This is a genomic window from Paenibacillus albicereus, from assembly GCF_012676905.1.
Lineage (GTDB): Bacteria > Bacillota > Bacilli > Paenibacillales > Paenibacillaceae > Paenibacillus_O > Paenibacillus_O albicereus.
Window position 1 is genome coordinate 2,415,814 of the sequence record NZ_CP051428.1, and the last position, 56,598, is coordinate 2,472,411.

Here is a 56,598-nt window from a genome sequence, read left to right on the forward strand (position 1 = left end):
ATCGCTTTGCTCGCCCTCGTCGTATCGATGATCCATCTGGCGGGGCGCGGCGGCAAGTCGTAGCGGCTGAGGTCCCGGACACCGGCAGGCGGATTCCGCCTGCCGGTCGTCGTCGCGAGCGCATCGGCTCGGCGGGATGGAGCTACCTTGGGCTTGTCCGATTATGGTACAATGAAGCCATCGACTGGAACGTACAGGGAAGGAGGGCGCGATCATGGCGCATACCCATGCGGGCGGCACGGCCAAGGAAATCGTCGACGCGATGGCCCGCGGCGGCTGGCGCATCACCGAGCAGCGGCGCCGGCTGGCAGAAATCTTCGCCGGCTGCGAAGGCTATCTGTCCCCGAAGGATGTCTACGAGGCGATGACGGTCCACTATCCGGGCGTCAGCTTCGATACCGTATACCGCAATCTGCGCCTCATGAGCGAGATGGGCGTGCTGGAGCAGTTCTACTCCATGGACGCGGGGCTCAAGTTCAAGGCGGCCTGCAATCATCACCACCATCACCATCTGATCTGCACGAATTGCGAGAAGACGTTGACGTTCGACTATTGTCCGATGGAGCAGGAGATGAGGCTGCCGGGCAACTTCAAAATCATGAACCATCGCTTCGAAGTCTATGGCCTTTGCGAAGGCTGCCAGAGCGAATCGGGCCGTTAGGCGTTGACAGCCCGCATCGCGGCTGGTACTATACTTAAAGTGTAATGATTACAACTTTCTTCGCTGACCTCGTTCGTGCGGACAGGCAGCGATTTCTTTTGTCCCGAGATGTAAATATTACGATGATAGACGGATCAACCGAAAGACGGAAAGGAAGAAACAGGCCATGATTCTAGCTTCGCTGAACGAAGTGGAGTTCGGCTACAACGATGCGCCGAGCCTTCATAATGCGACGATCGAGGTGAGAAGCCGCGAGTTCGCTGCCGTTACGGGCCCGAACGGCGCTTCCAAGACGACGCTGCTCAAGCTGATGCTCGGACTGCTCAAGCCGTGGAAGGGCAAGACGTTCCTGGCCGCCAAGCGCGAGGACGGCCGGCCGCTCAAGGTCAGCTACGTCCCGCAGCAGATCGCGGCGTTCAACGGCGGCTTTCCGAGCAACGTGCAGGAGTTCGTGCTCTCGGGCTGCCTGAGCAGCGGCTCCTGGCTGAGGTGGGTGACGAAAGAGGACCGCGAGCTGGCCGAGAAGTCGCTGCGGCAGGTCGGCATGTGGCAGCTGCGGGAGAGGCGCATCGGAGAGCTCTCCGGCGGACAGAAGCAGCGCATCTGCATCGCCCGCGCGCTGGCCCAGCGGCCGGACCTGCTCGTCATGGACGAGCCGACGACCGGCATGGACGAGGCGAGCCGCAAAGGCTTCTACGAGCTGATGCGCCATATGGTCGACGCGCACGGCATGTCGATCGTCATGGTCACCCATGGCCTGGAGGAATGCCGGCCGTACCTGGACCGCATCATCGAGCTGGAACGAAAGGGGGAGGGAGGATGGAAATGCTGCACTACGACTTTATGCAGCGGGCATTTTTCGCCGGCGCGCTGATCGCCGTCGTCGCCTCCGTGCTCGGCGTCTATCTGATGCTGCGCCGGCAAGCGCTCATGGCCGACATGCTCTCCCACGTCTCGCTCGCGGGCGTCGCGGCTGGCGCGTTCATCGGCCTCAGTCCGACGCTGTCCGGCTTTCTGACGGCGACGATCGGCGCGGTCGCGGTGGAATATGTGCGCCGCTTCTACAAGACGTACAGTGAGATGTCGATCGCGATCATCATGGTCGGCGGCCTCTCGACGGCGGTCGTGCTCATGAGCCTGAACAAAACGATGAGCAAAAGCTTCACCTCGTACCTGTTCGGGTCGGTCGTCGCCGTGGACCGCTCCCAGCTGGTGCTCATGCTGATCGTCACCGCCGCGGCCGCGCTGTTCTTCTTCTTCCTGCGCCGTCCGCTCTACCAGATGACGTTCGACGAAGAGACGGCCAAGGTCAGCGGCTTGCCGACGGGACTCATCTCGATGCTGTTCAGCGTCATCACGGGCATGATCGTCGCGGCCGCGATGCCGATCGTCGGCGTGCTGCTCGTCTCGTCGCTCATCATCCTGCCGGCGGCGCTCGCCATCCGGCTGACGTCGCGCTTCAGCGCCGCGCTGCTGCTCGCCATGGCGATCGGCCTGGCGGGCGTCCTGAGCGGCCTCACCGCCTCGTACGAGATGGGCACGCCGCCCGGCGGCACGATCGCGTTGGTGCTCCTCGCTTTTCTGGCTCTCGGCGTCGCATCGCAGAAGCTCGTCCGGCTCGTCCGGGCGAAGTCCAAGCATGCTGCCGCGGACACGGAGATGCATTCCTACGGTCCGATACCGAGGCTGGGCGAGGATTCCCATACATCTTGAAGCACAATATGAAGGAGTGAGAGCATCATGGCAAGGCAAAGGAAATGGATGTCCGGCCTGCTGCTGTCCGGCGGCCTGGCGCTTGCGCTGAGCGGCTGCGGCAGCAGCTCCGGCGGAGCGTCGAACGAGCCCGCCGGAAATGGCGGGACCGACGCAGGAGAAGGGGCGAAGCTGAACGTCGCCGCCACGATCTACCCGATGGCGGAATTCGCCCGGCAGGTCGGCGGCAGCCGGGTCAACGTCGTGCCGCTCGTGCCGACCGGCGTCGAGCCGCATGATTGGGAGCCGAGCGCCAAGGACATGGCGGCCATCAGCGACGCCGACGTTTTCGTCTACAACGGGATCGTCGAAAGCTGGGCCGAGCAGGCGATCGGCAGCGCGGCCAATCCGGACCGCGTCGACGTCGAGGCAAGCCGCGGACTGGCCGATCTCGAAGGCAGCGTCGACGATCCTCATCCCGGCGAGGAAAGCGAGGGAGATCCGAACCATGCGGACGAGCAAGGCGACGAGCACGCCGAAGCGCAAGCCAAGGATCCCCATGTCTGGCTCGACCCGGTGCTTGCCCAGCAGGAGGTGCGCGCGATCCAGAAAGCCCTGGAGCAGGCCGATCCGGACTACAAGGACCACTACGCGAAAAATGCCGATGCCTACATCGCCAAGCTCGAGGAGCTGCATCAGCAGTTCGTCTCGCAGCTGGAAACGTCCAAGCGCAAGGACTTCGTCACGTCGCATGCCGCCTTCACGTACCTGGCGGAGCGCTACGGATTGAAGCAGGTGCCGATCAGCGGCCTGTCGCCGGAGCAGGAGCCGTCGCCGGAGCAGATGGCGCAGGTCATCGAGTTCGTGCGGGAGCATCAGGTGAAGACGATCTTCTTCGAAACGCTCATCGACTCCAAGCTGGCCGACACGATCGCCGCCGAGACGCAAGCCGGCACGGACGTGCTCAATCCGCTCGAGGGACTGACGAAGGAGCAGGCGGATCAAGGCGAAGATTACATCAGCGTCATGACGAGCAACCTGAACGCGCTGGTCAAGGCTCTGAACGGCTGAGTCCGGGTAGATGCCCGGCTTGGCCCGAAGGAGCTGTTTTTCCGAGGATTAATCGTAATAATAACGAAAAATTGAGCTGTAACCGAGCTGGCTGAGGCCAGCTTGTTCCTTGCTTTAAAATCGTAAAATTTACAATAAAGGAGAATATCCATGTCCCATTCCTTGCTTCCCGTCACCGTCCTGAGCGGCTATCTCGGTTCCGGCAAGACGACGCTGCTGAACCATGTCTTGAACAACCGCGAGGGCTTGAAGGTCGCGGTCATCGTGAACGATCTGAGCGAGGTGAATATCGACGCCGGGCTCGTCCAGGAGGGCGGCGGCCTGTCGCGCCTCGATGAAAAGCTCGTGGAAATGTCGAACGGCTGCATCTGCTGCACGCTGCGCGAGGACCTGCTCGTCGAGGTGGAGCGGCTGGCCCAGGAAGGACGCTTCGACTACATCCTGATCGAGTCGACCGGCGTCGGCGAGCCAGAGCCGGTCGCCCAGACGTTCTCCTACGTCGACGAGGAGCTCGGCATCGACCTGACGCGCTATTGCCGGCTGGATACGATGGTGACGGTCGTCGATGCCAATCGGTTCTGGATCGACTACAGCTCCGGCGAATCGCTGCTTCAGCGCAGCCAGGCGGTAGGCGAGGATGACGCCCGCGACGTTTCCGACCTGCTGCTCGACCAAGTGGAGTTCTGCGACGTGCTCGTGCTGAACAAATGCGATCTCGTGCCGGAGGAGGAGCTGCTCCGCCTCGAGGGCGTGCTGCGCCGGCTGCAGCCGCGGGCGCGTCTCATCCGCGCCGAGCACGGCCGGGTGGAGCCGTCCGCCATCCTGAACACGGGCTTGTTCGACTTTGACGAGGCCTCCGGCTCTGCCGGCTGGATGAAAGAGCTGGCCAAGCCGGCCCATGCGCCGGAGACGGACGAATACGGCATCTCGAGCTTCGTCTACGAACGCCGAGTCCCATTTCATCCGGAGCGGCTGCGGCGGTGGCTGGGCGATTGGCCCGAGCAGGTCGTCCGCGCCAAAGGCTATGTCTGGCTGGCATCGCGGATGGAGACGGCTCAAAGCTTGAGCCAGGCGGGGCCGTCGATCACCTTTGGACCGGCGGGCTACTGGGCGGCTGCGCTTCCGCGAGAGGAGCAGGAGAGGCTGAAGCGGGACGACGCGGAGCTTGCGGCGAGCTGGCACCCCGTCTACGGCGACCGGCTCAGCCGAATCGTCTTCATCGGCATCGGACTGGACCCGGAGGCGATCACCGGCTCGCTCGACCGCTGCCTGCTGACGGAAGCGGAGCTGGCTTCGGACGCGTCGGTCTTTGTCGATCGGCTCCCCGGAGCGGACGGCGCGGCATGAGGCGGCTCGGCTGAACGGCCTTCGCAGCGGCTGGCAAGCTTCCCGGCCGGCCTTCGCAGCTGCCGCTCCGCTTGCCCGGCGGCTCGCGAACAACGCCCGCTTCTCGTCGGCGGGAGCGCCTCAGGGACGGCTGCCGGACAGCGAGGCCCAGCGCTCGCGCAAGGATCCCTCGTCGAGTCCCTCGCCGATGAGGACGAGATACGGCTGGCCGGGATAGGAGGCCTGCTCCCACTCCGTGCGCCCGCCGGCATGCTGGAGCAGCAGCGTTTCTGCGCCGTCGCGCCAATAGCCTTTGGCGCGCACGAGGCCGCCGCCGAGCTCTTGCAAAAACCGCTCGACCTCGGCTCGTTCCGGCTGCCGCCCGGCCGGCGCGGACAGCGTCAGCGAGCGCAAGGTCCCGCCGCTGAAGCTGTCCGCGGATGCGGGCGCCGCTGTCCGCAGCGCCTTCAGCGTGCCGGAGGGAGCGCTCCCCGAGCCGCCGCCGGCTGGCGGCGCGCCTGCGCTCCGGATGAGGCGAGAAGCGGATGTCGCGCCGAGCTCTGCGGCGGAGACAGCGCCGCCGGCAACGCTCGACGGCGCTGCCGCCGGAGCCGGCGCGAGGCCGGGAGCCCCAGACCGGGGATGCACCCCGTGCAGCAAGGAAGCGGCATCGATGCGGCAGCGCTCCGTCTCCAGGACGGCGGCTGTCGCATTTTGCTTGCGGACGGCTCGCCGGACGCTGAGCCGTCCGGCCTCCGCGATCGTATCCGCTTTGTTGAGCAGCACGAGATCGGCGCTCGCGATCTGGCTGCGCAGCGTGCGCACGAGCTCGCGGTCGGCGCTGAAGCGGCTGTTGTACTCGGCAAAGGTACCGGCGTCGACGACCGTGACGACCGCCGCCAGCTCAAGCCCGGCTGCGGCCAGCGGGCCGCCGGCCTGCAGCAGCTCGCGCAGCTCCGCCGGATCGGCTACGCCCGTCAGCTCGACGAACAGGACGTCCGGCTCCGTCCGCGCAAGCGAGGCGAGGCTCGACTCCAGCTCGCTCCGCTTCGTGCAGCATACGCAGCCGTCGAGCAGCTTGCGGACGGGAAGGCGCAGCTTTTCGGACACGAGGCTGCCGTCTACGTCGATCCTCCCCAGCTCGTTCATGAGCAGCGCGGCGCTCAATCCCCGGCGCGCGCATTCCTCCAGCAGACGCAGCAGCAGCGTCGTCTTGCCGCTTCCAAGGAAGCCGGACAGCAAATAGACGGGTACGCTCACGGACGGCACTCTCCTTTCCCTGGCTAGACTAAGGATATGGACAGCCGGTGCGATGTAGTACCGGATAGGAAGGGAAACGGAGTGCCAGCGAGCGGTCGAAGCGATGCAGGGACTTGCTGGAAGAACCGCCCGCGGCCTTGTGCCGCGGGCTTTTTTGCGTAAGATGAGAGATGTTCCGGAAAATATCAAAATATCAGTTGGGGTATATCGCCAAAAAACGGGTATAGTGGATGTGACGAATCGACGCAATCCGCTATCGTCGTGAAGAACAGGAGGGGCCGGACATGCTCGACGAGGCAGGACGCGCCAGACATCCGGCTCGAATCGCCGCTGCCGCCGCGCTTGCGGCCGCGCTCGTCATCTTGACGGCGCTGTTCGTCAAGCCGTATGTGGGCATGGCGGACAACGGAGACTTTTTCCGCGAGATCCACAATCCGGGTCTATACGACCTGAACGAGACGTACGAGGACCGGCACTTCGACTATTACAACCGCATCTACGGCATCCGGGAATATCCGTACGAAGCCAACACCGCGTTCATCTCCTCGCTGTCGCTGTTCATTCGCGCGGCCATCGGAGCGGACCTGCTGCTGACCGGCGACAACCGCTTCGATGTAAGGGCGATAGCCGCGCTGTACGCGATTCTGTTCGTGGCGGCGATCTATCTGATCGTGCGTCAGGCGGCGGAGCGTTTGACGGCGGCCGGGGCGGCCGTCGCGGCGCTGCTCGCCGTGTTCATCCTGGCCGACACGGGCTACACGGCTTATTTCAGCTCCTTTTACGGGGAGCCGGCCTCGTATGTGCTGCTGCTGCTGACGATGGCGCTGCTCATGCGGCTGCCGGAGCTCGACCGCCGATCGGCGGGCTGGCTCGCCGCCTGGGTCGCCGCCGCCGGCCTGTTCGCCGCGGCCAAGCAGCAGAACGCGCCGGCCGGCATCCTGCTGGCGCTGCTCGGGCTGAGAGCCGCCTTCCTGTACGACAGCAGGCGGCTGCGGCGGCTGGCGATGGGCGGCGCGGCGGCGGTCGCGGCGGCAAGCGTGCTCACGTACGGGCTCATGTCCGACGACATCAAGCACATCAATCAGTATCACGCCGTGACGCGCGGCATCCTCCAGAATACGGACTATCCGGAACGAGACCTGGAGGAGATCGGGCTCGATCCGAAGTTCGCCGTGCTGGCGGGCACGACGTACTACGACAAGTATCAGCTGGAGTCGGTGGAGTCCGAGCTCATGCAGGAGGAGTTCTATTCCAAGTTCGGCTATCTGTCGCTGCTCCGCTACTACGCGCTGCATGCGGACCGGGCGGTCGACAAGCTCAACGAGGCGGCGAGCCATGCCTACCAGATCCGGCCAGCGGCGATGGGCAATTACGAGAAGAGCGCGGGCAAGGAGCCGGGCGCGAAGTCGCCGTTCTTCTCCGGCTGGAGCAGCCTCAAGCTGGAGCTGTTCCCGCGCACGTTCCGCTTCATCGTCCTGTTCTACGCCGTCTTTTACGGCGGGCTGGCCTATTTCTACGTCTCGGCATGGAGGGGACGCCGGAGGGCTGACCAGTTCCGCCTCGAGGCGCTCGCGCTGCCGGGATTGATCGGCCTGTCGCAGCTCGGGGTATCGTTCCTCGGAGCGGGCGACGCCGATCTGGCCAAGCATCTGTTCCTCTTCAACGTCTGCTTCGACCTCATGTTCGGCCTGATGGCCGGCTGGGTCGCGCATAAGATCATGCAAAGGCTGCGCCTGCGCGGGAAGGCTGGGAAAACGAAATGGAAGTCAGAAAGCTCGATATCTGGGTCATCATCCTTGCCGTCCTGAGCTACGGGATGGTCAACTGGTTCGTGCTGCTCCCCAAAGACAATTATTTGCAAAATACGCTGCTGCTGAGCGCGCTGTTCGCGGTCGCGGTGCTTTCCTACCTGAGCGGCCTCATGATCGCGCTCACCGCTTCGGCCGTGTGCATCTTCTTCTACGGCAGCTACGTCATGTACGGAAGCGTCATGCAGGGCAAAGGCATCGAGTCGCAGGTGTATTACTGGCTCGTGCTGCTGCCGCTTGTCGCCGTGCTCACGGCAGTCATCGGCAGCCTGATCCGCTCCATCCAGCAGGAGAACGTGCGCATGCGGGAGCGGTACTCGGACTTCGTCACGATCGACGAGACGACCGGACTCGAGAACGCCCGCGTCTTCTACGCCGTGCTTAGCCAGTTCATGAGCCTGTCCCGCCGCTACGAGCTGCCGCTCAGCGTCATGCTCGTGCGTCTCGACTACTACGACGACATCCGCAGCATCGTCGGAGGGGAGGCGATGAAGGACGTCGTCGCCTGGATCGGCAAGCGGCTCGGCGAGAGCACGCGCAGCGAGGACTCCAGCTACATCCTCGAGGATGGGCGGACGTTCGCGCTGCTGCTGCTCGGCGACCGGGAGGGGGCGCAGGTCGTCAAGTCCCGCATCAAGGAAAGCATTTACGCGTACGATCTGCAAAAGGCCGCGAAGGCGGTCACCGTGCGGCTCGAGCTGCGCGTCGGCGTGGCCGCCTACGATCCATCCGAACCGTCCGATCCGCTCGCGCTGCGCCGCGCGGCCGAGAAGGACATGGAGTACGATGTCTAGCGCGGTGCAGGCAGGGGGAGCCGGACGGCGATCGGCCGGCTTCAAGCGCTGCGGGCTTGTCGCTCGCTTCACCCTGACCCTTCTCCTGCTGATGGCCGCTGCGGCGGCCCCGGCATCCGCGGCGACGCCGGTATTCCGTTCGGAACGTCCGCTGGCGCAGACGGGGCAGCCGACAGGCGGAGAGGCGCTGATCGTCTATGGACGCGAGTGGAACAGCGAGGACGGGCGGGAGCGGCTGATGGAGCTGTACCGGATGCTGCGCGGCTCCTACTCCGCTGCCTCCTTCATCCGCGGCGGCGACGCGCAGCTGGAGCAGCTGAAGGAGGCGGACCTCGTCGTCGTCGCCGGCGGCGCGGAGGAGCCGTTCCGGAGGGAGCTGCTGCCGCAAGCCGGGCTGGCGGAGGGGAGGACGCTCCTGCTGGATACGGCGGACGGCTTGGGGGCAGCGGCGCGTCAGCTCGGCGGCTGGCTCGACGAGGGCGGGCGGACGGCACCCGCGTATGCGCTGCTGAGCGGCGTCAGCCCGCTGCTCGATCTGGAGGAGCTGGAGCGAAAATCCGCTTGGCTGCACGAGCGCGGCATCCCGTTCTGGATGGAGCTGCGGCCGCTGTTCACCGGCGGCGACTCGCCTTCGCTGGACGGCTACTACGAGCTGCTGCGCCGGATGCAGGAGCGCGGCGGAGTCCCGCTGCTCGGCCCGCTCGGCGGATGGACGCCGCCGGATGAGTGGAGCTCCTACCTGTCGGGCAACGAAGTGACGGGAGCGACCGATACGGACGACGTCTCGGTGCTTAGCGCGCGCTCGATGTACGCTTACGTGAGCCATGGCATCTACCCGGCCGGGCTAGCCGGACCGCCGGATCTGCTGTTCGATCCGGAGTGGAGCGCGCTCGCTTCGACCGCCGACCTGTTCGTCGAGGGGACCGGCTGGAAAGGCTATTCCCGCGATCTTGAACTCGCCGAGGCGTGGAGGGGACGCTACGCCGCCCTCGCGCCGGCCGCCGGAGCCGAAGGCGCGGCGTCGCTGCCGCAAAGCTCTTCCCGCGTCTTCGCGGTCGAGGCCGGTTGGACGATGGAAGAATTCCAGGCCGCCTTGGAGACGGAAATGGAGCGGGGAGTCGCCTTCGCCGATCCCGCTGCCGTGGACAGCCGCATCGAGTGGGAGGAGCAATCGCTCGTCCGGCGGGACGGACAGGCGCTGCTGAACGGCAGCGTCGCATTCTGGACCGCACCCGAGCCGCCGGGGCAGTCGGTTGCCCCGCCGGCCGACGGAAAGCTGACGACCGTGAACCGCGGCGTCCAGAGCGTCCTGTCCGTGCTGCTCGTCGTCTCCGTCATCGTCGTAGGAGCGTTCACGGCCGCCTTCGTCGCCGGACGCCAGATCAATCGCAGAAAGCATTTGAGGTGATTCATGGAGCAGCTCGGCTGGGTCGACTATCTGTTTCTGTACTGCATGGTCTGCATCTGGATCATGCTGCTCATCAATATCGTGCTGACCGCAGGCGGCTACCGCTACTATCTGAAGACGCTGCGCATGCGGGTCGACGAGCCGCTGGACGAGTATCCGACCGTCTCGGTGCTCGTCCCGGCCCATAACGAGGAGAAGGTCATCGGCCAGACGGTCGAGGCGCTCATGGAGCTCGACTACCCCAAGGACAAGCTGGAGATCATCGTCATCAACGACAACTCCAGCGACGATACGGGAGCGATCCTCGACCAGCTGCGGCGGAGCCGCCCGGACGTGAACCTGCGCATCCTGACCACGGACAAGGAGACGGGCGGCAAAGGCAAGTCCGGCGCGCTCAACAACGGCTACGCCGTCAGCACCGGGGAGGTGCTGGCCGTCTACGACGCGGACAACACGCCGGAGCGCTCGGCGCTCCGCATCCTGATCCACACGCTCTGGCGAGATCAGCGTCTCGGAGCGGTCATCGGCAAGTTCCGCACGCGCAACGGCTCGAAAAACTGGCTGACCCGCTTCATCAACATCGAGACGCTCGGATTCCAGTGGATGGTCCAGGCCGGCCGCTGGGAGCTGTTCGGGCTATGCACCATCCCCGGCACGAACTTCGTCGTCCGCCGCAGCATCATCGAGGAGATGGGCGGCTGGGACACCAAGGCGATCGCCGAGGATACGGAGATCAGCTTCCGCATCTACCGCCTCGGCTACCGGATCCGGTACATGCCGCTGTCCGTCACCTGGGAGCAGGAGCCGGAGACGGTGCCGGTATGGATGAAGCAGCGCAGCCGCTGGGTGAAAGGCAACATCTACGTGCTGCTCAAGAACATCCCGCTCCTGTTCTCCCCCGAGGCGAAGCAAATCCGTTTCGATCTGATCTATTTCTGCTCCGTCTATTTCCTGTTCCTCAGCTCGGCGCTGCTGTCCGACGCGATTTTCGTCCTGGGCATCCTCGGCCTCATCGAGTACAACATCGTCGGCAACACGCTGCTGCTCTGGCTGATGGCGTATCTCGTGTTCGTGCTGGAGATGGCGCTTGCCCTGAGCATGGAAAAGGGGCAAAGCCGCCCGCGCAACATCGCGCTCGTCGCCGTCATGTACTTCACCTATTGCCAGCTGTGGCTCGTCGTCGCCTTGCAAGGAGCCTACCAATTCATCCGCGATTCCATCCTGCGGCGAGAAGCCCGATGGTACAAGACGGAACGATTCTAAGGAGAATGTCCATGAAAAAATCGATCGTGGCCGCTGCGGCCCTGCTCTCGCTGTTGACCGCGCCGCTTGCCGCCTCCGTCGAAGCCGCGGCGCCGCCGTCCGCGCCATCCGCGCCGCTCACGGCTGCCGAGCCGCCCGCTCCGGCTTCGTCGGCGGCGCCGATCGGCACGTCGGCCCCGGCCGTATCGGCAGCGCCGGACCGTTCCCCCATGCCCGAAGAGCGCCTCCAGCCGGCGGTCGGCCGAACCGCGGACGGCGCCAGCCGCATCCGCCTGCCGTATGGCAAGGACGTGAAGCTGCAGGGCTATTACTCCGCCCAATCGGCGTATTTCACGCTCGGCCGGCATTGGCAGCTGCGCGCCGGCGTCCTCCATCTGGAGCTGCGGTCGAGCCGCCTGTCCGCGAACTCCGCGCTGACGATCGAGGTGAACGGCAAGCCGGTCCGATCGATGCGGCTGTCGGACATCGGCGAGAGCGGCCGGAGCCTTGATGTCGCCGTCCCCGCCGGCGATCTGGCTGCCGGCGTCAACGAGATCCGGCTCTCGCTCGGGCACGCGGACGATCGGTTCGAGATTTGCGCCGATGACCGCTCCGACGAGAATTGGCTGCTCGTCGGCGAAGGCTCGTACCTGCAAGCGGAGTACAAGGAGCTGCCGGCGACGGGCGAGCTGCGCCAGTTCCCGTATCCGTTCGTGCCGGACGCGGGCGAGCGCAGCGGCGAGGGGACGACGATCGTCCTGCCGGACGGCGCGTCGCCGGCCGTGGCGGCCGCCGGCTTGCAGACGGCCGCCGCGCTCGGGCTGACCGCAGAGGAAGGGCTGCCCGGCCTTTATATGGCCGGTTATTCCGAGGTCGCCGCTGGCAAGCATCGGAGCGACCATCTGCTGTACGTCGGTCCGGCCTCTGCGATGCCGCAGGCGCTGAAGGCGGCGGCTCCGTCCGACGCGCTGAGCCGGCTCGACCAAGGCGCGCTGCTGTTCCGGGCGGCCTCTCCGCTGCAGGACGGCAGGCTGCTCATGGGCATCGTATCCGGGGAGGATGAGAGCGTCCTCGACGCCGCCGCCCGGCTGCTGCAGAATCCGGAGCTCGTCGCCCAGCTGGACGGCAGCGCCGTCCTGCTGCCGTCCGGAACGAACGTGAACCGCCCGGCAGCCGACTCCTCCCGCGACCGCTGGTCGCTCGAGGAGCTCGGCTACTCGCAAGGGCTCCAGGTGAAGGGGCCGTTCCGCCAGCAGGCCGACTTCGACGTGAAGCTTCCGGCCAACAAGCTCGTGCTGCCGGGAGCGAAAGCCCGCTTCGAGCTCAAATACGCGAAGAACCTGAATGTGGACCAGTCGCTTGCCACCCTGTATGTCAACGGCATCCCGGCCGGCAGCAAAAAGCTGGATGCCGAGTCGGCCGACGGCGACGTCTGGGAAGTGCAGATACCGAGCGGCGCCGCCCGGTCCGGCTACCTGGCGATGAGCGTGGCGTTCGACCTGCAGATGACCGGCTACGACTGCATCCGTCCCGGAGAGCAGACGCCGTGGGCCTACATCGCGCCGGAGTCGACGGTCAGCCTGCCGGCCGAGGACGAGCGGGCGATGCTGCTGGAGCATTATCCGTGGCCATTCATCAAAAACGGCCGCTGGAACGCCGCCGCCTTCGTCCTTCCCCCGGCCGGCGACAGCACCGATCTGAGCCGCGAGGCGCGGATCGCCGCCCGGCTGGGGTCGTACTTGACCGACAACAGCGGCTCGCTGCAAGCGCGCTCCGACGCGCCGTGGGAAGCGGACAGCTTCAAGGGGCTGCAGCTGATCGCCGTCGGCACGCCTCAGGACAGCGAGCTCATCCGCTCCGTCGCCCCGCAGCTCTGGTTCCCGTACGACAGCGGCCTCTCCCGCTTCGTCGGCAACGAGAAGCGCCGGCTGCTGCCGGATTTCGCGGCGCGGCTCGCCTCGATCCAGCTGCTCCCCGCTCCGGAGGGCGGCGGCTCGCTGCTAGCCGTAACGGCTCCGCAGGAGGAAAGCCTGCAGCAGGCGGAGAACTATTTGTCGACACGTTCCTACGGCAGCGGGCTCGTCGGCAACGCGACGCTGGTCGACCGTTGGGAAAAGGCGATGAACCACTATTTTGCCGATGAAGGCAGTACGGGCATGGCGGAGCGGGTCAGCCTGAGCTCGGGAGAAGCGCGGCTGTTCGCGATCCTGTTCGGCACGGTGCTCCTGCTCCTGCTGCTCGGCATCATCCTCATCTGGCGCAAATATCGGAAAAATCGATAGAGAGGAGGGCTCCGGATGGCGCGAAGAAGCCTCGGCCGGAGCGCGCTCGCGCTCGGCGCGGCGGGGACGGTGCTGGTGGCGGCATGGTGGCTCGCGGCGGGCACGGATGACGGCAGACGGCCGCTGCTGGAGGGCGGAATCCGCTCCGGCAACCTGTCGACGGACTACGGCATCGAGCAGGCGCTGGACGACGCGCGCCGGCTCGAGCTGAACGCCGTCAACGTGCCGGTCGTCGTCAATGTCGCCGATCCGCGGGCCAGCCGCTTCGAGCTGGACGAAGCCAGCCTGGACAAAGCGCGCCGGATCATCCCGCTGCTGCATGGGCAGGGCATCCGCGTGCTGCTGGAGCCGTATCCGTGGATCGCGGACGGGAGCGTCGCCGAGACGGCTTGGGACCCGTCGGATCCGAGCGCTTTTTTCCGCCGCTGGCAAAAAGACGTGCTGGAGCCGCTCGTGCGGGAGGTTGCCGATCCGCTGGACGTGGAGGCGGTCGTCGCCGCGTCCAATCTTGTCCACTTGGAGCCGTGGAGCGGGGAGTGGGTGCGGCTGCTGAAGGATCTGAAGACGAAGTATGGCGGCCTCGTGACCTACAAGACCAACGCGTGGCATACCGCCGAATGGGACGAGGCAAGCCGCGCCGCGTTCCGGGCCAAGCTCGACAATCCGCTGTGGGCGGAGGTCGACTTCATCTCGGTGGCGGCCTACTTCGAGCTGACCGACAAGCCGTCGCCGTCGGCGGCCGAGCTCGCGGACGCGATCCGGCAGACGGAGCGGCACGGGCGCGGCCAGAACGTGCCGGCCGAGCTGGAGCAGCTGTCGCGGAGATGGAACAAGCCGTACTTCTTCGGCGAGCTCGGCTTTCCCGCCTGGGAGGGCGCGGCCGCAGAGCCGTGGAATCCGGCGCCGTCCGACAAGCAGGACGGCCAGCTGCAGGCGCGGCTGTTCGCCGCCTACCGGGATGCGTTCCGCGGCCAGGCATCGTTCCTCGGCTATTCCGTCTTCGCCATCGGAGAGACCGGTCCGGACAAGCGCTACTATCCATCCGAAGAAAGCGTCGCCGTCATCCGCTCCTGGTGAGCGGATCGACGGCTTTTTTGGAGCGATGGCCGCTTCAAAGGCTAGCCAGGCGGCCTCATCTCGGGTTAAGATGGGGCTTAAACCCTTAGGGAACGAGGAGGCGGAACGATGGACCCGATGCTGCTCGACATCGACGAGCCGTTCACAAGCAGCCGGCTGCTCATCCGCGCGGCCGGAAGCGGCGACGGAGCGGCCATCAACGAAGCGGTGAAGGAGAGCCTGGAGCGGCTCCGGCTCTGGATGCCGTGGGCGCAGCAAGCTCCTACGCTCGAACAATCGGAGCTGGACGCGCGGCGGGCGGGCATCGCCTATCGGCAGCGGGAGGACATGCGCCTGCTGCTGCTGGACCGAGAGAGCGGACGGCTGATCGGCAGCAGCGGCCTGCACCGCATCGACTGGGGCGCGCGCCGCTTCGAGATCGGCTATTGGGTGCGTACGAGCGAGGAAGGCAAGGGATTCGTGACGGAGGCCGTCCATGCGATCACCGGCTTCGCCGCGGACCGTCTTGACGCGCATCGGATCGAGATCCGATGCGACTCCCGCAACGAGCGCAGCGCCTCGGTCGCCCGCCGCTGCGGCTACACGCTCGAGGGCGTCCTGCGCGGCGACTCGTTGTCGCCGGATGGCGGCAGGCGCGATACGATGGTGTTCGCCAAGGTGAGGGGCGCGGAGCTGGACGTCTGACATATCATATTTTTTTGTTTTTGACAAGTTATAGTTGTGACTACTGGAAAACGGGCTAATCCGGTATAATGTCTTCTGAACGAAAGGAGCCCTCTTATGCCGATCAAGATCATTACAGACAGCGGTTCTGATTTGCCCGTTCTCCTGCAAGCCCGTTATGACATCGATATCGTGCCGCTCACGGTGACGTTTCCGGACGGTCCGATGGCGGAAGGGACAAGCGCCGAGGCGTTCTACGACAAAATGGAAACGTTCCACGAGCTGCCGACGACGGCCAGCCCGAGCCCGGCCGTATTCCTGGATGCGTTCCGCAAGGCCGATCCGGAGAGCGACCTGCTCGTGCTGTGCATGTCATCCAATATAAGCAGCACCTATCAGTCCGCGCTCATCGCGAAGGACATGCTGCTCGACGAAGGCTTCGAGCGCGGCATCGAGATCATCGATACGCGCAACTTCTCCGGAGGGCTGGCCCGCATCGTCGCGATGACGGCCGCCTATGCCCAGAGCGGATGCGGCCTGGCCGAGCTCAAGGAGCGGACGGAGCGGATCATCGAGCAGACGAGCGCGTACTTCACGCTGGAATCGCTTGAAAACGTCATCAAGGGCGGCCGGCTGAGCCGTCTGTCCGGGGGCGTCGCCTCCGTGCTGAACATCAAGCTGCTGCTGCGCATCAGCGCCGAGGGCAAGGTCGAGGTCGTCGAAAAGACGCGCGGCTTCCGCAAAGCCGTAAGCAGCCTGCTCGCCAAGCTGGATGAGAAGGAGCATGACTACGAGCGCTCCGAAATTTCCATCGTCCACAGCGGCAGCGAGCAGCTGGCGCTCGACGTCAAGGAGCGCATCCTGGCGAAGCATCCGTTCCGGGCGGTCCATCTGTCCTGCATGGGACCCGTCATGGGCACGTACGCGGGCCGCGGAGGCATCGGCGTCGCGTTCTGACGATTGCTTCCTGGACGGACCAGTCCCCCTGCAACCAACCGAAAAAGCTTGCCGGTCGCCCCTCAGGCGTACCGGCAAGCTTTTTTGAATTTTTAAGAATAGGTCATGATTGCTTCTGCTTCAATACCGCCGTCCACAGCGACGCGGGCTCGTAGCCGAGCCGCCAGGCGGCGATGCCCGCGAGGTCGTACTTTCGCGCGAGCGCGATGCGCTTCGATACGCTCTGCTCCGTCTCGGCCCAGAACACGTAGGTGCTGCCATTCTCGGCATAGGTATACTTCGTGAGGCCTGCCGCTTCGTCGAAGGAGGCATAGGCCGACTTGGCGCTGATGAGCTGCGGCACGTCCTTCATGGAGACGGCGCGGCTGCCGAGCGGCTCGCCGGAGGCGTCCAGCTCCCAGAGCCGGACATAGAACGGAACGCCGAGCATCAGCTTGGAGCGCGGCACGCCATACGAGAGGAACTGCTGGATGCCGCCTTCGGCCCAGTCGAGGCTGCTCACCGGTCCCGCCTCGTCGCTGCCCTGCCAATGCTCGTCATAAGCCATGATGACGATCCGGTCGGCCGCTTCCGCGATGGCTTGGTGGTCATAGGCGGTCCGATGGTCCCATGCCGTATCGCCGCGGGGCAGATCGACCGTAAGCGTCATGCCGGCCTTGCGCAAAGCCGATCCCAGCTCTCCGACGAACAAGCTGAAAAGCGCGCGATCCTTGCCCGCGACGTTCTCGAAATCGAGGTTGAGGCCGTCCGCGCCGAGCTTCTTCAGGCTGGCGGCGAGACGGTCGATGAACGCCTGCCTGGCGTTCCCGTCCGCCAGGAACGCGCTCGTCAGCTTCGGGTCGAAGCGGTTGTGGACGAGCGGCTGCACGCTGAGCCCGCGCTGCTTGAGCGCCGCGGCGAGCTCGGGCAGCGAGTCGTCCTGGAGCTTGCCGGAGGCGTCCGCGAGCTCGTACCACGACGGCGAGGAAATGTCGACGCCCTGCGTGCCGGCAAGCTGCGTGACGATGCTGGCCTCATCGGAGCTGCCGCTCCAGCCCAGCACCTGCAGCGCTTTGGGCTGGCTCCAGAGCGCGCGGCTGTCAGCGGTGACGATGCGGCTGCCGGAGTATCCGCGCGCATAGGAGACGGCGCTTTGGCGCGTATGGAAGCTTCGCAGCGCCTTGTCGCCCTGCATGACGGTCAGATAGGGAGCGTTCGTCCACCAGATGAGCCCGCCGCTCACGATCTGCGAGTTCGCGAGCGATTTGGCTTTGGCCAGCGCGCTTTGCAGCGCGAAGTAGCGCGCCACCGGCTTGCCGTTCTGCAGCACCGCGTAGGAGGCTTCCCGTGAGAACAGGACCGCGCCGCTGGATGCGTGGACGACCCGGCTGCCGGCAAGCTCGGAGGCCGCGAGCACGGCGTCCTTGAGGAAGGCGAAGACGCTCTTCCGCGCTCCCTCGCTGGATTCGACGGCATAGACGGGCTTGCCTGCGCGCGCCTGCTTGACTTGGCCGGACGAGTAGTTGTCCCAGATCCACGCCGCCGCTTCGATGTCGACGATAGCGGCTCCGGTCCAGCGGGCGGCTTCCTTCTTCGCGGCCGACAGCGAGGAGAAGCTCCATTCCGGTCGCGTCTTTTCGCCTTGATAGAGCCGGTAGCGGGGGGCTTTGCCGTACACCCAGCCGGGCTGCTGCAGGTCCCGGATCTGGGCGGACGGCAGGGCGTCGGCCTTGGCCCGCGCGGCGGCGTAGCCGGCATATTCCCATTCGGGGCGGCTCATGCCGTTCAGATACACCTTGTACCGGGGGAGGTTGTCCCACAGCCAGGCCCGATCGGCGATGCGCTCGACGCGGCTGTAGGCATAGCGGGAGGCAAAGGCCTGGGCGTCCGCCCGCTTGGCGAATTCCTGCAAGGGCCGGTCATTCTGGTAGACGCGGTATTGGGTGATGGATGAGACCGAAGCGGCCGGAGCAGCGCCGACGGACGGCGCTGCCACGGCCTGCAAGCCGATCGCGGCGACGGCCGCGGCGGCTAGCGGGGTGAGTTTCATGGTCGGGTGTCCTCCCGTTCGAGTAGAAATTCGGGCTTTATATGTAGGGGCATGGGGCAGGCTCGGCTGCGCGGGTCGCCTGCTTTCATTGGACGCGGCGCGCCGGATGAAGTTGTGTGGCAATGAGTGCCAAAGCACTTCGAAAATTTACCCGCTCCTGATGCCGATGAATCCATGGCCCTCCGGAATGGATGGATCTGGAACGTCTGGAACATACTAATTCCAGCTTGGGTGAAGGGAGCAGGACGGATGAAGCGGCATGATGCCAAGGAAATGCTCGACGAGGAGGGCTCGGTCGAGCCGCAGGAGCTGGAGCGCTCCCTCAGGGAAGTGGGGGCGGTGAACCGGTATTTGGGCGGCAATCCGCCGCTCCTTCGCCATCTGGACCGGCTGCTCGGCAAAGCCGGGCAAGCCGCCGGGGCGCAGCGGCCGCTGCGCGTGCTCGATGTGGCGACCGGGCTCGCGGACCAGCCCCTCGCCGTACACCGCTGGGCGGCGGATCGGGGGCGCAGGATCACCGTGACCGGCGTCGAGATCAGTCCCGCGATCGCGGAGCTCGCCCGGCGCCGCACCTCGCACAACGCCGACATCACGATCGATGTGGCGGACGGGCGGCGGCTGCCCTATGCCGACGGCAGCTTCGACGTCGCCTTCAGCAACCTGGCGCTGCATCATCTGAGCGATGCCGATGCCGTCGCGATGCTGCGCGAGCTGCAGCGGGTGGCGCGGCATGGCTGGGTCGTGACCGACCTGGAGCGCCATCCGCTCGCATACGGCGCCGCCCGGCTGCTGGCGCTGGCCGTCTGGCGCAGCCCGGTCACGCGCCATGACGGCCCGCTGTCGGTGCGCCGCTCCTATACCGCGGACGAGGCGCTCGCGCTGCTGCGGCAAGCCGGGCTGACCGGCGCCGTACGCCGCCATTTCCCGTGGCGGATCGCGCTCCTGAGCGATGCTTGACGTGCTCGTCTGCGGCGGAGGTCCGGCGGGAAGCGCGCTCGCGTGGCGGCTGGCGAGGCTCGGCATGCGTGTCGCGATCGCCGACGCGGGCCGTCATCCGCGCCGCAAGCCATGCGGCGAATCGCTCAACCCTGGAGCCGCCGCGGCGCTTCGGCGGCTGGCGCAGGACGGGCAGGCAGGCGGAGATCCGTCATGGGATGAGCTGCAAGGCGAGCTCCAGCCGCTGGAAGGCTGGGCGCTGCATTGCGGCTCGGCTCGGCTGGAGGCTCGCTATCCCGGCGGAGCGGCAGGCTGGAGCTGCCGTCGCGAGCGGCTGGACGGCTGGCTGCTGGAGCGCGCGGTAGCGGCCGGGGCCGTCCTGCTGCCGGAATGCCGGGTGAAGGAAGTGCGGCAGGGAGGCAGCGGCTGCGAGATCAAGGCGATCCGCGAGGGACGGCCCGTGAAGCTGGCCGCCCGCTATGTCGTCGGGGCCGACGGCATCCGTTCGGCCGTTGCCCGCTCGGCGGGCCTTGCGGCTCCGCCCGGGCCGCTGCGCAAAGTCGCCTTGACCGGCCGCATCGCCGGCTTGGCCGACCTGGAGCCGCTGGTCGAGCTGCATCTGGAGCCGGGCGCGCTGATCGGGCTCGCGCCGCTGGCCGGCGGCGAAGCCAATGCGACGCTCGTGCTGCCCGCCGCAGCGGCCGCATCTTCGGCCGCCGCTCTGAGGCACGGCCGGCCGGCGCTGCTGGCCGCTCTGCGCGCTTCGCCGACGCTGGCCGCCCGAGCGCTCCAAGCGGAAGCGAGCGGAGAGGCGCTCGCCTGCGGCCCGTTCGACGCGCCGGTGCGGTCGGCATGCTCGGGGCGCGTGCTGCTCGTCGGCGATGCGGCCGGCTACTATGATCCGCTGACCGGCCAAGGCTTGTTTCGCGCGCTGCGCGGCGCGGAGCTCGCCGCATCGGCTCTTGCGGACGCGCGGCATGCCGGCGACGCGCGGCCGCTTCAGGCGTACGGGAGCCAGCTGCGGCGCGAGTTCGGTCCGGGAGCCGCGCTGCAGCGGTGGATCGAGTACGGCGCTTCCCGGCCGCGGCTGTTCCGGGCGGCGCTGGCCGGCATCCGCTGGAGCGGGACCGCGGAGCGGCTGGCGTCGCGCATCGGCGACTGTCCGCCAGGCGCGGAATTCAGGAGGACACGGCTTCGTTGAAGCTGCGTGGAATTGAATCTTGATCGTGAAAGAAGGCGAATGAGCGATGCGTACATACAACGAAGCGGCCATGCAGGCAGCGCCGGAGCAGGTGTTCCGGCTGGCGAGCGAGGTCGAGCGCTGGCCGAGGCATCTCGACCATTACCGCTCGGTGAGGTTCCGTTCCGGCGAGGCCGCGGACGGGGTCGTCGAGATGAAGGCGTACCGCCCGTTCGGCGCGCTGCGCTGGCCGGTCTGGTGGGTGAGCGAGATGCGGATGGAGCCGGACAGGGGACGGATCGTCTATCGCCATATCGAAGGCGTCACGTCCGGGATGGATGTGGAATGGATCGTGGAGCCGCATGAAGGCGGCAGCCGGGCGATCATCGTGCATGAGTGGAAGCAGCCGCCGGTCGGCAGGCTGGCGGCGAGCGGCATCATCGGTCCGGGCTTCGTGCATGCGATCGCGGAGCGCACGCTGATGGGCCTGAAGACGGCCGCTGAAAATGGAAAGGGAGGCGAGTAGGATGGGCGAGCGAAGGGCGGTCATCACCGGCATCGGCTGCGTGACGCCGATCGGCATCGGCGCGGAAGGGCTTTGGGAAGGGCTGCGAAAAGGAGAGAGCGCCATCGGAGCGATCGACCGGTTCGCGCCGGAGGGGCTGCGCAGCCGGATCGCCGCGCAGATCCGCAGCTTCGATGCGGGAGACTACATGGACCGGAAACGGGCGCATCGCACGGACCGCTATTCCCAGCTCGCGATTGCCTCGGGACGGATGGCGCTCCAGCATGCCGGACTCGATCCGGCGTCCGTCGATCCCGACCGCGCCGGCGTGTTCATGGGCAGCGCCCTTGGCGGCATCGCCTACGCGGAGGAGCAGTGCGGGCAGTTCATGAGCGGCGGCTATCGCAGCGTCTCGCCGACGCTCGGCTTCTCGGTGTTCGGCGGAGCGGCGTCCTGCAATATGGCGATGGAATTCGGCTTCACGGGACCGAACGAGACGAACGCGATGAGCTGCGCCTCCGGCGCTGTCGCCATCGGGCGGGCGCTGCAGGCGATCCGCCGCGGCGAAGCCGATGCGATGCTGGCCGGCGGCTCGGAGGCGCCGCTGTCGCCGCTGTCGTTCGGCGCGTTCGATCTGCTGCGGGCGATGTCGACGCGCAACGAGGAGCCGGCCGCGGCGAGCCGGCCGTTCGACCGCCGGCGGGACGGATTCGTCATGGGCGAAGGCGCGGCCGTGCTCGTCATCGAGGAGGAGGGGCATGCGCGCGCTCGCGGAGCCCGAGTGCTGGCCGAGCTGAGCGGCTTCGGCGTGAGCAACGACGCCCATCATATGAGCGCGCCGCTGCCATGCGGCACGCAGGCGCAGCGGGCGATGCGGCTCGCGCTCTCGGACGCGGACATGCTGCAGGAGGAGGTCGGCTACATCAACGCGCACGGCTCCTCGACGCCGCTGAACGACGGCACGGAGTCGCGGGTCATCCGCAGCGTGTTCGGCAGCCGCCCGGTCGCCGTGAGCGGCACGAAAGGGCTGTACGGCCATCCGCTCGGCGCATCCGGCGCGATCGAAGCCGCGATTACGACGCTGGCGCTGTCGCGCGGCTGGCTGCCGCCGACCGCCAATCTCGAGGACCCGGACGACGAGGCGGCAGACTTCGATCTCGTGACCGGAGCGGGACGCGAGACGTCGAGGCTTGGAGCGGCGCTGTCCAATTCCTACGGCTTCGGCGGCATCAACGCGACGCTCGCCTTCCGCAAGCGATGAGCCGTCGCTCCTGTCGCCGCTCCGGACGCCGCGCCTGAACATGAAGAAGGGACGAGGCTGAGCGTGCTCAGCTTTCGTCCCTTTTTTTGACGGATGCCGCTTAATCGGCGATGTCCGCCCAGAACTCTTCGTCCGCGTCCAGCGTAATCTGGGAGCGGTAGATCCTGCGGCCGTACTCCTTGAGCACGTACTGTTCGATCGCTTCCTTGAGGTTGGCCTCGACGAGGTAGTGGGAGCGTTCGCCGATCCACACCTCCGCCGTGAAGCCGTATTCCTCTTCCCAGCTGAGCTGGACTTCGACCGCGCCGGGCTGGATGCCTCGACGGGACGATTCGCTCAGGCAGACGGCGTTGATGACCTCATCCATCGAGAGCCGCATCGGATCAGTATGGTCTCCGCGTATCCGGCTCCGGCTTGCGCTTGCTCCGGATGTAGACGAAGAGCGCGCGGACCAGCAGGATCAGGGCGAAGATCGCGAGCAGGTTGATCATGAGGCCGAACATCTCGCCCATGAAGCCCATGCCGCTGAACATGCTGCCGAACAGCAGGCCGGCGAGGCCGCCGATCATGAGGCCTTTCATCAGGCTGCCGCCGGAGAAGAAGCCGGGCTTTTTCGCTGCTGCGCCCGTCCCGGCCGCAGCGCCGTTATTTTTGTTCGCATCGCTGCGCTGGACATTGTCGGTGGATTTTTTCGGCGCTTGCGTGTAGCCCTGGCGAGGAGATTTGAACCCGCCGCGCTTCGCGTCAGCCGTCGTGGATGCGATGCCGGTGAAGGCCAGCATGATCGTGAAGGCGAGCATTAAGATAAATCCTTTTTTCATCTGGTGAATTGTCCCCTCCATGTGGAATGTTTGGCGAACATTGCGTTCGGGTGCCTATACGTCTATGATGGGAAGCAAGTTTCAATTAATTTTAGCTTCTCCGAAATCGCGGAGTTTTATGGAATGGAAAGGGCTGGACGAGCCATGCAGACGACATCGTTCCATCCGGATGCCTATATCCGGTATTTAGCGCAGTTCCACGGCACGCGCGACTATTTTGAATGCCACGAGCTGCTGGAGGACTATTGGAAGGAGCATCCCGGAGCCGATTCCGGGCTGTGGCACGGCCTGATCCAGATCGCGGTCGGCCAGTACCATCTGCGCCGAGGCAACCGGGGCGGCGCCCGCAAGATGCTGCGCTCCGCCTGGGAGCGGCTGCGCCGCGAGGATCTCGGACGGGCGGGATTGGACGGTCCGGCGCTGCTCGCGCTGCTGGACGATGCCGCCGGCCGCCTGGAAGCGGGCGAGCCGCTTCCGTACCGGAGCTGGACGCTGCCGATCGAGGATCCCGATCTGCTCGCGGCGGCGAGGGAGGAGAGCGCGCGGCTTGGAGCGGCCTGGTGCGTCGAGGGAGAACCGGCGGAGGAGATCGTGCACCGGCATCGCCTGCGCGACCGCAGCGGCGTCGTGCTGGCGCGGCGCGAGTCGCTCGAGCGGAAGCGCCCCGGCGAGGCGGAGCGGATCGACGCCCGCCGGACAGCAAAAACGGAACGGACCGATCGCTGAGGCGCGCTCAGCTTCGTTCCGTTCCGTTTTTTTTTTGAGGGAGTCGGGTCAGCTCTCGGCAGCGGGCGTCTGCTTCAGGAACCCATGGCCGTCCGTGACGAGGTCGAGCTTGCCGGTCTGCGGGTCGATGATGAGGCCGCTGACCGGGATGCCTGCCGGGAGCAGCGGATGGTTGCGCACGATGCCGACGCTTTTCTCGACGCTGGAGCGCACGTTGTCGAAGCCGGTCAGCCAGCGATGGAAGTCGACGCCGGAGTGCTTGAGCGTGCGGATCGTCGTCTGAGACACGCCGCGGCTGACCATCTTGCCGATGATCGCCTCGGGATCGATGCCGGTCATGCCGCAGTTGTAGTGCCCGATGATGACGACTTCCTCGGCCTGGAGCTCATAGATGGCGACCAGGATGCTCCGCATGATGTTGCCGAACGGCTGCGTTACGATCGCGCCGGCGTTCTTGAGCACCTTGGCGTCGCCGTTGCGCAGGTTCATCGCGCGCGGCAGCAGCTCCGTCAGCCGCGTGTCCATGCAGGTGAGGATGACCATCTTCTTGTCGGGGAAGCGGTCGGTCAGGTACTCCTCGTATTTCTTGTCTTCGACGAACTGCTGATTGAAGGACAGGATCTGCTCGATGTTGTTCATGACGATTACCGACCTTTCTCCGAGTGGTTGAACTGCGGCGCATAGGGAAAGAACCGCAGGTCGTGGTTGTAGATCTGGCTGTCGCTCGAGAGGATGAACGCGTCGCGCTCCCGGCTGTAGCCGAGCTTCAGCTCCGGTTCGAAAAAGACTTCGTAGCGGCCCTCGTACAGGAACGGATAAGGATCGCCCTCGCCTTGCACGTCTCCGGCGGCGGGCTCCTGCACGACATACAGCGCGGAAACGCCGTTCACGACGCAGCCGCAGCCCTCCGTGTCGTACACCAGCTTGAGCGTGGCCTGCCCGTCGCCGACGTAGGGCCTCAGCTTGTCCGCCGCCTCCGGACGGAATGTGATGCGCATCCGAATCTCCTCCTCCTGCGGGGAGTCCGTCGACCCGGCCTCCCGCGCGGTTACCGTTGATTATACGGGCAGTGCCCGTTATGATTCAAGTAGATCGACGACCTCCGAGGACGAAAGGAAGATGAAGCTCATGGCAGAAGCCGCGACCGCTATCGAAAAGGCACTGAACGAATTCCGCGAGCTGGACCGCAAGATCATCCGCTATCAGGAAGCGGCGGCCGTCGTCGGCTGGGACCTGCGAACCGGCGCTCCGCGCAAGGGCCAGGCCGGCCGCTCCGAGGTGCTCGGCATGCTCGGCGCGGAAGCGTTCCAGCTGGCCACGTCGCCGCGGATGGGCGAGCTGCTGGAGCAGCTCGAAGAGAAGGAGGCGCAGGAAGCGCTGGGCGAGATCGACCGCAAGCTCGTCTCCGTGACGCGCCGCTCGTATGACCGCAGCGTGAAGATTCCGCCCAAGCTGTACGAGGAATACGTCGTGCTGGCCTCGCAGTCGGAGTCGGCCTGGGAGCAGGCGCGCAAGGACAACGACTTCCCGGCGTTCCAGGGCTACCTGGAGCGCGTGATCGGCTACACGAACCAGTTCATCGACCTGTGGGGAGCCAAAGGCACCCGCTACGATACGCTGCTGGACGATTACGAGCCGGACATGACCGTCTTGGAGCTCGACGAGATCTTCACCTCGCTGCGCGGACAGCTCGTGCCGCTCGCGGCCGCGATCGCCGCGTCGCCGAACCGGCCGGACCGCGCCTTCCTCGAAGGGCTGTTCGACAAGGAGAAGCAAAAAGAGTTCAGCCGCTACATGCTCGGCCAGCTCGGCTACGACTTCGAGGGCGGCCGCATCGACGAGAGCGCCCACCCGTTCCAGACGACGTTCAATCTCGGCGACGTCCGCATCACGACCCGCTATCTGCCGGAGGACGTGACGAGCGCGCTGTTCGGCACGATCCACGAGGCGGGACATGCCCTGTACGAGCAGAACATCGCGCCGGCGCTCGCTGGCACGTCGCTGTGCCGAGGCACGTCGATGGGCATCCATGAATCGCAGTCGCGCTTCTGGGAGAACATCATCGGCCGCAGCCGCCCGTTCTGGCAGCGCTACTTCCCCGATCTGCAGAGCCGGTTCCCCGAGCGGCTCGGCGCCGTCGACGCGGAGGCGTTCTACCGCTCGCAGAACGCGGTGCAGCCGTCGCTCATCCGCATCGAGGCCGACGAGCTGACATACAACCTGCACATCATCATCCGCTACGAGATCGAGAAGCTCATCTTCAACGAAGGCGCCAAGGCGGCGGACCTGCCGGCGATCTGGAACGACAAGTACCGCGAGTACCTCGGCATCACGCCGCCGAGCGACGCCGACGGCGTCATGCAGGACGTGCACTGGAGCGCCGGCCTGTTCGGCTACTTCCCGTCCTATTCGCTCGGCAACATCTACTCGGCCCAGCTGGCCGACGCGATGGCGCGCGACCTGCCGGACATGGAGGCGCTTGTCGCCAAGGGCGAGCTCGCGCCGATCCGCGGCTGGCTGACCGAGCAGGTGCACCGCCATGGCCGCCTGCGCACGCCCAAGGAGATCATCCTCGGCGCCACGGGCCAGCCGCTCGACTCGTCCCATCTCGTGAAGTACCTCAAGGACAAGTACACGGATATCTATACGCTTTAAGAAGAAGCGGGAGCCCCGGCCGCATCGGCGGCTGCGGCTCCGAGTACAAGGAAGGGCCGGCAAGCGTTCGGGTCGAATCGACCGGATGCTTGCCGGCCTTTTTTGCGCCTGCGCTTCCCCCGGACGGACAGCGGCCTATTCACCCCTCCCGCAGGGCGTGCATAGGCTACAGCACAGGACGTTCGAATTCAAGGGAGGCTTTTTGACATGAAGAGAAAGGCGATCGGCGGGCTGCTGCTGGCGGCGGCGCTGGCGATGGCGCTGCCCGGATGCGGCGCCGGAAAGGATGAAGCGGTCCAGGTGCGCATCGGCGAGGTGACCCGCTCGGTGTTCTACGCTCCGCAATACGTGGCGCTGTCCGAAGGATTCTTCAAGCAGGAGGGGCTGGACGTCGAGCTGCAGACGACGGCCGGCGGCGACAAGACGATGACGGCGCTGCTGTCGGGAGGCGTAGACGTGGCGCTGGTCGGTCCGGAGACGTCCATCTACGTCTATCAGCAAGGCGCGGAAGACCCGGTCCTGAGCTTCGCCCAGGTGACGCAGACGGACGGCACGTTCCTCGTCTCGCGCTCGGGCAAGGAGCTGGACTGGAACGATCTCATGGGAGCGAAGTTCCTCGGCCAGCGCAAGGGCGGCATGCCGCAGATGGCCGGCGAGTTCGCGCTGAAGAAGCACGGGATCGATCCGCACGCGGACCTGGACCTGATCCAGAACATCGACTTCGCCAACATCACGGCCGCCTATGCGTCGGGAACCGGCGATTACGTGCAGCTGTTCGAGCCGCAGGCGTCGATGATCGAGCAGGAAGGCAAAGGGAAGGTCGTCGCTTCGTTCGGCGTCGAGAGCGGCCATCTGCCGTACACGGCGTTCATGAGCAAGCAGAGCTACATCGAGAAGAACGCGGACACGGTGCAGAAGTTCACGGACGCGCTGCAAAAGGCGCAGGCCTGGGTGCAGGAGCATAGCGCCGAGGACATCGCCGACGCCGTCGGCTCGTTTTTCCCGAACACCGACAAGGCGATCCTCGTCAGCTCGATCGACCGCTACAAGCAGCAGGGCTCCTACGCGGAGAATCCGATCATCGACGAGCAGGAATGGAACAATCTGCTCGACGTGATGGCATCGGCGGGCGAGCTGAAGGAGCGCGCCGAGCATGGCAAGCTCGTCGACAACTCCTTCGCGGAGAAGGCCGGGCGCTGAAGCGCCGCTAGGCCGGCGAGAGAGGAGGAAGCGGATGGCGGAGAAAGACGGCATGCTGGAGCTGCGATCGGTATCCCATGTCTATGTCGGCCGGCAAGGAGCGTCGCTGGCCGTGGAGGACCTCAGCCTGACCGTCGCCGAGGGCGAATTCGTCAGCCTCGTCGGCCCGAGCGGCTGCGGCAAGACGACCGTGCTCAGCCTGCTCGCGGGCTTGCTGAGGCCGGCTTCCGGTGAGGTGCGGATGGGCGGCAGGGAGGTCGAGAAGCCTTCGGCCAAAGTCGGCTACATGCTGCAGCAGGACTGCCTGCTGCCATGGCGCACGATTCGCGACAACGCCGCGCTCGGCCTCGAGATCGGAGGGGCATCCGCCGCCGGGCGCGCCGCGGCCGCCGAGCGGCTGCTCGCGGAGGTCGGGTTGGACGGAACGGGCAGCCGCTACCCCGGCGAGCTGTCCGGAGGCATGCGGCAGCGAGTGGCGCTGGCGCGCACGCTCGCGCCGGACCCGGAGGTGCTGCTGCTCGACGAGCCGTTCTCGGCGCTCGACATGCATATCAAGATGCAGCTGGAGGATCTCGTGCAAGCGACGCTGCGCCGGCTCGGCAAGACGGCCGTGCTCGTCACGCACGATCTGGCGGAGGCGGCGGCGATGAGCGACCGCGTCATCGTGCTCGCGCCCCATCCCGGCCGCATCCGCGCCGAAATCGCCGTGCCGCCGGAGCTGCGGGCGCTGGCGCCGACGGAGGCGCGCAAGCATCCGGCGTTCCAGGCCGTGTTCGACGAGCTGTGGCGCGAGATGGGCGCCGGAGAAGCGGAAGGAGGCGAGGCGGGATGAACGAGCTCGATCTGTGGAGCGGAAGCAGCGGCTCTCCCGGCCCTGGCCGCAAGGGCGGACGCAAGCGCATGTCGCTGTCGTCGATGCCGGAGAGCGGGCTCGCGGAGCTGCACCGCCGCTACCTGAGGCGCAGCCGCCGAATCAGCGCCGCCGTGCTCGGCGTGCAGCTGTTCGTGCTGGCCGCGCTGCTCGTCCTCTGGGAGGCGGCCGGACGGCTGCGCTGGATCGACCCGCTGCTGTTCAGCTATCCGTCCAAGATCGCCGGGCTGCTCGCCCGCTCGTCGGCCGACGGCACGCTGTGGCCGCATGTCGGCGTGACGGTGGCGGAGACGGCGTCGGGCTTCCTGCTCGGGACGCTGCTCGGCACGGCGCTGGCGGCGCTGCTTTGGTGGTTTCCATTTTTGGCCCGGGTATGCGATCCGTATCTGGTCGTGTTCAACAGCCTCCCGAAGGTGGCGCTCGGGCCGATCTTCATCGTGGCGCTCGGGCAGGGCTTCGTCTCGATCCTGGCGGTGACGCTCACGATGACGGTCATCGTGACGACGATCGGCATCTACAACCGGTTCCGCGACATGGAGCCGGGACTCGTGAAGGTCGTGCGGCTGCTCGGAGGCTCCCGCTGGCAGCTGTTCCGCCTTGTCATCCTGCCCGGCTCGTTCCCGGTCATCATCTCGACGCTCAAGGTGAACGTCGGGCTGGCCTGGGTCGGGGTCATCGTCGGCGAATTCCTGGTCGCCAAGGAAGGGCTCGGCTATCTGATCATTTACGGCTTCCAGGTATTCAACTTCACGCTCGTGCTCTCCACGCTCGTCGTCATCGCCGTCGCCGCGACGCTCATGTACCAGGGCGTGGCGCTGCTGGAAAAGCGGATCGTCTCCGGCGGACGCGACTAGCGGCGAAGCGGCGGCATGCGCCGCCGGGACGGGTTGACGTCCGGCCGGGGACGCTCTACGATGGAAGAAAGGCGAGCCGGACAGCTCCGCCGCCAGCCGCACGCCGGCTGCCGGCGGAGCTTTTTGGCGAGATCGGCGGGAAAGCGGGCGGATGCGGAGCATGGGATGGATCGGATGGAGAGTGGCCAAAACGGCTGCGGCGGTAGCGGCGGCGATCTCGACGGCGCAGCTGCTTGACCTGGAGCAGCCGCTGTTCGCCGGGGTGCTGGCGATTCTCGGCGTCGAGGCGACGAGGCGCAGCGGGCTGCGCAGCCTGTTCGAGCGCGTCTGCGCCTCGCTGCTCGCGCTGGCGGCGTCCTCGGTGCTGTTCGAGGCCCTCGGCTACGCGGTCTGGACGGCGGCGGTCTACGTGCTGCTCGTCTTTCCGGTGCTGTCGCGGCTGAAGCTGCAAAGCGGCATCGTGCCGGGAAGCGTGCTCGTGTTCCATGTGTACGCCGCCGGCGAGGTGACGGCAGGACTGCTCGTGAACGAGGTGCTGCTGCTGCTCGTCGGGCTCGGTCTGGCCTCGCTCATCAACAATCTGTACATGCCGGGCGAGCGCAGCCGGCTGGAGGAGCTGCGCACGCTCGTGGAGGACCGCTTCGCGCTCCTGTTCGCCGGCATGGCGTCGGTCATGCGCGATCCGGGCACGCTGTGGGACGGAGCGGAGCTGCTGCAGGCCGACGGGCTTGTCCGCGAAGGGCTCGAGCGGGCGACGCGGGAGCGGCACAACCGGCCGTGGGAGCCGCGCTTTTACTGGACGGATTATTTCGGCATGCGGCGCAGGCAGCTCGAGAGCATCGGCACGATGATGGAGCTGCTCGCTCATGCGTACGACCGGGCGGCGGTCCCGCAGGGCGAGCTGATCGCCCGGCTGCTGGAGACGATGGAGTCGGCCATCCGCTCGGATTATTATGAAAGCGGGCCGCGCGAGGCGCTGCGCGCGCTGCGCGAGGGCTTCCGCTCGATGGAGCTGCCGCGCACGCGCGAGGAGTTCGAGGTCCGCTCGGCGCTGCTTCAGCTCACGGTCGAGCTCGACCGCTTCCTCGACACGGCAAGCCGCTTGAAGAAGCGGCGCGACGAGAGCGGCAAAGAGGCCGCCGAGCCGGTCCGGTGAGGCCGGATCGGCTCGGAGCCCCTTTTTTTCGGCCTGCGGCCGCGCCTTTGTCATGTTCCGCATGCCTGCCCCATACAATGAACCAGGGATAATTCGTTGCGGCGTCCGGATGAAGAAAGCAGTCACCCTAGACGAATGACCTGCATACACTTGTAAGGAATGATGGCATGGAGGAGGTTAAACGAAATGACGATTGCAGATAAACAGCTTCAGACTAGAGAGATCATCACGAAAGCTGTCTGCGGGAAAGGTCGCAAGTTCTCGACGGTGTCCCATACCGTCACTCCCCCTCACCGCCCCACCAGCATCCTGGGGGCATGGGTAATCAACCACCAATACGAGGCGGTTCGGTCGGGAGACGGCATCGAAGTGGTCGGATCGTACGACATCAACATCTGGTATTCCTACAACAAGAACTCCCAGACGGATGTCGCGAAGGAGACGGTCTCCTATGTCGAGAACATTCCGCTCTCCTACGTCGACCCGAAGCACCGGGCTTCGACGGAGGAAGTGTCGGCGGAGTCGACGCAGGAGCCGAACTGCATCGAGGCGAACATCTCCTCGAGCGGTTCTTCGGTCGTCGTGCGCGTGGAGCGCGAGTTCAGCGTCGAGATGATCGCCGAGACGAAGGTGTGCGTAGCCGTCATCCCGGGCGGCTGCGACGACTTCGACGGCAAGGACAAATACGGCTACGACGACGGTGACGGCAGCTTCGAGGATCTGGATCCCGATCTGCTCGACGACGAGCTGTAAGCGGGAGCTGCGGGCTCTTACTGCAGGGTATGCAGGCAGTCGGAACGATTCGAGGGCGAAAGCCCTCTTTTTTTCATCTGCGGCCGCCCGGATCGGCGGGGCTTGGATCGCTCGAGCCGCATGCGGCTCCGGCGCAGCCGCCGTCCGATGGCGGGAGCACGGGAGGGATGCGCCATGGCGGGAAGGCTGTGGCTGTGCTGCGGCGATGAGGCGGACCCTGGCGCGGAAGAAGGAATGTCAGGCAAGGCGCGCGGAGGGGCGGACGGCAGCGGGGCTGGCGAAGCTCCTTCGCTGCCGGGGACGGTGCGCTGGCGGCCGGGAGCGCGGCTGTCCCGTCACGACGCCGTGCTGCTCTGGGGAAGCTCGCGCTGGAGCGGCGGCGCGGCGGTGGACGGCGGCAGCCCTTGGGTGCTGAACGCCGGAGCGGCCGCAGCCGCGGCGATGCCGCCGGAGCGGATGGCGGAGCGGCTCGGCCAAGCCGGCATCCGCTCCGGGCGGGCCGGCGAGGAGCAGCGGCTGGACGAGCGGACCGGGCGCGGGGAAGCGGCAACCGGTCCGGGCCGGCTCCACTGGATCGGGGTGTTCCACCTGGAAACGCTCTGGGCAGTCCGCGTCCGCTCCGGCGCCGGGCTGTCCGGCATGCAGGCCGCGTCGTTGCCGGACCTGCAGGATCCCGAGCTGCGCCGCGCCGGCCGGCTCGCCTGGCGAGCCGCCTATGAGCTCGGCTTGGACGCCGGCGAGCTTCTCGTCCGCATCGCGGACGACGGCCGCATGCGGCTCGAAGGGCTGCGGCTTGCGGGCTGCCGCTCCTTCCGGCCAGCCGGCCCGGGAGGCCTCCCGCCCGAAGCGGCGCGGCTGCGGCCGCCGGGCGCGGAGCGCTGGGCGGAAGCCGTGGAGCGGCTGGCGGCCGCGGTCGCGGCCGAGGCCGAACGGGCTGGCGGGTCGGCGAGGCCGCTACGCATCGGAGCCGACCCCGAGTTTCTGCTGCTGCGCGCCGACGGACGGGTCGCCTCCGCCTCCCGGCTCGGCGGCCTGCACAGCCCGGTCGGCAGCGACGTGCTCGTCGCCGGGCAGAGCCTGCGCCAGCCGGTCGGAGAGCTGCGCCCCGAGCCGGCTTTCGAGCCGGAGGAGCTGCTGCGGCGCATCCGCCGGCTGCTGGCGCTGGCGTCGCGCCGAGGCGCGGGAGAGCCGGGGATGCGGCTCGCGGCAGGCGGCATGCCGGTGCCGGGCATCGCGCTCGGCGGACATGTGCATTTGAGCGGCCTCGAGCTGACGACGAGGCTGCTGCGCGCGCTCGACAGCTATGCGGCGCTGCCGCTCGCGCTCGCGGAAGATCCGTGCGGACGAGGGCGGCGTCCGCGCTACGGCACGCTCGGCGACTGCCGGCGGCAGCCGCACGGGGGCTTCGAGTACCGCACGCTGCCGAGCTGGCTCGTCTCGCCGGCCGCCGCCCGCTACGCGCTGGCCGTCTGCATGCTGGCGGCGGAGGACACGGCGTGGCTGGAGGAGCTTCCGGCAGCGGAGCCCTCCTATGCGCAGGCGTATTATGCGGGGGACCGGGAGCGGCTGATCGGCTGCTTGCCGCGCTTACGGGCCGGGCTGCAGGCCGCGCCGTCGTACGCGAAGCATGCCGCGCTGCTGGAGCCGTTCCTCGACGCCGTCGAGGCGGGGCGGCGCTGGGAGGAGAAGGCGGACATCCGGCTGCGCTGGGGCATTCCGATCGCGGAGGGCAGGAATGCAGCCCGTCCTGCGATCGGGGCCGAGGCGCCGGCGCACGGATGGCAGGCGGCGCCGAACGGCGCCGCCGTCAGGCCGGAGGCGGCCGAAGGCGCTGCTGGAGCGCCGGCGAACGTGTTCGAACGCGGCTGATCCGGCCGCAATCCTCGCCAGGGAGGACGAAGAGGCTGTCCCGCTGAAGCGGAGACAGCCTCTTTGCCGATCCGATACGTCTTGATTATCGTGATGATGGACGAAAGCGAGCTTGCCGAGCTGCCCGGGTGCGAGGACGAAGCTTCCCGATGCCCCGATAAACTTTAGGCGAGGGAGAGGGAGAGGGAGAAGGAGAAGGAGAAGGAGAAGGAGAAGGCCTCAACGCCGGAACGACAGCGTGAAGCGGCTCCGCCTTCTCGCTGCGCGCTTACAGCCCGAGGCGGCTCAGCAGTCCGGCGGCCATGACGGCGGCCATCGCCCAGAGCGTCAGCGCGGACAGGCGTCCGAGAGCCGCCATGATCCGGACGCTTCCTTTCATTCGTCCGATCAGCCGGCCGGCTGCGGCCAGCGCGGCGAACCAGATCCAGGAGACGGCGATGCTGACGAGGGCGAAGATCGTCTTGTCGGCGCCATCGTAGGCGAGCGAGCCGGTCCCGATGACGCCGGCCGTATCCAGCAGCGCATGCGGATTGAGCAGCGATACCGAAGCGGCATAAGCCGCCTGTTTTCGGCCCGGTAGCGCCGGAACGGCTGCCTGCGGATCGGCGGGAGCCGGACGGCTGCGCCACTGGGAATACCCCATGACGATCAGAAAGACGACTCCCGCCGCGTAAAGCGCGGCCGCGAGCAGCGGATGGCTCAGCGCCGCGAGGGAGACGCCGAAAACGGCCGCGGCGATCAGCAGCGAGTCGCAGGCGGCGGCCGTGGCGACGGCTGGCCATGCCCGCAGCAGCCGGGGCTGGGTCGCGCCTTGGCTGAACAGGAACAGGTTTTGCGGCCCGAGCGGAAGGATGAGTCCAAATGCGAGGACAAAAGCGTGCCAAGCAGCGGTTGACATTCGGACAAGCCTCCTTGGGTGCGGATGGTCGGCTCGTTCCAGTGTAGCCGCGCGACGAGGCGTCGTCTCCATTCAATTGGTTGCGATCTGCCCCGACCAATCTGCTATACTGGGGCAATCAAGCGGATGGAGGTGGCGGCGGTGCCGAAGCGCGGAGAAAGGCACAGCAAGGAAGCTGTGCCGCTTTACCGGCAGATCCAGGAGGAGCTGCGGACGAAGATCGTAACCGGCGAATGGCCTCCCGGCACGCGAGTGCCGCCTCAGCGGCAGCTGGCGGAGCGCTACGGCGTCAACCGCAGCACGATCGTCTACGCGCTCGGCGGGCTGGCCGCGGACGGCTGGCTGCGGGCGGAGGTCGGGCGCGGCACGACGGTAGCCGCGGATGTGTGGAGGGCAGGCGCGGATTCGCCCCCGCCCGACTGGGGACGGTACGTCAGGGACGGCCTGCATGCGCCCAATCTGGAGCTGATCCGGCAGATCAACGATGCGGAGCCGGATCCGTCTCTGCTGAGGCTCGGCACAGGCGAGCTCGCCCCCGAGCTCCTGCCCTCGGCCGGCATGCAGCGGCTGCTGGCCGAGCGGCCGGGGAAGCTGCCGCTCGCCTATCCGGAGCCGCGAGGCAGCTTGCGTTTGCGCGAGGCCGTCAGCGAGAGGCTGGAGGCAAAAGGCATCCGCGCCTCGCCGTCGTCGGTGCTGATCGTCTCCGGCGCGCTGCAAGGCCTGCAGCTGATCGCGCTCGGGCTGATGCGGCACGGCTCGACGCTGCTGGCGGAGCAGACGAGCTATCTCGGCTCGGTCCAAGTGTTCCGCACGGCCGGCGTCAAGCTGATCGGGGTGCCCTTGGACCGCTCTGGCATGCGGGATGACGAGGCGCGCAGCCTGGCCGCGCGCCACCGGGCGTCGATGCTGTACGTCCAGCCGTCCTTCCACAACCCGACCGGCATCGTCATGCCGGAGCGGCGGCGGGAGAAGCTGCTGCAAGCTTGCGTCGGGGCAGGACTGCCGGTCATCGAGGACGACGTGTACGACGACCTATGGCATGAAGGGCCGCCGCCGGCCGCGCTGAAGGCGAGGGACCGGCAAGGACTCGTCCTCTATCTGGACAGCGTCTCGAAGTCGCTCGGTCCGGGACTGCGCATCGGCTGGATCGCCGGGCCGGAGCCGGTCATCGAGCGGCTGGCCGACGTCAAGATGAAGTCCGACTACGGCTCGAGCTCGCTCTCGCAGCATGCCGTGGCCGAGTGGCTGGCCAGCGGCGAGCAGGAGCGGCATCTGGCGTTCTTGAGAGCCGAGCTCAAGGCGAGGCGGGATCTGGCGCTGGCGGCGCTCCGCGAGCATGCGTCGGATCTGGCGGATTGGAGCGCGCCTCAAGGCGGCTTCTATATCTGGCTGGCGCTGCGCCGCCCGCTGCCGATGCCCAAACTGTTCGAAGCGGCGCTGCGTGCCGGCCTGCTCATCCATCCCGGCGAAGTGTACGCGCGCGGCGACCGGCAGCATCTGCGCCTGTCGTTCGCCTATGCTCCGCCTGCCCTCCTGCGCGAAGGCATCCGCGAGCTGGCGGCGCTGATCCGGCCATTCGATTCACGGAATAAATAATTAGTGGAGCTAATTATTTATGGAGCTAAATGACTGGCGCTGCATGAGTCCGCCATGCCTTCCATGGCGGCGGCTGCGGGACATGGCCGACAAGCCGTTCGAGGCGGTTCGAAGCGGTGCGGCGCGGCATCTGGCGCGTTTCCCCTTTTGTACGGAGTCCGATCTGCTGGTATAATGAAGGTCGGTTTTCATAGAATGCAGGCGATGCGCGTCGAAGCCTGCCCAGGAGGTACGCACGTGGCCGCTTTGACCCCGATGATGCAGCAATATTTATCCATAAAGGACGAAGCCAAGGATGCGTTCCTTTTCTTCCGCCTCGGCGACTTCTACGAATTGTTCTTCGACGACGCGGTGCTCGCCGCCAAGGAGCTGGAGATTACCCTCACCGGCCGAGCGGGAGGCGGCGAGGACCGCATTCCCATGTGCGGCGTGCCGTACCACTCGGCGGAGGGATACATAGCGAGGCTGATCGAGAAAGGCTACAAGGTGGCGATCTGCGAGCAGGTCGAGGACCCGTCCGCCGCCAAAGGCGTCGTCAGGCGCGAAATCGTCCGGGTCGTCACCCCCGGCACGGTGATGGAGAGCAAGTCGCTCTCCGACAAGGCCAACAACTACATCGTCTCCGTCGCCGCGGAGGCGGGCGAGCTGGCGCTCGCCGCTTGCGACCTGTCGACCGGCGAGCTGTACGCGACGTCGTTCGGCGAGGCGGCGGAGCTGCTGCTGGACGAGATCAACGTCTATGGACCGGCGGAGATCGTCGGCGACGCCTCCGTCCTGGAGCTGCTCAGGTCGATGCCTTCCGCCGCGGTCCGGGCGCTCTATACCGAACGCTCGCCGATGGACGAGGATGAGCTGCGCCGGCTGCTGCCGGACGGAGCGCTGAACGGCCTGCTGCCGGCTCGAGTCCGGGCCGTCTCGCTGCTCGCGGGCTATCTGGCCGAGACGCAGAAGCGATCGCTCGGCCATCTGCGCCCGGTGCAGGGCTACGAGCCGAGCCAGTACCTCATCCTCGATCCGTTCACCCGGCGCAACCTCGAGCTGACCGAGACGGTGCAGGGGCGCAGCCGCAAAGGCTCGCTGCTGTGGCTGCTCGACCGCACCAAAACGTCGATGGGCGGCCGCCTGCTGCGCCGCTGGATCGACAAGCCGCTGCTGTCGGCCGCTGCCGTCGAAGAGCGGCTGGAGGCGGTCGCGGCGCTGCATGCCGACCTCATCCTGCGCGAGGACATCCGCGCCGAGCTGGACGGCATCTACGATCTCGAGCGCCTTGTCGGCCGCGTCGCCTACGGCACGGCGGGCGGACGCGACCTGTCCGCGCTGAAGGCCTCGCTGGAGCGCGTGCCGGGCCTGCTGCGGCTGCTCTCCGGCTCCGGCTCGTCGACGCTGAGCCGGCTTGCGAACGGCGTCGACGATTGCGGAGACCTGCGCGAGATGATCGACACGGTGCTCGTGGACGAGCCGCCGGCGTCGACGCGCGAGGGCGGGCTCATCCGCGCCGGCTACGACGATTACCTGGACCAGCTGCGCGAGGCCAGCAGCAGCGGCAAGCGCTGGCTCGCCGACCTCGAGCGCCGCGAGCGCGAGGCGACCGGCATCCGCTCGCTCAAGATCGGCTACAACAAGGTGTTCGGCTATTTCCTCGAGGTGTCCAAAGCCAATCTGGCCGCCTTGCCCGAAGGCCGCTACGAGCGCAAGCAGACGCTCGCGAACGCCGAGCGCTACGTTACGCCGGAGCTGAAGGAAAAGGAACGGCTCATCCTCGAGGCCGAGGAGAAGATGACCGACCTCGAATACAGCTTGTTCCTCCAGCTGCGCGACCATATCGCCGGCGAGCTGCACCGCCTGCAGGCGCTGGCGGACGTCGTCGCCCGCGCGGACGTGCTGCAGTCGCTCGCCGCAGTCAGCGCCGAGCGCCGCTACGTGCGGCCGGACATGAGGGAGGAGTACGCCCTGTCGATCGAGGGCGGCCGCCATCCTGTCGTCGAGGCCGTGCTGGAGGGCGCGCCGTTCATGGCCAACGGCGCCGAGCTGAGCGAGGACGGAGCCCGCGTGCTGCTCATCACCGGCCCGAACATGGCGGGCAAGAGCACCTACATGCGCCAGACCGCGCTCATCTGCATCATGGCGCAGATCGGCTGCTTCGTGCCGGCGCGCTCGGCGCGCCTGCCGCTGATCGACCGCGTCTTCACCCGCATCGGGGCGGCGGACGACTTGGCCGGCGGACAGAGCACGTTCATGGTCGAGATGCGGGACATCCAGCAGATGACCGACAAGGCGACCCGTCGCAGCCTCGTCATCATCGACGAGCTCGGGCGCGGCACGTCGACGGCGGAGGGGATGAGCATCGCGCAGGCGGTGATCGAGTTCCTGCACGACCGGACCGGCTGCAAGGCGCTCGTCTCGACGCATTTCCACGAGCTGTCCCATCTGGAGGAATCGCTCCGCTACCTGCGCAACGCCAGCATGGCGGTCAAGGAAAGCGGGGGCGACGTGACGTTCCTGCGCAAGCTCGTGCCCGGGGCGGCCAGCACGAGCTACGGCATCTATTGCGCGCGCCTCGCCGGACTGCCGGAGAGCATCATCGGCCGCGCCTACGAGCTGCTGGAGGCTCATGAGGCGCCGGCGGCGACGGGCCGCCCCGGCAGGCAGCGGGACGATGCGGCCGCAGGACCGGCCGCGCGCGAGGCCGCTGCGGCATACGTGGCCGAGGCCGAGCCTGCCGGAGGCGGGCTGCCGCAAGGCGAGCTGCCGCAAGGCGAGCCGGTGACGGCGGCGTCGATCGGGCACGGAGCCGAGCGGCCTGCCGCCTCCGGAACGGCGGTCCAGCTGTCGATCTTCGGCGAGCCGGAGCCGCCGGCTGCCGGGGGAGGCAAGAGGCGGGGAGGCCGCGGCGCCGATGCCGCGGACGAGCTGGCGGAGCGGCTGCGCAAGCTCGACCTGTTCAACCTGACGCCGATGCAGGCGATGCAGTGGCTGAACGAGGAGAAGGGCCGGCTCGGCTGAGCCGGGACCGAATCGCGCGGCAGTCAATTTTCGGACAAGGGGGTGGAGGAAGATGGGCAAGATCCATGTGCTGGACGAGCATCTGGCGAACCAGATCGCCGCGGGCGAGGTCGTCGAACGGCCGGCCTCCGTCGTCAAGGAGCTGGTGGAGAACGCGGTCGACGCCGGCGCGACCTCGATCGACATCACGATCGAGGAGGGCGGGCTGAGCATGATCCGCGTGCAGGACAACGGCAGCGGCATCGAGCCGGAGGATATGGAGACCGCGTTCCAGCGGCATGCGACGAGCAAGCTGCTGAGCGATCGCGACCTGTTCCGAATCGCAAGCCTCGGCTTCCGGGGCGAGGCGCTGCCGAGCATCGCCGCCGTCGCACGCGTCGAATGCGTCTCCGCGAGCGGCGACAGCGGGCTCGGCCGACGCATCTGCATGGAAGGCGGGCAGCTGACGGCCGACGAGCACGCCGGCGCTTCGCAGGGGACGGACATGACCGTCCGCGACCTGTTCTTCAATACGCCCGCCCGACTCAAATACATGAAAAGCATCCAGACCGAGCTCGGCCACATCTCGGACTACATCTACCGCATCGCGCTCGCCCATCCCGGCATCGCCTTCTCGCTGACGCATAACGGCGGCAGCCTGCTCCGCACGTCCGGCACGGGCGATCGGCTGCAGGTCATCGCCGCCGTCTACGGCACCGGGACCGCCAAGGCGATGCTGCCTCTGCGCGGCGAGCATGCCGACTACGAGCTGAACGGGTACATCTCCAAGCCGGAGCTGACCCGGGCGAGCCGCAGCGCGCTGACGACGGTCGTCAACGGTCGCTACATCCGCAGCTTCGCCGTGCAGTCCTCGCTGCTGGCCGCCTACCACACGCTGCTGCCGATCAACCGCTACCCCGTCGCGGTGATGGAGATCGGCATGCACCCGGGACTGGTGGACGTCAACGTCCACCCGTCCAAGATGGAGGTGCGGTTCAGCAAGGAAGCCGAGCTCAAGGCGTTCGTGGAGGAAACGGCGCGCGCCGCGCTCGGCGGAAGGCGCCATATTCCAGGTCCCGAGTCCGGCCGGGGCGAGCGCTCCGGTCCGGTGTACCGGCAGGAGCAGCTGCGCTTCCACCAGCCGGAGCCCGGCTTCGCCGGGCAGCCGGCGTCCGAGCCGCCCGTCGGCGCCGGAGCCGCCTCCGGCGGCAGCGCCGCCGCCGAGACGGCGGCCGCGAGCGCGCCTGCCGCGGGTAGCGCGCCGCCGCGCGCGGACGGCGCGCGCGGCGGCGCATCCGCTCCGGCGCGCAAGGGCCCCCGCCCGGCAGCGTCGCCGCCGGGCCATGGCGGCCGCCCGCCGCGCAGGCGCCGGCGGTGCCGCCCGATGCGGCGCAGCGGCTTTACGCGCCCGCTGCAGGCGCCTTCGGCGCCGCTGCCTGGCGCGAGTCCGCCGCCGCCGGCTATGCGGAGGCGCCTGCCGGCGCCTCATCCCCGCCGCCCGGCGCCGCCGCCGCGCCACACCCCGGCGCGCCGTCCCTCGGCGCTCCCGCCGGCGCCGCTGGCGCGAGCGCGGTACCGCCGCCGGACCTCGCGGGTGAGCCTGCCGCCCCGGCGCGCGGCGACGCGCCAGCAGCCGAAGCCTCCGGATTCCCGGAGCTGAGCTGGGTCGGCCAGCTGCACGGCACCTACTTGATCGCCCAGAACGAGGAAGGCATGTATCTGATCGACCAGCATGCCGCCCATGAGCGCATCAACTACGAATATTACTACCGCAAGTTCGGCGACATCAGCGGCGAGAGCCAGCCGCTGCTGCTGCCGTTCACGCTGGAATATACGAGCGCGGACGCGCTTCAGCTGGCCGAGCGGCTGCCGCTGCTGGCGGAGGCGGGCGTCGAGCTCGAGCCGTTCGGTCCGCAAAGCTTCCTCGTCCGCTCCCACCCCCACTGGTTCCCCAAGGGGCAGGAGCAGGAGCTGGTCGAGGAGATGGCCGATTGGGTGCTGCGCGAGAAGCGCGCCGTCGACATCGCCAAGCTGCGCGAGGAAGCGGCGATCCTGTGCTCGTGCAAAGCTTCCATCAAGGCCAACGACCGGCTGAGCCGCGAGGAAGGGGAGACGCTGCTGGCGAGGCTCGCGGCATGCGCGCAGCCGTATACCTGTCCGCACGGCCGCCCGATCCTCGTGCATATCTCCGTCTATCAGCTGGAAAAAATGTTCAAGCGGGTGATGTCATGATCGTAACGACGACGGATCAGCCGTCGGCGGCGATGCTGGAGTCGGCGGCCCGTCTGGCCGTGGAGCTCGGGGCGCGGCTCGAGCCGCGCCGTCGGCGCACGCTCGGACAGCTTGCCGCACAGGCGGGGAGCCGGGAGCTGCTCGTCGTGACGAGCACGCAGCTGCGCTATTACGGCGGCCCCGAGGAGCCGCCGTTCTATTTTCATCCGAGCATGGCCTACGTGCGGGTCAAGAGGCTGCGCAAGGGCGAGGCCGATCCGCTCGTCGAGCTGTCCGGCGTCCGCCCGGGCGACCGGGTGCTGGACTGCACGGCCGGGCTCGCCGGCGATTCGATCGTGTTCGCCTATGCGGCCGGTCCGGACGGCGAAGTGATGGCGCTTGAAAGCGAGCCGGTGCTGCATGCGGTCGTGCGCGACGGACTGCGGACGTACGAGACGGAGCTGCCCGACGTGACGGCCTCGCTGCGCCGCATCCGCGCGGTGCGCGCCGATCATGCGGAGTACCTCCGCTCGCTCCCGGACGGCAGCTTCGACATCGTCTATTTCGACCCGATGTTCCGCGATCCGGTACACGAGTCGAGCTCGATCGGCCCGCTGCGCGGCCTTGCCAATGCCGAGCCGCTGAGTCCCGAGGCCGTCCGCGAGGCGGTGCGGGTCGCGCGACGCGCCGTCGTGCTCAAGGAAACGAACCACAGTCCCGAATTCGACCGGCTCGGCTTCGTCCGCTGCCCGGGCAAGAAGACGTCGGCTGTCGGATATGGAGTGATTGCAATTGGCAAGCCTGACCCCGCGTAAGCCGCCGCTGCTCGTCCTGCTCGGACCGACGGCGGCGGGCAAGACCAAGCTGAGCCTCGAGCTCGCACGAGCCTACGGCGCGGAGATCATCTCCGGCGATTCCATGCAGGTGTATCGGGGCATGGACATCGGCACGGCCAAGATCAAGCCTGAGGAAACCGAGGGCGTGCCGCATCATTTGATCGACATCCGCGATCCGCGCGAGCCGTATTCGGCCGCGGACTTCCAGGAAGCCTGCTCGCGGCTCATTCCGGAAATCGCCGGCCGCGGACGGCTGCCGTTCATCGTCGGCGGAACGGGACTGTACATCGAGTCGGTCTGCTACGGCTACCGCTTTTCGCAGGCGGCGTCGGACGAGGCGTACCGGTCCGAGCTTCAGGCCTTCGCGGATGCCCGCGGCCCCGAAGCGCTGCATGCGAGGCTTGCGGCCGCCGATCCCGAGAGCGCCCAGCGGCTGCATCCGAACGACGTCCGCCGCGTCATCCGCGCTCTGGAGATCCTGCACCTGACGGGGGAGACGATGAGCGGCCAGCTGGCCGGACAGAAAAAGGAGTCGCCCTACGAATTATGTCTGCTGGGACTGACGATGGATCGGGCCGAGCTCTATCGGCGCATCGAGAGGCGAATCGACGCCATGATGGAGGAAGGGCTCGCGGATGAGGTCGCCCGGCTGCTCGCATCCGGAGTGCCGGACGACGCGGTCGCGATGCAGGGGCTCGGCTACAAGGAGCTCGTCCCGTGGCTGCGAGGAGAGTCCGATCGGGAAGAGGCGGTCGAGCTGCTCAAGCGCGACACGAGGCGTTTCGCGAAGCGGCAGCTGAGCTGGTTCCGCCATATGAAGGACATCGAGTGGATCGACATGGGGGAAAATTTTCACAACAATTTGAACCGCATCCATGCTATACTAGCAGGAAAGCTAGGCTTCGGTCTTGAATATGCCAATAACCAATCTTCTTGTGACGGGGGTAACTCTCAATGAACAAATCCATCAATATTCAAGATACGTTCCTGAACCAGCTGCGCAAGGACAGCATCCCGGTGACGGTCTACCTGACGAACGGCTTCCAGATCCGGGGCGTCATCCGCGCCTTCGACAACTTCACGATCGTCATCGACTCGGACGGACGCCAGCAGATGGTTTACAAGCATGCCATCTCGACGTTCACGCCGCAGCGCAACGTATCGCTGATGCAGCAGGAGACGCCGGGCGCAGGAGCCTGAGCCCCCCGATGAAACCTTTCCCGTCATTTCCTCGTTAGTTGAATATCGGTCCGAAGAACAACCCTCTCTTTCGGCAGGGTTGTTCTTCTGTTTGCGGGGTATACCTATAACGGGAGAAGCTAGGACCGACCGGAAGGAGTCAAGGACCATATGCCAGAACAGAGAAAAAAAGGGGAAGGCCGCCCGTCCGGGGCCAAAGCGGCAAAAGGGCGCAAGCGCTCGCGCGTGAGCCGCAAGCGGAAATGGTTTTACGGATTGTTCTTTGCCGGCGCGCTAGGCGTCGTCTGCGCCATCGTCGGCTATCTGCTCGTCATCCTGAACGGCGAGCGCATTCTCGCGGCCAACCGCGACGTGCTGCTGCGCGGCGACGCATCCGCGATCTACGACTCGAGCAACGCCAAGATCGCGAGCCTCGCTTCCGTCAACTCGCAGGACGCGCAGTTCAGCGAGCTGCCGGAAATGCTCCGCAACGCGTTCATCGCGACCGAGGACAAGCGGTTCGAGAATCACTCGGGCATCGACGTGATCGGCATCGGCCGCGCCGTCGTCAAGGACATCATCGCGCGCAGCGCGGTGGAGGGCGCCAGCACGATCACGCAGCAGCTGGCCCGCAACCTGTTCCTCAACCAGGACAAGACCTTTTTCCGCAAGGCGACGGAAGCCTCGATCGCCGTCGCGCTGGAGAACCAGCTCAGCAAGGACGAGATTCTGACGATGTACCTCAACCGGATTTATTTCGGCAACGGGGTCTATGGAGTCAAGCTCGCCGCCAAGTACTATTTCAACAGCAGCCTGGAGGATCTCAAGCTGTGGCAGATGGCCACGCTGGCCGCGATTCCCAAGGCTCCGAGCTATTATAATCCGAAAGACGACGCGGAGCGCTCCGCCGGACGCCGGGCGGTCGTGCTGACGCTCATGAAGAATCAAGGCTACATCACCGAGGCTGAGATGGATGAAGCCAAGGCTGTCGTCTACAAGCCGTTCGACAGCTACAGCACCGGCAGCACGCGCAACAAGTTCATGAGCTACGTCGATTACGCCATCAAGGAAGCGGTCCAGGTGACGGGCCGCACCGAGGACGAGATCCGCCTCGGCGGATTCAAGATCTACACGGCGCTCAACGCGACGGCTCAGCAGACGGTGGAGGATGCGTTCGACGACGACAGCAACTTCGAAAAATCGCCCGACGACCAGAAGCAGCAGGGCGCGATGGTCATCATGGATCATAGCGACGGCTCGATCAAGGCGATGATCGGCGGCCGCGACTACGTCCGCAAGGGCTGGAACCGCGTCACGGTGCCGCGCCAACCGGGCTCGGCCTTCAAGCCGATCACCGTCTACGGACCGGCTCTCGACACCGGCGAGTACACGCCGAGTTCCATTATCCGCGACGACAAGAAATGTTACGGCGATTACTGCCCGACCGACTCCAACCGCATCAAGTACATCGGTCCGGTGTCGATCGCCCAGTCGCTCAAGGAATCGCGCAACGCCTCGGCGGTGTGGCTGCTCAACGAGATCGGCGTCGGCAAGGGCATCGCCTTCTCCGAGAAGCTCGGCATGCCGCTCGACAAGGCGAAGGACCGCAACCTGAGCATCGCGCTCGGCGGCCTTACGACCGGCGTCTCGCCGCTGCAGATGGCGACCGCCTACAGCGCCTTCGCCAACGACGGACGCTCGGTCGACGCGCACACGATCGTGCGCATCGAGAGCTCCGACGGAGCGACGATCTACGAGTATGCCGGTCCCAAGCCGAAGCAGCTCATGAAGGAAGAGACGGCCGCCTACATGACGCAGATCATGCAGGGAGTCATCCAATCCGGCGGCACCGGCAGAGGGGCGGCGATCGACCGTCCTCTCGCCGGCAAGACGGGCACGACCCAGCACGGCATCCCCGGGCTCAAGTCGAGCTACAACCGCGACGCCTGGTTCGTCGGCTACACGCCCGAATGGACGGCTGCGGTATGGATGGGCTACGACAAGACGGACAAGGAGCATCTGCTCAAGAAAAGCAGCTCCGCGGCGGCGACCCTGTTTTCCAAAGTGATGGAGCGGGCGATGAAGGACGTGCCGAGAGGCTCCTTCGACAAGGCTCCGGCTCCGACTCCCCAGACCCCGCCACCGGGCGAACGGCCCGATCAGGTGCTGGACCTGCAAGGCCGCTATGACGAGAACGCGATGCTCGTCTCGCTGAGCTGGTCGCCGGTCGAAGGCGAGGGCATCAGCTACCGCATCTTCCGCAAAGGAGAAGGCGAGGCGGATTATGCCCGCATTCTTGACGCGGCTTCGCCGGAAGCGGCGGATATGGCGGTCGCTCCGGGCATGAGCTATGAATACTACGTCACCGCCTATGACGATGAGGGGGGACTCGAAAGCGTTCCTTCGGCCAAAATCTTCGTGGACATTCCGGGAGTCGAGCTTACTCCGAGCCCGACGCCGAGCGAGCCGCCGATGACGGAGCCGCCGGCCGAGGAAGGCCCAGGCAGCGGAGAAGGTCCCGGCAACGGCAACGGCAATGGAAACGGCAACGGCAACGGCAATGGAAACGGCAATGGCAACGGCAATGGAAACGGCAACGGCAATAACAGCGGCGGCAATCGTCCCGGCGAAGGCGGCAGGCCGGGAGACGGCAACGGTTCCGGCGGCGCGGAGCCGACCGAACCGCCTGTTCCGACGCCGACGCCGACTTCGACGCCGACTTCGACGCCGAGCGAGCCGGCCGGCTCGCTCGGTGGCCAGCCGTCGGCTGAAGGTCCCGCCAGCGGCGGCGAAGCCGCTCAAGGAGCCGGCTTCGTCTCGCCATGACGCCGCTCGGCAACCCATCAACCAGCAAAGGATGATTCGATACATGAACCGCATGCATGCTTCCCTGTCCGCCTTGCTGCTCGCCTCCGCCCTCGTGCTGGGCGGCTGCGGCGCCAAATCCGACCAAGACGCCTCCGGCGGAGCCGGCGGCGCTCCTGCCGGAACGCCCGTTCCGTCCAGCTCGCCGGCACCGTCGGCCGAGCCCTCCAAGCAGTGGGACAAGGCCCCCGACATGGCCATCGACCCGAACAAGACCTACAAAGCCGTCGTCAAGACGACGGAAGGCGAGTTCACGATCAATCTGTTCGCGAAGGACGCTCCGCAAACCGTCAACAACTTCGTCTTCCTTTCCAAAGAGGGCTTCTACGAAGGGGTCGTGTTCCACCGCATCATCCAGGAGTTCATGATCCAGACCGGAGACCCGACCGGCACCGGCGCGGGCGGTCCCGGCTATTCGATTCCCGATGAGCTGAACAACGGCCACTCCTACGTCAAGTACGTCGTCGCGATGGCCAATGCCGGCCCGAATACGGGCGGCAGCCAGTTCTTCATCGGCACCGGCGACAGCGTGCGCGGCCTCGACGCCCAGCCGAACTACGCGATCTTCGGCGAGATCGAAAGCGGACAGGACGTCGTGGACAAGATCGCGGCGACGCCGGTCGGCCCGAGCGATGCGGGCAACGAGGTCAGCAAGCCGCAGACGACGGTCAAGATGGAGTCCATCGAGATCCGCGAGAGCTGACGATGTCGGCGGTCCGTGACAAGGATCACCATTGTCGGTGAACATTCCGTGAACTTCCTCATATGCTGAACGATAGCAGAAGGGGGGAGTTCCTCATGGACAAGCGAATGACGATGGCGGCCATGCTTCAAGGCTATGCGTGGGCGCTGGCCGCGATCGGAGCCGTGCTTTGCCTCTTTTTCCTCAGTCCGTTCAACGACCGCAACCTGCCGCTCATGCTCGGCATGGGCTGCCTTGTCGCCTCGCCCGTCGTCATGATCGCGGCAAGCATGTTCCCTTTATCGGAAGAAGTCGCCGACGACGGGCAAGATAAGACAAATCATTGAACAACGTATTACGGAATTCGCACAAAAATAAGACGGATTCGTTAACAGGGACGCGGAATCGCGTCCTTTTTGATATGCTGTTTTCGAGAGAGGGAACCGATTCGTTGCGGTCGGCAGGGGATGGTCCCGAAATGTGGGTAATAAGCATCGAGATGGCTAAAGGGAGATGAAACAATGAAAGCTGCACGCAAGCGGCTCCGCAGGCTCGGGACAGTCCTGGCCGGAGCCGGAATGGCCGTATTCCTGGCCGGGTGCGAAAATCCGATCGTCCTCGATCCACAAGGACCGGTCGCGGAAATTCAGAAGGGTTTGATCTGGATCTCCATCCTTCTATGTGCCGTCGTCGTCGTGCCGGTACTGGCGATCTTCGCCTATATCGTCTGGAGATACCGCGACAAGCCGGACAACAAGGCGCCGTACGAGCCGAACTGGTCGCACAGCACGAAGCTCGAGGTGATCTGGTGGACGATCCCGATCATCATCGTCCTGCTGCTCGGATACTTCACCGTGCGCGATACGTACAAGCTCATCAAGCCGCCGGCCGAAACGGCGCATGTCGAGCCGGTGACGATCCAGGTCACGTCGATGGACTGGAAATGGCTGTTCCAATATCCGGACCAGGGGATCGCGACGGTCAACTACCTGAACATCCCGGAAAAGACGCCGATTCAGTTCGTCCTCACCTCCAATTCGGCGATGAACTCGTTCTGGGTGCCGCAGCTGGGCGGCATGATGTATACGATGCCGGGAATGGCCATGCGGATGTGGCTGCAAGCAGACGGCACGGGCGAGTACTACGGCTCGGGCGCCAACTTCTCCGGCAGCGAGTTCGCCAAGATGAACTTCAAAGTCAAGTCGATGTCGCAGGACGACTTCGACGCCTGGATCGACAAGTCGAAGCAGGAGCCGGCCAAGCTGGACCGCGAGGCTTACCAGCAGCTCGCCGTGAAGGGCACCGCGCCGATCCAGACGTTCGGCGATATGGAGCCGACGCTGTTCAGCTCGATCGTCATCAAGAACGGCGGCCATCACCATCCGGCGAACGGCCTCGACATCCGCGGCGCGTTCCCGGTCAAGCAAGACAAGCAGGACAGCTCCGCCGGCGGCAGCCAGGCGGCTGATTCCGCGGCGTCCGGCGAACAGCCGGACTCGAGCCAATAGGCGGCAAGGGGAGGAAATAGATCCATATGTGGGATTCCATCAAAGAGTTCGCCGGCGATTTCTTCGTCACCGGCGACCCGCTCATCTACGGTGCGGACGTATCGATCGCGCTCGTCAGCATCGCGATCGTCTTTGTCCTGACCTACTTCAAGAAATGGAAGTGGCTCTGGACGGAATGGCTGACGACGGTCGACCATAAGAAGATCGGCATCATGTATCTGATCGCGTCGCTGCTCATGCTGTTCCGCGGCGGGGTGGACGCCCTGCTCATGCGCACCCAGCTGGCGCTGCCGGAGGTCGAGTTCCTCCAGGCGGACCACTACAACGCGATCTTCACGACGCACGGCACGATCATGATCCTGTTCATGGCGATGCCGATGATGTTCGCGCTGTTCAACATGGTCGTGCCGCTGCAGCTCGGCGCGCGCGACGTCGCGTTCCCGTTCCTGAACGCGCTCAGCTTCTGGCTGTTCCTGTTCGGCGCGATGCTGTTCAACATCAGCTTCGTCATCGGGGGCTCCCCGGACGCCGGCTGGCTCAGCTATCCGCCGCTGTCGGAGCTGTCGGGAAGTCCGGGCAGAGGACAGGACTTCTACATCTGGGGCATCCAGATTTCCGGCATCGGCTCCTTGATGACCGGCATCAACTTCATCGTCACGATTCTGAAGATGCGCGCTCCGGGCATGAAGCTCATGAAGATGCCGCTCTTCTCCTGGTCCGTGCTGTCTTCCTGCATCACGATCCTGTTCGCCTTCCCGATCCTGACGGTGACGCTGGCGCTGCTGTTCCTCGACCGCTACTTCGGGGCGCACTTCTTCACGCTGGACGGCGGCGGCATGTCCATGATGTACGTCAACCTCATCTGGATGTGGGGACACCCCGAGGTGTACATCGTCGTCCTGCCGGCGTTCGGCATCTTCTCCGAGATCGTCGCGACATTCTCGCGCAAGACGATCTTCGGCTACAAGTCGATGGTGTTCGCGATGATGGTCATCAGCGTGCTCAGCTTCTTCACCTGGGTCCATCACTTCTATACGATGGGCTCGAGCGCGGACGTCAACGCCTTCTTCGCCATCTCGACGATGGCGATCGCGATCCCGACCGGGGTCAAGGTGTTCAACTGGCTGTTCACGATGTATCGAGGACGGATCAGCTTCGAGCTGCCGATGCTGTGGACGATGGGCTTCATCCCATGCTTCCTCGTCGGCGGCGCGACCGGCGTCATGCTGGCCGTCGCTCCGGCCGACTTCCAGTACCACAACAGCTACTTCCTGATCGCCCACTTCCATCAGGTGCTCATCGGCGGCGTCGTGTTCGGCTATCTCGCCGGCATCTACTACTGGTGGCCGAAGCTGTTCGGCTTCAAGCTTGACGAGAAGCGCGGACGGTGGGCCTTCTGGACATGGAACATCGGCTTCTACCTTTGCTTCTTCCCGCAGTACTTCCTCGGCCTCGACGGCATGACGCGCCGCGTCTACACGTACGAGTGGGACCGCGGATGGGCTGCGCTCAACTTCACGAGCACGATCGGCGCGTTCCTGATGGGCATCGGCTTCATCTTCCAGGTATGGCAGATCGCCTGGAGCGTGCGCAACGGCCAGCGCGACAAGACCGGAGACATCTGGAACGGACGCACGCTGGAGTGGTCGATTCCATCGCCGCCTCCGGCCTACAACTTCGCGGTCGTGCCGCAGGTGCGCAAGGTCGACGACTGGTGGCATGAGAAGGAAGACCGCGCCAAAGGCATCGAGCGGCCGAAGCAGGAGCTGGAGCCGATCCACATGCCGAAAAACTCGGGCATCCCGATCATTATGTCCGGCTTCTGGTTCCTGGTCGGATTCGGCTTCACGTTCGACTGGCTCTGGATGGTCATCGTCGGCTTCCTCGGCGTGTTCGGCTGCCTGTATGCCCGCTCGTTCACCTATGACGTGGACTATTACCTCCCGGTGGACGAGGTCAAGAAAACGGAACAGAAGTTAAGGGGGGCGACGAGCTAATGTCGCAGCACATCGTTTCGCCTGAAGTGCACGAACATCATACGCAAGAACAGGAGTCGCTCAAGACAGCCGGTTTCTGGCTGTTCCTCGTCTCCGACATCCTGCTGTTCGGCACGCTGTTCGCGGTCTACGTCGTCCTTGTAGGCCACACGAACGGCGGTCCGACCGGCAAAGAGCTGTTCGAGATTCCGCTCTTCGTCACCTCGACGTTCATCCTGCTCACCTCCAGCTTCACGAGCGGGATCGCGGTGCTGCAGATGCAGGCGAACAAGCTCAAAGGCACCATCTTCTGGCTCGTCATGACGCTGCTGCTCGGCGCGGCATTCCTCTTCCTCGAGATCGAGGAGTTCATGACGATGGTCCACGAAGGCGCGAACATCGGCACGAGCGCGTTCCTGTCGGCTTTCTTCACGCTGGTCGGCACGCACGGCATCCACGTGACGATGGGCATCTTCTGGTGCATCGGCTTGATCCTGCAGCTGCGCAAGCGGGGCATCACGACCGTCACGAAGCGCAAGATCACGAACTTCAGCCTGTACTGGCACTTCCTCGACGTCATCTGGATCTTCCTCCTCTCGGTCGTCTATCTGATGGGGGTGATGTAAGATGAGCCAGCATTCGTCCAACCATGGCCACGGCCACCACGAGGAGCAGCACAGCCACGGCTCGCTGAAGTCGTACACGATCGGCTTCCTTCTGTCGATCGTGCTGACGATCATCCCGATGGTCGTCGTGTTCAACGGGCTGCTGGAGCGCACCGCTACGCTGGTCGTTATCCTCCTTACGGCGGTCGCGCAGCTGCTCGTGCAGCTGATCTTCTTCATGCACATCCGCGAAGCGGATCAGCCGAGGTACAACCTCATGGCGCTCATCCTCGGCGGGATCCTCGTCATTACGATCGTCGCCGGCTCCGTATGGATCATGTCCTTCAACTCGGTCGTGCAGTAAGCGCGGGCGAGCTGCCCGTCTCCGCCAGCCGGAGACGGGCTTTTTTCATGACAGCGGCTCCTCGGCAGCGAGGATGGACAGGCGGAGCCCGGTCTTATTTGGCCCATGGGTGGAGATGCGCGGGAAGATGTGGTAAGCTGTCAACTAAAGGAAGGATGGGGCGGAAGGAATCACCAGCCACCCTCCAGACAGGAGACGGCGGCCGCACCGCATCTTAGGGGAAAGGGTACGTTCCATATGAAGCGAAAATTTTCCGATCGGGCCAACTGGCGGCGTATCCTGCGCAGAAGCTACACTTGCCTGACGCTTGACGGCGACGACTTCCGTGGTCTCGTCACGTTCTACCGGATCCACGAGCTGCGGGAGCCGCTGTGGAAGGAGTACAACGGGCGCCGGCTCTGCCTGGCTGACCGGGGCTATCTCTGGATGCAGCATTTCCCGCGGGGCGAGCATTTCGTCGTCACGACGATGTTCGACGACAAGGGCAAGGTCGTGCAGTGGTACATTGACATCTGCAAAACGCAAGGCTTGACCGACCAGCAGGTTCCTTGGTTCGACGACCTGTATCTGGACATCGTCGTCCTGCCGTCGGGCGAGGTGTACCTGATGGACGAGGATGAGCTGGAGGACGCGATCCAGGGCGGCGACATTACGCGCAAGGAAGCGGCAATGGCCCGCAAGACGGCCGGACGCCTGCTCGCCTCGATCAAGAACGGCCGCTTCCGCTACTTCACGCTCAGCCTCCGCCACCGCAAGACGCTGGCGGAGCGGCTCGGAGAGGTCAGCGAATCATGAGCCGGATTCCCGGCTCCCCCGCTCCCCGCAAGGGGGGAGGACCGAAGCCAGCGGCTGGCGACGCAGGCGGACCGACGCCGAAAGGCGCGGCCGCCGGCAAGCCGAAAGCCGTCAGCAAGCGCAAGGCGGCTTCCCGCAGGAAGCGGCGGCCGGCGAGGCAAGCAAGAGGAGGCGGCCTCGTCGGCCGTCTTTTGCGCGTTTCGGCAATCGGCTTGTCTGCCATCGCGCTGGCCTGCGGCTGGATGCTTTGGGCGATCGTCTCGTACGAGCCGGATGCCGCAGTCCCCCAGCGGCAGGCCGGGATCGTGCTGGGCGCCTCGCTTTGGAACGACCGGCCGAGTCCGGGACTGAAGGAACGCCTCGATCTGGCCGTCCGTCTTCATGAGGCGGGTCGGGTAGACAAGCTGATCGTCTCGGGAGGCCTCGACCGCAACGGCTCGAAGCTGACGGAGGCGCAGGGGATGCGCCTTTACCTCGTCGAGCAGGGCGTTCCCAGGGAGGACATCCTGCTGGAGAACCGCGCGACAAGCACGTACGAGAACCTGGTGTTCAGCCGCGAGGTGGGGGAGAAGAACGGCATCTCCTCCTACCTGATCGTGACGCATGAGTTTCATGCGCCGCGTGCTCTGGATATGGCCCGGTTCCTCGGCTTCGAGGATCCGTTCGTCAGCTCCGTCAAGTCCAAGGTGCTCAGCGCGTCGTTCAGCCAGTCGCGCGAGGTGCTCGCCACCGGCAAGTGGAAGCTGGACAAGCTGCTGCTGCTGATCGGCCTCAAGGGCGCTTAAATCCGTTCATACCGCTTCTTTGTCCCGAATACGCTTAGAGAGCGAAACGTACCAGAAGGGACAGTGATGCCTCAGATGAACGGACACGCCGCTTCGGGAGCCAAGGGCTCCCGGCCCTCCCGTCAGATCAATGTCGTGCTGCGCCATCATGAGACGTATGGGCTCGGGGCTTCCGCGCCGGCTCTGGCCGGCGTCGAGGCGCCTCATGAGCCGGCTGCGGCCCAGCCGCGTCCGGCCGCGCTGCCTTTGTCGGCGGATCCTTATCTCGAGATCCAAAAGGAACTGGAGCCGATGGTCGGCATGGAAGGGGTCAAGTCCCTCATCTATGAGATTTACGCTCTGCTGCTGGTCAGCCAGATGCGCACGGAAGCCGGCCTCTCCGGCGGCGCCCAGGTGTACCATATGATTTTCAAGGGCAATCCCGGAACGGGAAAAACGACGATCGCACGCATCGTGGCGAAGCTGTTCCAGAAGATGGGACTGCTGTCCAAGGGGCATCTGATCGAGGTGGAGCGCGCCGATCTCGTCGGCGAGTACATCGGCCACACGGCCCAAAAGACGCGCGATCTCGTCAAGAAGGCGCTCGGCGGCGTGCTGTTCGTCGACGAGGCGTACAGCCTGGCTCGCGGCGGGGAGAAGGACTTCGGCAAGGAAGCGATCGATACGCTCGTCAAGGCGATGGAGGATCACCGCAGCCAGTTCGTGCTGATCCTCGCCGGCTACCCGCTGGAGATCGAGCATTTCCTGATGACCAACCCCGGCTTGCCTTCGCGCTTCCCGATCCAGATCGACTTCCCCGACTACACGGTCGACCAGCTGATTCAGATCGCCGAGCTGATGGCCAAGGAGCGAGATTACGCCCTGATGCCGCAGACGGTGTTCAAGCTGCGGACGCATCTGATGCAGGAGAAGACCGCGACGCTGTACTCATTCAGCAACGCGCGATACGTACGCAATCAGATCGAAAAGGCGATCCGCCATCAGGCGGTGCGGCTGTTGAACCAATACGCCTCGTCAAGTCCGGGAAGGCAGGAGCTGATGAGCCTGCGGCCGGAGGACCTGCGATGGGACGGCAAAGGAAAACCGGACGGGTAAGCCGCGCATGGGCGGCCGCTCGAATTAGACAAGGAATCGGGCTTCGCCGGCTGCGGCCGGCGGGGCTCTTTTCCTGCGGGTGACATAAGGAATGAAGGAGCGGAAGACAACGATGATGGACAACCTGATGAAGCTCGCAAGAGAAGCCGAGGACAGGATGGAGCCACGGTTCAAGGAGCTGGACCGCATGGCCGAGGACAACCAGTGGAAAGTGATCCGCGCCTTCCAGAAGTTTCGGGTAAGCGACTTTCATTTCAACGGATCGACGGGCTACGGCTACAACGATCGCGGACGCGAGGTGCTCGATCTCGTCTACGCGGACGTGTTCGGGGCGGAAGCAGCGCTCGTGCGGCCGCATTTCGCCTCGGGCACCCATACGATCAGCTGCGCGCTGTTCGGCTTGCTGCGCCCCGGCGACGAGCTGCTCTACGTGACCGGAAGGCCGTATGACACGCTGCACAAAGTCATCGGCAAGCCGGGCGACGGCACCGGCTCGCTGCAGGACTTCGGCATCGGCTACCGGGAAGCGGCGCTCACGCCGGAGGGCGAGGTCGACTGGGAGCAGGCGGAGCGGCTGATCGGGCCGCAGACCAAAGTCATCGGCATCCAGCGGTCCCGCGGCTATGACTGGAGAGCTTCGTTCACCGTCGAGAGGATCGGGGAGATGATCCGGCGGATCAAGGCGATCAAGCCGGATGTGCTCGTCTTCGTCGACAATTGCTATGGCGAGTTCACCGAACGGCTGGAGCCGACGCAGGTCGGAGCTGATCTGATTGCGGGCTCGCTCATCAAAAATCCCGGAGGCGGACTCGCGGCGACCGGCGGTTATGTCGCGGGCACGGCCGCTGCCGTGCAGGCCGCTTCGTACCGCCTCACCGCGCCGGGCATCGGCGGCGAGGTCGGAGCGATGCTGGATACGCTGCGCGCCATGTACCAGGGACTGTTCCTCGCGCCGCATATGGTGGGCCAGGCGCTCAAAGGGAGCGTGCTGGCGGCCGGCCTGTTCGAGCGGCTCGGCTTCGAGACGTCGCCGCGATGGGACGAGCCCCGCACCGATCTCATCCAGGCGATCCGCTTCGGTCGTCCGGAAGCGCTGACCGCATTCGTGCAGGGCATCCAGGCGGCAGCGGCCGTCGATAGCCATGTCGTGCCCGAAGCCTGGGACATGCCCGGCTACGAGCATCCCGTCATCATGGCGGCAGGCTCGTTCATCCAAGGCGGCAGCCTCGAGCTGTCGGCCGACGCGCCGATCCGCGAGCCTTACATCGCGTACATGCAAGGCGGCCTGACGTACGCCCACGTCAAGCTCGGGCTGCTGCAATCGCTGGAGCGCCTCGCCAAGCAGGATATAATTGTAATGTAAACTCACACGGCAACCTCACATCGGTTGACACCTTCATGTCTCGCAGGTACAATAAGCTCATCCCTTATCGAAACTGGAAGGTTGATGTGAACATGGCTGACGATATACGCCGCAATATGGCGCTGTTCCCGATCGGGATCGTAATGAAGCTGACCGACTTGACCGCGCGTCAGATCCGCTACTACGAGCAGCATGAGCTGATCGTGCCGGCGCGGACCTCCGGCAACCAGCGTCTGTTCTCCTTCAACGACGTCGAGCGCCTGCTCGAGATCAAGTCGCTGATCGAGAAGGGCGTGAATATCGCGGGCATCAAGCAGGTCATGAATCCGGTCTCCAAGGAATCCGAGGAAGCGACCGTCATGACCGAGTTTTCCGAGGTTCGCCGCCGCGAGCTCAGCGACTCGCAGCTCCGCCTGCTGCTCAAGCAGCAGCTGCAGGAGAAGCGTCCCGGCAAGGCTTCCCTCATCCAGGGGCAGCTCAGCCGCTTCTTCAACAACAAACGTTGATCGAGCATTACCCCGACTACTACTTTAATGCGAGGAGCCGATATTCGTGAGCTATACGAAAGATGACATCACCCGCATCGCCCAGGAGCAGAACGTCCGCTTCATCCGCCTGCAGTTCACCGATCTGCTCGGTACGATCAAGAATGTGGAGATTCCGGTCAGCCAGCTGGAAAAAGCGCTCGACAACAAGATGATGTTCGACGGATCTTCCATCGAAGGTTATGTCCGCATCGAGGAATCCGACATGTACCTGTATCCGGACCTCAGCACGTGGGTCGTCTTTCCCTGGGTGACGCAGGACCGCGTCGCCCGCCTCATCTGCGACATCTACATGCCGGACGGCACGCCGTTCGCAGGCGATCCGCGCGGCATCCTCAAGCGCGCGCTCAAGGAAGCCGAGGACATGGGATTCACGGCGATGAACGTCGGTCCGGAACCGGAGTTCTTCCTGTTCAAGACGAACGAAAAAGGCGAGCCGACGACCGAGCTCAACGACCAGGGCGGCTACTTCGACCTGGCGCCGATGGATCTCGGCGAGAACTGCCGCCGCGAGATCGTGCTCACGCTCGAGGAGATGGGCTTCGAGATCGAGGCTTCCCACCACGAGGTGGCGCCGGGACAGCATGAGATCGACTTCAAGTACGCCGACGCGATCAAGGCTGCCGACCAGATCCAGACGTTCAAGCTCGTCGTCAAGACGGTCGCCCGCCAGCACGGACTTCATGCGACGTTCATGCCCAAGCCGCTTTTCGGTGTCAACGGCTCCGGCATGCACTGCCACCAGTCTCTGTTCCGCGGCAGCGAGAACGCCTTCTACGACGAGAGCGACACGCTTGGCCTGAGCGTGACGGCGCGCCAATACATGGCAGGCGTCCTGCGCCATGCCCGCGCGATGGCCGCCATCACCAACCCGACCGTCAACAGCTATAAGCGGCTCGTTCCCGGTTACGAAGCGCCTTGCTACGTCGCCTGGTCGGCGAGCAACCGGAGCCCGATGATCCGCATTCCGGCCTCGCGCGGCCTGAGCACGCGCGTCGAAGTGCGCAACCCGGACCCGGCGGCGAATCCGTATCTGGCGCTGGCGGTCATGCTGAAGGCCGGCCTTGACGGCATCAAGAACAAGTATCCGCTGCCGGCGCCGACGGATCGCAACATCTACGTCATGACCGACGAGGAGCGTCTGGACGAGGGCATCCCGAGCTTGCCGGAAGACCTGCGCGAGGCGCTCACGGAGCTGCTGCGCAGCGAGATCGTCACCGAGGCGCTCGGCGACCACGCGCTTGCCCACTTTTACG

50 protein-coding genes and 1 pseudogene (1 of these 51 only partly in view) are annotated in these 56,598 nt (G+C 65.8%); 44 read left to right on the forward strand and 7 right to left on the reverse strand.

All coding sequences use genetic code 11. The features are described from left to right. Positions 1–214 precede the first annotated feature (214 nt). The 5 genes from HGI30_RS10640 to HGI30_RS10660 all read left to right on the forward strand — a co-directional run bounded on the left by HGI30_RS10640 (position 215) and on the right by HGI30_RS10660 (position 4,771). Positions 215–661: a Fur family transcriptional regulator gene (locus HGI30_RS10640; protein WP_168907538.1), complete on the forward strand. Its 447-nt coding sequence runs from the start codon at positions 215–217 to the stop codon at positions 659–661. 166 nt (positions 662–827) lie between these two features. Continuing rightward, entirely contained in the window at positions 828–1,535 is a 708-nt protein-coding gene (locus HGI30_RS10645; RefSeq protein WP_168907539.1) for a metal ABC transporter ATP-binding protein, read from the forward strand. Further along, positions 1,481–2,374: a metal ABC transporter permease gene (locus tag HGI30_RS10650; protein ID WP_168907540.1), complete on the forward strand. Its 894-nt coding sequence runs from the start codon at positions 1,481–1,483 to the stop codon at positions 2,372–2,374. The genes HGI30_RS10645 and HGI30_RS10650 overlap by 55 nt, the downstream gene beginning before the upstream one ends. 27 nt (positions 2,375–2,401) lie before the next feature. Continuing rightward, on the forward strand, positions 2,402–3,424 hold the full coding sequence (locus tag HGI30_RS10655) for a metal ABC transporter substrate-binding protein (protein WP_168907541.1): 1,023 nt from the start codon (positions 2,402–2,404) through the stop codon (positions 3,422–3,424). A 150-nt stretch (positions 3,425–3,574) separates the two neighbouring features. Beyond that, complete coding sequence (locus HGI30_RS10660; protein WP_168907542.1) at positions 3,575–4,771, forward strand: GTP-binding protein; 1,197 nt, start codon at positions 3,575–3,577, stop codon at positions 4,769–4,771. A gap of 120 nt (positions 4,772–4,891) precedes the next feature. Here the strand turns inward: HGI30_RS10660 and HGI30_RS10665 are convergent, their stop codons facing one another. Then, positions 4,892–6,010 carry a CobW family GTP-binding protein gene (locus tag HGI30_RS10665; RefSeq protein ID WP_168907543.1) on the reverse strand — a complete coding sequence of 373 codons (1,119 nt, stop codon included), beginning with the start codon at positions 6,008–6,010 and terminating at the stop codon, positions 4,892–4,894. 284 nt (positions 6,011–6,294) lie between these two features. Here HGI30_RS10665 and wsfD point away from each other — a divergent pair, with 284 nt between their 5' ends. From wsfD to HGI30_RS10705, 8 genes are all read left to right on the forward strand, one after another. Continuing rightward, entirely contained in the window at positions 6,295–7,818 is a 1,524-nt protein-coding gene (wsfD, locus tag HGI30_RS10670; RefSeq protein ID WP_168907544.1) for a glycan biosynthesis hexose transferase WsfD, read from the forward strand. Beyond that, positions 7,770–8,612, forward strand: a complete 843-nt coding sequence (locus HGI30_RS10675; protein ID WP_168907545.1) for a GGDEF domain-containing protein — start codon at positions 7,770–7,772, stop codon at positions 8,610–8,612. The genes wsfD and HGI30_RS10675 overlap by 49 nt, the downstream gene beginning before the upstream one ends. Then, complete coding sequence (locus HGI30_RS10680; RefSeq protein WP_168907546.1) at positions 8,605–10,020, forward strand: hypothetical protein; 1,416 nt, start codon at positions 8,605–8,607, stop codon at positions 10,018–10,020. The genes HGI30_RS10675 and HGI30_RS10680 overlap by 8 nt, the downstream gene beginning before the upstream one ends. Before the next feature lie 3 nt (positions 10,021–10,023). Then, the gene (locus HGI30_RS10685) at positions 10,024–11,283 is read left to right on the forward strand and encodes a glycosyltransferase family 2 protein (RefSeq protein WP_168907547.1); all 1,260 of its coding nucleotides are present in this window, start codon (positions 10,024–10,026) and stop codon (positions 11,281–11,283) included. Positions 11,284–11,294: 11 nt separating this feature from the next. Then, positions 11,295–13,544: a cellulose biosynthesis cyclic di-GMP-binding regulatory protein BcsB gene (locus HGI30_RS10690; RefSeq protein WP_168907548.1), complete on the forward strand. Its 2,250-nt coding sequence runs from the start codon at positions 11,295–11,297 to the stop codon at positions 13,542–13,544. A gap of 15 nt (positions 13,545–13,559) precedes the next feature. After that, positions 13,560–14,621 carry a glycoside hydrolase family 113 gene (locus HGI30_RS10695; protein WP_168907549.1) on the forward strand — a complete coding sequence of 354 codons (1,062 nt, stop codon included), beginning with the start codon at positions 13,560–13,562 and terminating at the stop codon, positions 14,619–14,621. A gap of 108 nt (positions 14,622–14,729) precedes the next feature. Continuing rightward, on the forward strand, positions 14,730–15,305 hold the full coding sequence (locus tag HGI30_RS10700; RefSeq protein WP_168907550.1) for a GNAT family N-acetyltransferase: 576 nt from the start codon (positions 14,730–14,732) through the stop codon (positions 15,303–15,305). Between the two features lie 96 nt (positions 15,306–15,401). Then, a complete protein-coding gene (locus HGI30_RS10705) occupies positions 15,402–16,241 on the forward strand; it encodes a DegV family protein (protein WP_168907551.1) in 840 nt (279 codons plus the stop codon). Between the two features lie 103 nt (positions 16,242–16,344). Here the strand turns inward: HGI30_RS10705 and HGI30_RS10710 are convergent, their stop codons facing one another. Next, positions 16,345–18,270 (reverse strand): glycosyl hydrolase family 18 protein, encoded by a 1,926-nt coding sequence (locus HGI30_RS10710; RefSeq protein WP_168907552.1) that lies wholly within the window; start codon positions 18,268–18,270, stop codon positions 16,345–16,347. 249 nt (positions 18,271–18,519) lie between these two features. Here HGI30_RS10710 and HGI30_RS10715 point away from each other — a divergent pair, with 249 nt between their 5' ends. From HGI30_RS10715 to HGI30_RS10730, 4 genes are read left to right on the forward strand one after another with little or no spacing between them, the layout of a single operon-like run. Further along, the gene (locus HGI30_RS10715) at positions 18,520–19,227 is read left to right on the forward strand and encodes a methyltransferase domain-containing protein (protein WP_168907553.1); all 708 of its coding nucleotides are present in this window, start codon (positions 18,520–18,522) and stop codon (positions 19,225–19,227) included. Continuing rightward, positions 19,220–20,407 carry an NAD(P)/FAD-dependent oxidoreductase gene (locus HGI30_RS10720; protein WP_168907554.1) on the forward strand — a complete coding sequence of 396 codons (1,188 nt, stop codon included), beginning with the start codon at positions 19,220–19,222 and terminating at the stop codon, positions 20,405–20,407. The genes HGI30_RS10715 and HGI30_RS10720 overlap by 8 nt, the downstream gene beginning before the upstream one ends. Before the next feature lie 46 nt (positions 20,408–20,453). Then, positions 20,454–20,912, forward strand: coding sequence for an SRPBCC family protein (locus HGI30_RS10725; RefSeq protein WP_168907555.1), 459 nt, complete (start codon positions 20,454–20,456; stop codon positions 20,910–20,912). 1 nt (position 20,913) lies between these two features. After that, the gene (locus tag HGI30_RS10730) at positions 20,914–22,152 is read left to right on the forward strand and encodes a beta-ketoacyl-[acyl-carrier-protein] synthase family protein (protein ID WP_168907556.1); all 1,239 of its coding nucleotides are present in this window, start codon (positions 20,914–20,916) and stop codon (positions 22,150–22,152) included. 100 nt (positions 22,153–22,252) lie between these two features. Here HGI30_RS10730 and HGI30_RS10735 read toward each other — a convergent pair whose 3' ends face one another. Together HGI30_RS10735 and HGI30_RS10740 are read right to left on the reverse strand one after the other, a co-directional pair. Then, positions 22,253–22,531 carry a DUF2653 family protein gene (locus tag HGI30_RS10735; protein ID WP_168907557.1) on the reverse strand — a complete coding sequence of 93 codons (279 nt, stop codon included), beginning with the start codon at positions 22,529–22,531 and terminating at the stop codon, positions 22,253–22,255. A 4-nt stretch (positions 22,532–22,535) separates the two neighbouring features. After that, positions 22,536–22,973: a hypothetical protein gene (locus tag HGI30_RS10740; protein ID WP_168907558.1), complete on the reverse strand. Its 438-nt coding sequence runs from the start codon at positions 22,971–22,973 to the stop codon at positions 22,536–22,538. A gap of 144 nt (positions 22,974–23,117) precedes the next feature. Between HGI30_RS10740 and HGI30_RS10745 the strand changes: the two genes are divergently transcribed. Then, on the forward strand, positions 23,118–23,699 hold the full coding sequence (locus tag HGI30_RS10745; protein WP_168907559.1) for a DUF309 domain-containing protein: 582 nt from the start codon (positions 23,118–23,120) through the stop codon (positions 23,697–23,699). Between the two features lie 48 nt (positions 23,700–23,747). Here HGI30_RS10745 and HGI30_RS10750 read toward each other — a convergent pair whose 3' ends face one another. Continuing rightward, the gene (locus tag HGI30_RS10750) at positions 23,748–24,338 is read right to left on the reverse strand and encodes a beta-class carbonic anhydrase (protein ID WP_168907560.1); all 591 of its coding nucleotides are present in this window, start codon (positions 24,336–24,338) and stop codon (positions 23,748–23,750) included. Between the two features lie 5 nt (positions 24,339–24,343). After that, the gene (locus HGI30_RS10755; protein WP_168907561.1) at positions 24,344–24,697 is read right to left on the reverse strand and encodes an iron-sulfur cluster biosynthesis family protein; all 354 of its coding nucleotides are present in this window, start codon (positions 24,695–24,697) and stop codon (positions 24,344–24,346) included. A 121-nt stretch (positions 24,698–24,818) separates the two neighbouring features. Between HGI30_RS10755 and HGI30_RS10760 the strand changes: the two genes are divergently transcribed. The 7 genes from HGI30_RS10760 (at position 24,819) to HGI30_RS10790 (ending at position 33,057) form a co-directional block, all read left to right on the forward strand. Then, positions 24,819–26,354 (forward strand): carboxypeptidase M32, encoded by a 1,536-nt coding sequence (locus HGI30_RS10760; protein WP_328805266.1) that lies wholly within the window; start codon positions 24,819–24,821, stop codon positions 26,352–26,354. A 207-nt stretch (positions 26,355–26,561) separates the two neighbouring features. Continuing rightward, a complete protein-coding gene (locus HGI30_RS10765; RefSeq protein ID WP_168907562.1) occupies positions 26,562–27,554 on the forward strand; it encodes an ABC transporter substrate-binding protein in 993 nt (330 codons plus the stop codon). Positions 27,555–27,588: 34 nt separating this feature from the next. After that, on the forward strand, positions 27,589–28,386 hold the full coding sequence (locus HGI30_RS10770; RefSeq protein WP_168907563.1) for an ABC transporter ATP-binding protein: 798 nt from the start codon (positions 27,589–27,591) through the stop codon (positions 28,384–28,386). A gap of 68 nt (positions 28,387–28,454) precedes the next feature. Next, positions 28,455–29,279, forward strand: a complete 825-nt coding sequence (locus HGI30_RS10775; RefSeq protein WP_168909833.1) for an ABC transporter permease — start codon at positions 28,455–28,457, stop codon at positions 29,277–29,279. Between the two features lie 160 nt (positions 29,280–29,439). Further along, positions 29,440–30,435 (forward strand): aromatic acid exporter family protein, encoded by a 996-nt coding sequence (locus tag HGI30_RS10780; RefSeq protein ID WP_168907564.1) that lies wholly within the window; start codon positions 29,440–29,442, stop codon positions 30,433–30,435. A 186-nt stretch (positions 30,436–30,621) separates the two neighbouring features. Then, a complete protein-coding gene (locus HGI30_RS10785; protein WP_168907565.1) occupies positions 30,622–31,188 on the forward strand; it encodes an outer spore coat protein CotE in 567 nt (188 codons plus the stop codon). 174 nt (positions 31,189–31,362) lie between these two features. Further along, positions 31,363–33,057 carry a putative amidoligase domain-containing protein gene (locus HGI30_RS10790; RefSeq protein WP_168907566.1) on the forward strand — a complete coding sequence of 565 codons (1,695 nt, stop codon included), beginning with the start codon at positions 31,363–31,365 and terminating at the stop codon, positions 33,055–33,057. A 268-nt stretch (positions 33,058–33,325) separates the two neighbouring features. On the opposite strand, the gene HGI30_RS10795 is transcribed toward HGI30_RS10790, so the two are convergent. Then, positions 33,326–33,955, reverse strand: a complete 630-nt coding sequence (locus tag HGI30_RS10795) for a LysE/ArgO family amino acid transporter (protein WP_168907567.1) — start codon at positions 33,953–33,955, stop codon at positions 33,326–33,328. Positions 33,956–34,096: 141 nt separating this feature from the next. Between HGI30_RS10795 and HGI30_RS10800 the strand changes: the two genes are divergently transcribed. The 19 genes and pseudogenes from HGI30_RS10800 to glnA form a co-directional block, all read left to right on the forward strand. Continuing rightward, complete coding sequence (locus HGI30_RS10800) at positions 34,097–35,551, forward strand: aminotransferase-like domain-containing protein (RefSeq protein WP_328805267.1); 1,455 nt, start codon at positions 34,097–34,099, stop codon at positions 35,549–35,551. 237 nt (positions 35,552–35,788) lie between these two features. Next, positions 35,789–38,554, forward strand: a complete 2,766-nt coding sequence (mutS, locus tag HGI30_RS10805; protein ID WP_168907569.1) for a DNA mismatch repair protein MutS — start codon at positions 35,789–35,791, stop codon at positions 38,552–38,554. 52 nt (positions 38,555–38,606) lie between these two features. Next, a pseudogene (mutL, locus tag HGI30_RS10810) lies at positions 38,607–40,765 on the forward strand (DNA mismatch repair endonuclease MutL). Further along, positions 40,762–41,559: a class I SAM-dependent methyltransferase gene (locus HGI30_RS10820; RefSeq protein WP_168907571.1), complete on the forward strand. Its 798-nt coding sequence runs from the start codon at positions 40,762–40,764 to the stop codon at positions 41,557–41,559. The pseudogene mutL and the gene HGI30_RS10820 overlap by 4 nt, the downstream one beginning before the upstream one ends. Beyond that, complete coding sequence (gene miaA / locus HGI30_RS10825) at positions 41,531–42,538, forward strand: tRNA (adenosine(37)-N6)-dimethylallyltransferase MiaA (RefSeq protein WP_168907572.1); 1,008 nt, start codon at positions 41,531–41,533, stop codon at positions 42,536–42,538. The genes HGI30_RS10820 and miaA overlap by 29 nt, the downstream gene beginning before the upstream one ends. After that, positions 42,535–42,780 (forward strand): RNA chaperone Hfq, encoded by a 246-nt coding sequence (hfq, locus tag HGI30_RS10830; protein ID WP_028598361.1) that lies wholly within the window; start codon positions 42,535–42,537, stop codon positions 42,778–42,780. Before miaA ends, hfq begins: the two co-directional genes overlap by 4 nt. Positions 42,781–42,930: 150 nt before the next feature. Next, positions 42,931–45,585: a transglycosylase domain-containing protein gene (locus HGI30_RS10835; protein ID WP_168907573.1), complete on the forward strand. Its 2,655-nt coding sequence runs from the start codon at positions 42,931–42,933 to the stop codon at positions 45,583–45,585. Between the two features lie 43 nt (positions 45,586–45,628). After that, entirely contained in the window at positions 45,629–46,327 is a 699-nt protein-coding gene (locus HGI30_RS10840) for a peptidylprolyl isomerase (protein ID WP_328805268.1), read from the forward strand. 95 nt (positions 46,328–46,422) lie between these two features. Further along, positions 46,423–46,653 (forward strand): hypothetical protein, encoded by a 231-nt coding sequence (locus tag HGI30_RS10845; RefSeq protein ID WP_168907574.1) that lies wholly within the window; start codon positions 46,423–46,425, stop codon positions 46,651–46,653. Between the two features lie 174 nt (positions 46,654–46,827). Then, complete coding sequence (gene qoxA / locus HGI30_RS10850) at positions 46,828–47,814, forward strand: cytochrome aa3 quinol oxidase subunit II (RefSeq protein WP_168907575.1); 987 nt, start codon at positions 46,828–46,830, stop codon at positions 47,812–47,814. A gap of 26 nt (positions 47,815–47,840) precedes the next feature. Then, entirely contained in the window at positions 47,841–49,811 is a 1,971-nt protein-coding gene (locus tag HGI30_RS10855; protein WP_168907576.1) for a cbb3-type cytochrome c oxidase subunit I, read from the forward strand. Then, positions 49,811–50,416, forward strand: a complete 606-nt coding sequence (locus HGI30_RS10860; RefSeq protein ID WP_168907577.1) for a cytochrome c oxidase subunit 3 — start codon at positions 49,811–49,813, stop codon at positions 50,414–50,416. The genes HGI30_RS10855 and HGI30_RS10860 overlap by 1 nt, the downstream gene beginning before the upstream one ends. A gap of 1 nt (position 50,417) precedes the next feature. Then, a complete protein-coding gene (gene cyoD / locus HGI30_RS10865; protein WP_168907578.1) occupies positions 50,418–50,759 on the forward strand; it encodes a cytochrome o ubiquinol oxidase subunit IV in 342 nt (113 codons plus the stop codon). Positions 50,760–50,996: 237 nt separating this feature from the next. Further along, positions 50,997–51,554 carry a ribonuclease FAU-1 family protein gene (locus HGI30_RS10870; protein ID WP_168907579.1) on the forward strand — a complete coding sequence of 186 codons (558 nt, stop codon included), beginning with the start codon at positions 50,997–50,999 and terminating at the stop codon, positions 51,552–51,554. Continuing rightward, positions 51,551–52,339, forward strand: a complete 789-nt coding sequence (locus tag HGI30_RS10875) for a YdcF family protein (RefSeq protein WP_168907580.1) — start codon at positions 51,551–51,553, stop codon at positions 52,337–52,339. The genes HGI30_RS10870 and HGI30_RS10875 overlap by 4 nt, the downstream gene beginning before the upstream one ends. A 75-nt stretch (positions 52,340–52,414) precedes the next feature. Further along, entirely contained in the window at positions 52,415–53,434 is a 1,020-nt protein-coding gene (locus tag HGI30_RS10880) for an AAA family ATPase (RefSeq protein ID WP_168909836.1), read from the forward strand. Between the two features lie 115 nt (positions 53,435–53,549). After that, positions 53,550–54,797, forward strand: coding sequence for a methionine gamma-lyase family protein (locus HGI30_RS10885; RefSeq protein ID WP_407945038.1), 1,248 nt, complete (start codon positions 53,550–53,552; stop codon positions 54,795–54,797). A 92-nt stretch (positions 54,798–54,889) separates the two neighbouring features. Further along, positions 54,890–55,303, forward strand: a complete 414-nt coding sequence (locus tag HGI30_RS10890; RefSeq protein ID WP_168907582.1) for a MerR family transcriptional regulator — start codon at positions 54,890–54,892, stop codon at positions 55,301–55,303. Positions 55,304–55,349: 46 nt separating this feature from the next. Then, positions 55,350–56,598: the 5' portion of a type I glutamate--ammonia ligase gene (glnA, locus tag HGI30_RS10895; RefSeq protein WP_168907583.1), read on the forward strand. It continues 80 nt past the right edge of the window; only the first 1,249 of its 1,329 coding nucleotides appear in the window; its start codon is at positions 55,350–55,352; its stop codon lies beyond the right edge, outside the window.

What these genes read in the sequence shown, in the direction of transcription:
- HGI30_RS10720 (WP_168907554.1), top strand. Translation starts at nt 19,220, where the DNA reads ATGCTTGACGTGCTCGTCTGCGGCGGAGGTCCGGCGGGAAGCGCGCTC.
- HGI30_RS10730 (WP_168907556.1), top strand. Translation starts at nt 20,914, where the DNA reads ATGGGCGAGCGAAGGGCGGTCATCACCGGCATCGGCTGCGTGACGCCG.
- HGI30_RS10740 (WP_168907558.1), bottom strand. Translation starts at nt 22,973, where the DNA reads ATGAAAAAAGGATTTATCTTAATGCTCGCCTTCACGATCATGCTGGCC.
- HGI30_RS10765 (WP_168907562.1), top strand. Translation starts at nt 26,562, where the DNA reads ATGAAGAGAAAGGCGATCGGCGGGCTGCTGCTGGCGGCGGCGCTGGCG.
- HGI30_RS10715 (WP_168907553.1), top strand. Translation starts at nt 18,520, where the DNA reads ATGAAGCGGCATGATGCCAAGGAAATGCTCGACGAGGAGGGCTCGGTC.
- qoxA (WP_168907575.1), top strand. Translation starts at nt 46,828, where the DNA reads ATGAAAGCTGCACGCAAGCGGCTCCGCAGGCTCGGGACAGTCCTGGCC.
- HGI30_RS10845 (WP_168907574.1), top strand. Translation starts at nt 46,423, where the DNA reads ATGGACAAGCGAATGACGATGGCGGCCATGCTTCAAGGCTATGCGTGG.
- HGI30_RS10680 (WP_168907546.1), top strand. Translation starts at nt 8,605, where the DNA reads ATGTCTAGCGCGGTGCAGGCAGGGGGAGCCGGACGGCGATCGGCCGGC.
- HGI30_RS10755 (WP_168907561.1), bottom strand. Translation starts at nt 24,697, where the DNA reads ATGCGCATCACATTCCGTCCGGAGGCGGCGGACAAGCTGAGGCCCTAC.
- HGI30_RS10685 (WP_168907547.1), top strand. Translation starts at nt 10,024, where the DNA reads ATGGAGCAGCTCGGCTGGGTCGACTATCTGTTTCTGTACTGCATGGTC.
- HGI30_RS10690 (WP_168907548.1), top strand. Translation starts at nt 11,295, where the DNA reads ATGAAAAAATCGATCGTGGCCGCTGCGGCCCTGCTCTCGCTGTTGACC.
- HGI30_RS10860 (WP_168907577.1), top strand. Translation starts at nt 49,811, where the DNA reads ATGTCGCAGCACATCGTTTCGCCTGAAGTGCACGAACATCATACGCAA.
- HGI30_RS10880 (WP_168909836.1), top strand. Translation starts at nt 52,415, where the DNA reads ATGAACGGACACGCCGCTTCGGGAGCCAAGGGCTCCCGGCCCTCCCGT.
- HGI30_RS10770 (WP_168907563.1), top strand. Translation starts at nt 27,589, where the DNA reads ATGGCGGAGAAAGACGGCATGCTGGAGCTGCGATCGGTATCCCATGTC.
- hfq (WP_028598361.1), top strand. Translation starts at nt 42,535, where the DNA reads ATGAACAAATCCATCAATATTCAAGATACGTTCCTGAACCAGCTGCGC.
- HGI30_RS10640 (WP_168907538.1), top strand. Translation starts at nt 215, where the DNA reads ATGGCGCATACCCATGCGGGCGGCACGGCCAAGGAAATCGTCGACGCG.
- HGI30_RS10655 (WP_168907541.1), top strand. Translation starts at nt 2,402, where the DNA reads ATGGCAAGGCAAAGGAAATGGATGTCCGGCCTGCTGCTGTCCGGCGGC.
- HGI30_RS10875 (WP_168907580.1), top strand. Translation starts at nt 51,551, where the DNA reads ATGAGCCGGATTCCCGGCTCCCCCGCTCCCCGCAAGGGGGGAGGACCG.
- HGI30_RS10645 (WP_168907539.1), top strand. Translation starts at nt 828, where the DNA reads ATGATTCTAGCTTCGCTGAACGAAGTGGAGTTCGGCTACAACGATGCG.
- HGI30_RS10790 (WP_168907566.1), top strand. Translation starts at nt 31,363, where the DNA reads ATGGCGGGAAGGCTGTGGCTGTGCTGCGGCGATGAGGCGGACCCTGGC.
- HGI30_RS10705 (WP_168907551.1), top strand. Translation starts at nt 15,402, where the DNA reads ATGCCGATCAAGATCATTACAGACAGCGGTTCTGATTTGCCCGTTCTC.
- cyoD (WP_168907578.1), top strand. Translation starts at nt 50,418, where the DNA reads ATGAGCCAGCATTCGTCCAACCATGGCCACGGCCACCACGAGGAGCAG.
- HGI30_RS10885 (WP_407945038.1), top strand. Translation starts at nt 53,550, where the DNA reads ATGGACAACCTGATGAAGCTCGCAAGAGAAGCCGAGGACAGGATGGAG.
- HGI30_RS10745 (WP_168907559.1), top strand. Translation starts at nt 23,118, where the DNA reads ATGCAGACGACATCGTTCCATCCGGATGCCTATATCCGGTATTTAGCG.
- HGI30_RS10840 (WP_328805268.1), top strand. Translation starts at nt 45,629, where the DNA reads ATGAACCGCATGCATGCTTCCCTGTCCGCCTTGCTGCTCGCCTCCGCC.
- HGI30_RS10650 (WP_168907540.1), top strand. Translation starts at nt 1,481, where the DNA reads ATGGAAATGCTGCACTACGACTTTATGCAGCGGGCATTTTTCGCCGGC.
- HGI30_RS10870 (WP_168907579.1), top strand. Translation starts at nt 50,997, where the DNA reads ATGAAGCGAAAATTTTCCGATCGGGCCAACTGGCGGCGTATCCTGCGC.
- HGI30_RS10675 (WP_168907545.1), top strand. Translation starts at nt 7,770, where the DNA reads ATGGAAGTCAGAAAGCTCGATATCTGGGTCATCATCCTTGCCGTCCTG.
- HGI30_RS10700 (WP_168907550.1), top strand. Translation starts at nt 14,730, where the DNA reads ATGGACCCGATGCTGCTCGACATCGACGAGCCGTTCACAAGCAGCCGG.
- HGI30_RS10775 (WP_168909833.1), top strand. Translation starts at nt 28,455, where the DNA reads ATGTCGCTGTCGTCGATGCCGGAGAGCGGGCTCGCGGAGCTGCACCGC.
- HGI30_RS10795 (WP_168907567.1), bottom strand. Translation starts at nt 33,955, where the DNA reads ATGTCAACCGCTGCTTGGCACGCTTTTGTCCTCGCATTTGGACTCATC.
- HGI30_RS10820 (WP_168907571.1), top strand. Translation starts at nt 40,762, where the DNA reads ATGATCGTAACGACGACGGATCAGCCGTCGGCGGCGATGCTGGAGTCG.
- HGI30_RS10760 (WP_328805266.1), top strand. Translation starts at nt 24,819, where the DNA reads ATGAAGCTCATGGCAGAAGCCGCGACCGCTATCGAAAAGGCACTGAAC.
- wsfD (WP_168907544.1), top strand. Translation starts at nt 6,295, where the DNA reads ATGCTCGACGAGGCAGGACGCGCCAGACATCCGGCTCGAATCGCCGCT.
- HGI30_RS10890 (WP_168907582.1), top strand. Translation starts at nt 54,890, where the DNA reads ATGGCTGACGATATACGCCGCAATATGGCGCTGTTCCCGATCGGGATC.
- HGI30_RS10710 (WP_168907552.1), bottom strand. Translation starts at nt 18,270, where the DNA reads ATGAAACTCACCCCGCTAGCCGCCGCGGCCGTCGCCGCGATCGGCTTG.
- HGI30_RS10695 (WP_168907549.1), top strand. Translation starts at nt 13,560, where the DNA reads ATGGCGCGAAGAAGCCTCGGCCGGAGCGCGCTCGCGCTCGGCGCGGCG.
- HGI30_RS10750 (WP_168907560.1), bottom strand. Translation starts at nt 24,338, where the DNA reads ATGAACAACATCGAGCAGATCCTGTCCTTCAATCAGCAGTTCGTCGAA.
- HGI30_RS10785 (WP_168907565.1), top strand. Translation starts at nt 30,622, where the DNA reads ATGACGATTGCAGATAAACAGCTTCAGACTAGAGAGATCATCACGAAA.
- HGI30_RS10735 (WP_168907557.1), bottom strand. Translation starts at nt 22,531, where the DNA reads ATGCGGCTCTCGATGGATGAGGTCATCAACGCCGTCTGCCTGAGCGAA.
- HGI30_RS10855 (WP_168907576.1), top strand. Translation starts at nt 47,841, where the DNA reads ATGTGGGATTCCATCAAAGAGTTCGCCGGCGATTTCTTCGTCACCGGC.
- HGI30_RS10835 (WP_168907573.1), top strand. Translation starts at nt 42,931, where the DNA reads ATGCCAGAACAGAGAAAAAAAGGGGAAGGCCGCCCGTCCGGGGCCAAA.
- HGI30_RS10660 (WP_168907542.1), top strand. Translation starts at nt 3,575, where the DNA reads ATGTCCCATTCCTTGCTTCCCGTCACCGTCCTGAGCGGCTATCTCGGT.
- HGI30_RS10780 (WP_168907564.1), top strand. Translation starts at nt 29,440, where the DNA reads ATGGGATGGATCGGATGGAGAGTGGCCAAAACGGCTGCGGCGGTAGCG.
- HGI30_RS10725 (WP_168907555.1), top strand. Translation starts at nt 20,454, where the DNA reads ATGCGTACATACAACGAAGCGGCCATGCAGGCAGCGCCGGAGCAGGTG.